We start from the raw sequence: 55,063 nt of genomic DNA, 5'->3' as shown, positions 1-55,063 counted from the left end.
CAAATTGTTTGGCCAGGCGTCGCGGCTGGAAGCTGATTTCTGGCAGATGGGGCTGGACGCGCGCTAACGCAGCGCGCAGCGGTCAGGACAGAGCATGGCACCCGTCAAAGTCGATCCCGCGAATGTGCGCGAGTTCAAGAGCGCCGACGCCTTCTATAAATGGCTCGGCAAGAACCACGACAAGGCCGACGAGGTCTGGATCAAGATTCACAAGCTAAAATCCGGCCTCGCATCGATCACGCCGCAGGAGGCGATCGATGTCGTACTGTGCTGGGGCTGGATCGACGGCATCCGCAAGGGACTGGACGAGACGAGCTTCCTGCAGCGCTATTCGCCGCGCGGCAAAAAAAGCGTGTGGAGCAAGATCAACGTCGACAATATTGCGCGCCTCGTCGACGAAGAGCGCATGACCGGGCACGGCCTTGTCCATGTTGAGGCGGCCAAGGCCGATGGTCGCTGGGATCGCGCCTATCGCGTCAAGGCGTCGGAGCTTCCTGCTGACCTGCAGGCGGCGATCGACGCCGAGCCAAAAGCGAAAGCGATGTTGGCAAAACTCAGCGCGCAGAACCGCTTCGCTTTGGCGTTCCGGGTGAACAACCTGAAGACCGAGGCCGGCCGCAAGAAGCGGATCGCGGCGTTCGTCGAGATGTTGAAGAAGGGCGAGACGATCCATCCGCAGGGGAAGAAGTAAGCCGCGACGGGAGGCGGCTCATGCGATCGATCACTTCCGCTTCGGTCGCTTGATTGCGCGTAGCTTGCCGCTGCCGCCACCGCCGCAGAAGAAGCAGTCCGCGCCATCGGATTCCAGGCCCGACACGCCGGTGCCTTCCGGCAGTTGAAGCCGCTCCAGCGCTTCGCCCGTCTGCGGATCGATACGGCGCACGTCGCTCTCGTCGTTTTCCCAGGTGCCGTGCCAGAGTTCGCCGTCCACCCAGGTGACGCCGGTGACGAAGCGGTTGCTCTCGATGGTGCGCAGAATCTTTCCAGTGTCGGGATCGATCTGGTGAATCTTGCGCTCGCGATATTGTCCCACCCACAGCGTGCCTTCGGCCCAGGCCATGCCGGAGTCGGCACCGCCGCCGGGCGCAGGGATGGTATTCAGCACGCGGCCGGTCGCCGGATCGATCTTCTGGATACGGTCCTCGGCGATCTGGAACAGATGCTTGCCGTCGAAGGCGGTGCCGGCGTGGGCGGCAACGTCGATGGCACGCACCGTCTTGCCGCTTGCGGGATCGAGTGCGTGGAGTTTGTTTCCGGATGCGAACCAGACTTGCGTGCCGTCATAGGTGACGCCATGCACGCCGTCGACGCCCTCGAAGGGGCCATATTCGCGGATGATTTCGGCTGCTGAGTTGGTCATGTAACTCTCCGTGATGATGTGACGACGACCCTAATGATCCGGCAGCGGCGGCGGGAGTAACAACATCGTCGCGAGTCCCGGCAGGGATGGCGACATCCAGCGGCGCGCCCGTCCGCGTCCGAACGGTTGTACCTTGTTAGTGGCGGCAAGTTCGTCGAGTGCCCGCTGAACGCTGCGCTGGCTGGTATCGAGCGCGAGCGCCAGTGCAGAGCTCGACCAGGCTTCTCCATCGGCGAGAAGCGCGAGCACTGCGGCGTGTTCTTCCTCGACCGGCCGCGCCAGCACGACGACGTCGCGGGCGCGGCGCAGGACCAGCGCAAAACCGGGCTTGGTCGCGTTCACCTCGGCCAGCGGCGCAAGCAGTTTGCGCAGCCGTCCCATCTCGACGCGGAGCCGCGCGCGATGAGAGTCATCGGCATGTCTGGCGCGGAATGCGCGCGCCAGCAGCGTTTCGCGCGAAACATCCGCAGGCCATGCTTCGCCGAGTGCGCGGGCGAGGGCGAACAGAACGGGCCGGGTGGCCAGCGACAGCTCTGTCTTCTGACAGCGGATGACATGCCGGCACGCATCGATGACGATGGCTTTCGAATTCTGCAGCGCCTCGACATCGTCGAGCAGCAACACGCGTTCGCCGCCGCGTGCGATCAGACGCGCAGCGGGAGCATCGAGAAGTCGGGACGCAGTGTCCACTTCGGCCGTTAGCGCCGGAATGCGGGCAAGCCTGGCGGCACGCTGCGCGTCGGCAATCGCGGTGCGTGACTTTTTCGCCTGCAGGCGGCGCATCGCGATGCCGGCGACGACCAGCGCGTGAGCGGTACGCAAGGCGGGCGGCAGAGGCGCGGGATCGAGCGCGCCGAGCTTTCGCTCAGCTTCGTCGAGACGTCCGATCAGCAGAAGCCGCCTGACGTCGAGATAGCCGCCATAGGCCGCATTCACGTGGTCGCCATGGGCATCGAGCGTCAGCCGCGCGGCGTCGAGCGCCTTGGTGGGCCAGTTCAGATCGCGCGAGACGAGGGCGATCTCGGCCTCGGCGACGATGCACCGCGCACGCGCCACGGGTTCCTTCGCACCGAAGGCGCGCGCGGCCCGTTTCACGAGCTCCTTCGCGCGTGCGAAATCGCCGAGCTGCGCCATTGCGATGCCGCGTAGCGCAAGCGCCGGCGCGTCATCACGCAATGCAACACGCTTCAGGGCACCCAGCGGATCACCCGCCGCGAGCGCGTGACCTGCGGCGGTGATCAGGGAGTCCATTCAAATCCCGCCACACTTGTCACTCCCACCCGTCCATTGCCGGATCCTAATCTACCTCACGACGATCAACCGGCAAGTCGTGTCGGGAACGCATGACGATGGACGAAAGTGGAGAGAAGGCCATGACGGCACCGATGAAAACACCACCGATTGTGTCACCGCAGGTATGGGAGGCAGCGCGAACGGACATGCTCGTGAAGGAGAAGGCTGTCATGCGCGCGCGCGACGCGCTCGCTGCCGAGCGCCGGCGGATGCCGTGGATGGAAGTGGATAAGGCCTATGCGTTCGAGGGGCCGGGCGGCACAGCCAGCTTGCTCGACCTGTTCGACGGCCGCCGCCAGTTGATCGTCTACCGCGCCTTCTTCGAGCCCGGCGTGTTCGGCTGGCCTGATCACGCCTGCCGCGGCTGTTCCCTGGGTGCCGATCAGGTCGCCCACCTCGCGCATCTGAATGCCCGTGATACCACGCTCGTCTATGCCTCGCGGGCACCGCAGGCGGACATCGCACGCCTGAAGGCGCGGATGGATTGGGAGATGCCGTGGGTCACGATCACAGACAGTTTCGACGCCGACTTCGGTGTCGACGAGTGGCACGGCCATAACGTGTTCTTCCGCGACGGTGACCGCGTGTTCCGCACCTATTTCATCAACAGCCGCGGCGACGAGGCGATGGGGACCACCTGGAGCTATCTCGACGCGACGCCGCTCGGCCGCCAGGAGGTCTGGGAGGATTCGCCCGAAGGCTACCCTCAGACTCCGACCTACAAATGGTGGAACTGGCACGACAACTATGTCGCTGGCGCCGCACCCGACAAGAAATGGGTCGAGGTCTCGGCCGCCGGAGAGGCCACGTTTAGGAAGACCGATGAGTAGCGCTATCGATGACGTCGATCGCGCGAAGGCCTATCGCTGGAAAATGCGTAGCCTTGCGCCGGCCGCCGATTGGCTATGCCTTACGGCCGCACCGGCCTTCGCATTGATGGCGCTGCTGACGGGTGTGCTCGATGGCAGTTCGCCGGACCTGCTCTGTTCAACGTCGCGTTCATCGCCGTGGAGTGGAATGGCGGTGATGTATGCCTTCATGAGCTTGTTCCATGCCGTGCCCTGGCTCAGGCTGATATCCGGCCGATACCGCCAATCGCAGTGGCGGACGTGACGGTCGTCGCGCGCTTCAGGCGCGCGACAACTTCTCGAACCGCTTGATCAGCCGCTCGCGCTTGAGGCGCGACAGGCGCTGGATCCAGAACATGCCGTTGAGCTGGTCGATCTCGTGCTGGTGGCAAACCGCACGCAGGCCGTCGGACTCTTCTGTCTGCGTATTGCCGTCGAGATCCTGATAGCTGATCCGTACGCGGGCGTGGCGCTGGATGTCGTCAGTCACGCCAGGCATCGAGACACTGCCTTCCTGATGCATGATCAGTTCGGGCGAGGCCCATGCGATCTCCGGATTCACATAGGTCTTGGCGCCATCGCCGAGATCGAGCACGACCACGCGTAGCAGCACGCCGATATGCGGCGCGGTGATGCCGATGCCGGGAGCGGCATGCATGGTGTCGCGCAGATCGTCGGCGAGCGTGCGCAGCGCATCGTCGAACACGGTGACATCAGCGGCCGGCTGCGCGAGACGCGGGTCGGGATAGCGGACGATAGGGCGGATACTCATTCCGGCAGCCCCGCGGCCTTCAGCGCATCCGCATAGGTCTTCGCCATGGATTCGACGGGGACCGGGATGCGCGCAAAGAAGGCGGAGACCGTCAGCTCCGGCTCGATGGTGAGCAGTTCCTCGACCACCTGTGCGGCGCGTTCGTGCGCGCCAGTTTTCACGAGCGCCACGGCGAGCGCGCGGAGTGCGACGGCGAAGCGGCGGTTCTGCAGCAAGGCTTTATCGGCCCAAGCGATCGCTTCGGCATAGTTCTCGTCGATGATCGCGGCGATGGCCAGCGCACCGGAGACGAACCAGCCGTGTGGATCGAGCGGGTTCAGGCGACGCGCACGGTCGAGCAGAGCGCGGCCGGCCTGCTGCTGTCCGCGCATGGTCTCGATCCATCCGGCCAGTGCGAGTGCAGTGGCGGAGTTTGGATTGATCGCGAGCGAGCGGCTGAACAATTCGATGGCCGCGTCCTTCGCCCTCTGTGGCTCGGCGAGATTCCAGACCGCAAACGCAGCCATCCAGAGGATCTGCGGATCGTTCGGCATCCGCTCGATGGCGCGATGCGCCAGCGCCAGGCCTTCGCTGCGATGGGCGTCGTCTGGGCTGATCCAGCCCTGGAAATGTCGCTGCGCATGGCAATAGGCCGCTGCTGCCATCGCCGGGGCGTAGGTCGGATCGATGGCCAGAGCCTGACGTAGGCAATCCAGCGCCGCGGTCATGCTTTCGGGCGTGAAATCGTGTTGGTAGCCGGAGGCGCGCAGCAGCAGGTCGTAGGCATCGGGCTTGTTCGGACGGCTGTGCCTGCGCCGTTCGATTTCAGCGATGCGTAGCGTCGGCTCGATGGCGGCGACGGTTTGTTCGGTGATGCGGTCCTGCAGGTCGAATACATCGCTGCGATCGCCGTCGAATTTGTCGGCCCAGAGATGCGCGCCGGAACGGGCGTCGATCAATTGCGCGATGATGCGCAGCCGCTCGCCGGCACGGCGGACGCTGCCTTCGAGCACGTAATTGACGCCGAGCGTGCGGCCGACGTCTCGGATATCAACCGGCTTGTTCTTGTAAGTGAAGGACGAATTGCGTGCGATCACGAACAGCCCGCTGCAGCGCGACAGCGCCGTGATGATCTCTTCGGCAATGCCGTCGCCGAAATAATCCTGCTCGGGGTCCGCGCTCATATTGTTGAAGGGCAGCACCGCGATCGATAGCCCTTCGGGGTCGGCGGCTTCGGGCAGGAGTGCAGTTGCGGGCGTTGTCACCACGGGCGGAGAGGGGCTGTCGGTCCGTTCGATGACCTCGCCGACGAAGCGAAACCCCTTCCGCGGCAAAGTGCGGATCAGCCGCTGCTGCTCGCCATTGTCGCCGATGGCCGTGCGGGCCGCGTTGACCCGGCTGCTGAGCGTCGCCTCGGACACGATGCGGCCATGCCAGACTTCGGCCAGCAGATCGTCACGGCTGACGACCTTCTCCCGCGCGCGGATCAGGAATTCCAGCACATCGAACACCTGCGGCTCCACCGCCACCGTGTCCGTGCCCCGCCGTAGCTCCCGCCGGTCAGTGTCGAGGACGAATTCGTCGAACCGGAACAGCAAGATAGGGGGTCCAATACCTGTTGTCGCGCCAAGGCCTTGTGCGCAGGAGCGTCCCCTAGCACACCCCGTCTCAACGATAAATCATGGCCTTCTCAAGAGAAAATCGAAGAAATCTTCAAGCGAGGATGCTGGTACCGCGGCATGGTCCGCACATCGACGGCCTCAACCGTCATTGCCCGGAGGACCTGCACCATGACGAATGACAAGCGCGACACCAGCCACTTCAACCGCCGCAGCCTGCTGGGCGCGGCGCTCATGGGCATCGCCGCAGCTCAGTTCGGCGGCATCGGCTCCGCCGCGGCGCAGGCCGCCAAGGCCGGCAAGCAGTTCCCGGCCATCAAGCGCGGCACGCATACGTCGTTCAAGCCGCTGAAGCAGATCAATGCCGGCGACCTCAGCGTCGCCTATGCCGAGGACGGTCCGGCCAACGGCCCCGTTGTGCTGCTGCTGCACGGCTGGCCCTATGACATCTACAGCTATGTGGATGTCGCGCCGCTGCTGGCCTCGGCCGGCTACCGCGTCATCATCCCGTATCTGCGCGGCTATGGCGGCACGCGCTTCCTCTCCGACGCGACGGTGCGCAATGGCCAGCCGGCGGCGCTGGCCACCGACATCGTCGCGTTCATGGACGCGCTGAAGATCGAGAAGGCCGTGGTCGGCGGCTATGACTGGGGCGGCCGCACGGCCGACATTCTCGCTGCGATCTGGCCGGAGCGCGTCAAGGCGCTGGTCGCCGTCAGCGGCTATCTGATCGGCAGCCAGGAGGGCAATCGCATGCCGCTGCCGCCGAAGGCTGAACTGGAATGGTGGTACCAGTTCTACTTCACCACGGAGCGCGGCCGGCTGGGCTACGACAAGTACCGGCACGACTTCGCCAAGCTGATCTGGAAGCTGGCCTCGCCGAAGTGGAATTTCGATGACGCCACCTATGACCGCTCGGCCAAGGCGTTCGAGAATCCCGATCACGTCGCCATCACCATCCACAACTATCGCTGGCGGCTCGAACTCGCCCAGGGCGAGGCGAAGTATGATGAGCTGGAGAAGCGGCTGGCGCAGGGGCCGGCGATTGCGGTGCCGACCATCACCATGGAAGGCGACGCCAATGGCGCGCCGCATCCCGATCCCAAGGCCTATGCCAAGAAGTTCACCGGCAAGTACGAGCATCGCACGGTGAATGGTGGCATCGGTCACAACCTGCCGCAGGAAGCACCGCGTGAATTCGCCCAGGCCATCATCGACGCCGACGCGATGGCACGCTGAGGGAGATCCGCGATGCGATGGATTCTTGCAGCGAGCCTCGCGGCAGGCGTGGTGTCATCCGTGGTGGTGGCGGCCTTTGCCGCCAACACGGTCAATCCCGCCAACCTGTCGCCGATCTACGGCGTCGGGCTTCCCGATGGCTACCGCAAATGGGAGCTGATCGCGCCGGCGCAGGAGGCCGAGCCTCTGAATGAATTGCGCGCGGTGGTCGGCAACGACATCGCCGTCAAAGCCTATCGGGACGGCCAGCTGCCGTTTCCCGATGGCACGGTGCTGGTGAAGCTCGCCTGGAAGCACACCCAGTCGCCTGAATTCGAATCCGCCTCGATCCCCGGTGCCGCGACCACTGTTCAGGTCATGGTGAAGGATTCGAAGAAGTATGCCGCGTCAGGCGGCTGGGGTTTCGGCCGCTTCATCAACGGCAAGCCGGTGGATCAGGCACAGCACGAAACCTGCTTTGCGTGTCACGAGGCACGCGTGAAGGAGCGGGATTACGTGTTTACGAAGTGGGCGCCATAAGCGCCCACTTCACGAGACGCCGACCTCGGCCAGAAACGCCGTGAGGAAAGCCTCGGTCCGCGCGTGGCGTTCCTGCGCCATGCGTCGGCCGGTGACGGTGTTGAAGCCGTCCGCGAGCGTCAGCAGTTTGGCCGGCAGATGGTCGATCGCAAAATTGCGGTCATCAAAGGCGCGATGCCGCGCAGCGGGATCTTCGGGATCGTACAGGAAGGATTGCATCCGCCCGGCGGTGTAGAAGCAGCGCGCGATGCCGATGGCGCCCATGGCGTCCAGCCGGTCCGCGTCCTGCAGAATCTGCGCTTCGATCGTTTCAGGTGTGATCTTCGCCGAGAAACTATGGGCCGCGATGGCATGGGCAACGCGCTCGAGCCGCTCGGTCGTCCAGTCCAGCGGCGCCAGAAGGCTGACCGCGTGTTCGGCAGCGAGGCGCGAGGCATTAGCGCGGAGCGGTGAGCTCTTCTCGACGGCGACGCAGTCGTGCAGCAGCGTCGCTGCCGCTAGGATCTCGGGATCGCCGCCTTCGGCTTGCTGGATGATGCGGACGTTGGACCAGACGCGCGCCAGATGCGCGACGTCATGCGAGCCGTCATCGGTCTTGACGTGATGCAGAAGCGAAGAGGCCAGTGTTTCGAACGGAGCGAAGGCGGTGGCGATACCAGTGATCTCGGTCATGGTGCCGTTGTTAGATTGGCCGCCGGGCGTTGCCAAGCGTGTTTTGATGTCATTAGATTCGGATTAAGAGCGGGTAGAACTCAGGCGGCAAGGCTGAGTGTGGTATGCCGTCTTATCGCCGCAGTAGCATCATGAGGAATTGTGGCTAATAACCCCGTCAACAGCCTTAGCGCCTTGCTTGAGCAGAGCAGCGATAATTTGGCTCTGATCATCGGAAACGGCATCCACCGATACGTAGAATCGAAACGTGTAAATTCCTGGGATCAGCTGCTCGTTGAGATTGCTCAAGAGTGCTCGCCCGGGCTTGTCGAGGTACCACCTGGCACGACGCTTACAGAATTTTATGATGTGCTGGAGCTCTTGTCCGGGAGTAAGATCGGTGCTCTGCAGGAGAAATTTTGTGCGCTCCTGGACGGTTGGGATGTACTCCCACATCACCGGAAGATCATGAGCTGGGCAGTCCGACACCGTACTCCAGTGCTCACAACGAACTTCGATCAAGTGTTGGGCGATGCTGTCAATGCACAGTTCTGGCGTCCGAAAAATCCGAAATTCACGAGCTACTACCCGTGGGAGTGTCACTTTAGCCAAACGGCTATCATAAATCCTTGTGCTTCTTTTGGCGTTTGGCACATCAACGGGATGGTAAAATACAAGCGAAGCATTCGCCTGGGACTCAGTCACTATATGGGGTCAGTTCAGCGAGCCCGGACTTGGCTTCATCACAGCGGCGGCGCCCCTCTCTTCGGAGCAAAGGATCGTCGCGATTGGGCAGGTGCGAATACCTGGGTGCATGTTGTGTTCAACAAGCCCTTGCTCATCTTTGGTTTGGCTCTTGAAGAAAACGAAGTCTTTCTGCGCTGGCTTCTGATTGAGCGTGCCAAGTACTTCAAGAAGTTTCGCGAGCGCTTTCATCCAGCTTGGTATGTTTACAAAAACGATATGTCCGACGACAGGCAGGCCGGAAAGCTCTTTTTCTTGGAGTCGATGGGAGTCAACTGTATCGCGGTTCAGACGTTCGGAGAGATTTACGACAATGCGGGTTGGTCGTCCTGACGTGCCAGCAACGCATTTGTAAGGTCGCTCGCACCCGCGGGGAACGACGCCGCTATCGCTTCAGCAACTCATACACCACGGGATCATCCGCGCAGGCCTTGAAGCCGCATTCGAGCAAGGTCGAGGCGATGTTCGCAGCCGTCAGGCCGATCACGAGCCAGACGGCAACATGGGCGATGATGCTGGGCGCCGAGTGAGCAGCGGGGGCCTTCTCGAATTGCCGGTCGAACAGCAGCACCAGCGACAGCAGCACGATCGCCGCGACGAAGCCGATCAGTGCCCAGGTGTAATAGTGATAGCCGAACAGCGCGGTGCCGAAGCCGGGATCGCCGGGCGTGATGTGCAGCAGCACCTGCCGGGTCGAGACGGTGGCGCCGACCACGGCGGCGAGCAGTGATAGCGCATAGTGGCTGGGGCGCGGGCCGAAGCGAATGTTGAGGATCGGGCCTATAGCGAGCAGCGCGAACATGATCCGCTGCAGCAGGCATAGCGGGCAGGGCAGTTCGCCCAAAATGAACTGCGCGGCAAAGGCGGCCGCCAGCAGCGCGGCGAGGGCGTAGAGTGCGAGGACATTGAGGGCGATAGCGCGATGTGAGGTCATGATGGCCTCAGAACGACAGTTTCAGCGCGTCGGTGGCGTGGTGCAGGAAGGTCGCCACGCAGGCGATCAGCACAACGGCGAACAGAGAGAATGCGAGGCTGCGGCTGCCATACCATGCGACGAGCATGGTGATGGCGATCGCCAGGAAAAGTGCGGTGAACTCCATGGTCGCTCCGGCGCTGAATGGGTCCGGTATCTTACGACAGATTCGCTGGCGCCCTGTCGCGTGTCATCTGCGTCAGTCGGCACTCTCCGCCACGGTCGCACCTGTCTTGCCGGTGTAGTTGGTCACGGCATCGCGAAAGGCATGGACCTCGCTGTTCAGGGCGATCAGCCGTTCCGGCGTCATGCCGGCCGCGGCGAACAACGTCTCGCCGAGGCAGCGTGCCTTCTCGCGCAGCGCCGTGCCTTTGGCCGTGAGGCTGACGACGACCTGCCGCTCATCTTCCGGATTTCGCCTGCGCGCGACGAAGCCGGCCTGCTCGAGCCGCTTCACCAGCGGCGTGACCGTGCTCGATTCCAGCGCCAGCCGATCGGCGATGCCGCCGACGCTCTGCGCGCCGCCCTCCCACAATGTGCTCAGCACGAGATATTGCGGGTAAGTGATCTCAAGCGCGTCGAGCAGCGGCTTGTAGGCGCGGCCAATGGCCATGCTGGCGCTGTAGAGCGAAAAACAGAGCTGGTGATCCAGCGGAATGTCGGCGGGCACCACGGCAACTCTCCTCACGTCGATATCACAATAACGTATATCGCGATAAATAAATATGGACAAGGCGGCCTGCTCGAGTCAATAAACATATCGCGATATTAGTTATCGTAATATGTAATTTGACCGAAGTTCTTCCGCCAGCCCGGTGGAGAGCGCCCGGTCCAAGCTTCGATGGAGACCAGCATGACCGTCCCACAGGGAACCGCCAGCCTGCCGGCCGTAGCGAGCGGAGACCTCGCACGTTATTACCTCGTCCGCGGCATCGTCGCGGCGGCCTGGGTGGCAGCCGCCTTCACCGTTGGCGTCTCGTCGCCCGGGGCCGCCGCCATCCTGCTGGTTAGTTATCCCGCCTGGGATGCACTTGCGAACTGGTTCGATGCCCAGGGTAGCGGCGGCTTGCTGGCCAATCCTTCGCAGGCGCTGAATGTGGGGGTGAGCCTCATTGCCGCACTGGCCGTGGCCGTTGCCTTGCGGACGGGGATGAATGCGGTACTGGCCGTGTTCGGCGTCTGGGCGGCATTGGCGGGCCTCGCGCAACTCGTCACCGGCGTTCGACGCTGGCGCGCATTCGGCGCGCAGTGGGCGATGATCCTGAGCGGCGCGCAGTCGACCGCGGCCGGCCTGTTCTTTGTCAAGCAGGCGGGCGGCGCCACAGTGCCGACGATCGTGGATATCGCGCCCTATGCCGGTTTCGGCGCCTTCTATTTCCTGGTGTCGGCGCTGTGGTTGATCTTCGCGAACCGCAGGCGTACGGCCCGAGATCTGAGGACAAACCGATGATGCCGGCCCCAGCGTCATCGGCCGCCTCTGTGGATGATCGCGGATTTGCTGTCAGCCGCTGCTGCCTGATCTGCTAGTCAGGTCAGAACGACGATCACTCCTGGCAGGCACGGCGACATCTCATGGCCATCACCATCTACGGCATCAAGAATTGCGACACGATGAAGAAGGCCCGCGCCTGGCTCGATAGCCACGATGTCGCCTACAGCTTCCACGACTACAAGGCCGAGGGGATCGACAAGGCGCGGCTGCAGCGCTGGGCCAAGGAGGTCGGCTGGGAGACGCTGCTCAATCGCGCCGGCACCACGTTCCGCAAGCTCGATGATGCCGCCAAGGCAGGCCTGAACGAGAGCCGTGCGATCGCGCTGATGCTCGAGCAGCCCTCGATGATCAAGCGGCCTGTACTCGATCTTGGCGGCAAGCTTGTGGTTGGCTTCAAGCCGGAGATTTACGCAAAAGACGTAAAATAGCGATCAGTCGATCTCGACGACGTCGCCGGCTGCGAGCCGGTGCGGCGCACGATAGGACAGGCTGCGATCGATCACCGCGCGGAGTTTCGGCACCGGCACGCTGTGATGGCCGCGCATCAGGTTGCGGATCTCGAAGCCGCCGTCCTCGCTGATCGTCTTGAGCGACGCGATGATATGGGTGACGCCATCGCCTGATGAGAACGGCATCAGCATGCGCTCATAGGCGACAACACGACCGTTGACATCGTCGATCATCGAGACGGTATAAGTCGGCAGTTCGCGTGCGATACATTCATGATAGGCCGGCAGCACGACAGGACCGAGGATCGGACCGAGATAGTCGTCGAGATAGCGGCCCTTGCCGGTGGTACCATAGGCGCTCGCCATGCGGGTGCCGTTACTGTCGATGATGAGCCGCGGCGGTGCCGTGCAGTGATCAACAATGTAGTCGACGAGATCGGGACGTTCGTCGTCCATCCGATCCGGGCGATAGTTGGCGATATCGGGCAGAGCCTGTTGCGGCGCATAGAGTCGTAGCCAGCAGTTCAGCAGATCGCGCTGCCGAATGGACTTCACCACGGACGCGTCGGCGCTCTGGAAGTCCACGGCAATGATCCCCCTGATATCGATCGGGGGTAGTATGAGTACAGCAAGCAAATAATCAATGAACGCGGGAAGTCGCCTCGCAATACAATTAACGAGCGATTTTCAAAGCTCCTTGCGGCGCAAACAGGTGACGCGTTCTGCGCGGTAGACCGGTCGCAGGCGGACTCTGCTTTCCGCATGCGCAGGGGCTAACTGCCTACGACTAAGGGCGAAGTCAGTGCGACAGGCAGTCCACCCAATTCTGCCGCATTGCACCTTGCGTTCGCCGTCGCGTTGACGGCATATTCGCGCCACTCGATGTGGCCGCGCGGGGATGACTTTCAGTTTTCCCTGAAATGTGGCTGCGCAAAAAGTTGGCCACTGGCGGAGACACACGCCGGGAAGGTCGATGGGGGAAATTTGCTTGACCGATGAGTTCATTCTCGAAACCAACGGATTGACCAAGGAATTTGCGGGCTTTTTCGCAGTCCGCGATGTCAGTCTCAAAGTTCGCCGCGGCACCATTCACGCATTGATCGGCCCTAACGGGGCCGGCAAGACGACGTGTTTCAATCTGCTGACCAAGTTCATGCAGCCGTCCGCCGGCCAGATTTTCTACAAGGGCAAGGATATCACCGCTACGGCGCCCGCCGACGTGGCGCGCCTTGGCCTCGTACGTTCGTTCCAGATTTCCGCGGTGTTTCCGCATCTGACGGCGCTGGAAAATGTCCGTGTTGCACTGCAGCGCCAGCATGGATCGTCGTTCGACTTCTGGCGCTCCAAGAGCGTGCTGGATCAGTACAATCAACGCGCGGCCGAACTGCTCGACGACGTCGGCCTCAGCGAATTTGCCAATACGCCCGCGGTGGAGATGCCCTATGGCCGCAAACGGGCATTGGAGATCGCCACCACGCTGGCGCTCGATCCCGAGATGATGCTGCTCGACGAGCCGATGGCCGGCATGGGCCATGAGGACATCGACAAGATCGCAGCGCTGATCAAGCGCATCTCGGCGAAGTATACCATCCTGATGGTCGAACATAACCTCAGCGTCGTGTCTAATCTGTCGGACATCATTACCGTTCTGACTCGCGGAAAGGTTCTTGCGGAAGGCAGCTACGCCGATCTGACCAAGGACGAGCGCGTCAAGGAAGCTTATCTGGGAGCCGGGCATGGCTGAGATCACAATGGCCGCACCGGCAACGACTGCAGCAACTGGCAATCCAATTCTCAGCATCGAGAATCTCGAAGCCTGGTATGGCGAGTCGCACATTCTTCACGGCATCAATTTCAACGTGAAGCCGGGCGAAGTCGTCACGCTGCTCGGCCGCAACGGCGCCGGCAAGACCACGACGCTGAAGTCCATCATGGGCATCATCGGCAAGCGCACCGGCTCGATAAAGTTCGAAGGCAACGAGATCATCAAGACCTCGTCGGACAAGATCGCGAAGCAGGGCATCGCATTCTGTCCGGAAGAACGCGGCATCTTCTCCAGCCTCGACGTGAAAGAGAATCTGATGCTGCCGCCGACGATCCGGCCGGGCGGGTTGTCTCTGGATCAGATCTTCGAGCTGTTTCCAAATCTGAAAGAGCGTCTCAACAGCCAAGGGACAAAACTCTCCGGCGGCGAGCAGCAGATGCTGGCGATCGGCCGCATCCTGCGCACCGGCGCGCGCTTCCTGATGCTGGACGAGCCGACCGAAGGTCTCGCACCTGTCATCATCCAGCAGATCGGCCACACCATTGCGCGGCTGAAGTCGGAAGGCTTCACCATCCTGCTGGTCGAACAGAACTTCCGTTTCGCTGCCACGGTAGCGGATCGCTACTACATCGTCGAGCACGGCAAGATCATCGATGGCTTCGCCAATTCCGAGCTCTCGGCGAATATGGACAAGCTGCATACGTATCTCGGCGTCTAATATCGAATAACGGACCGAGCCAACGGTCCGACGATAGACACAACCATCAATACGGGTAGGGAGCACAGAATGAAAAAAGTCGTTTCGACGTCGCTGCTGGGTTTTGCGCTGATGATGAGCGCAAGCTCGCTTGCGTTCGCCCAGGACAAGACCGCTAAGATCGGCGTGCTGAACGATCAGTCGGGCCTCTATGCCGACGTAACCGGTGTCGGTTCGACGCTGGCCGCGCAGATGGCCGTCGAGGATTCGGGCCTTGCCGCCAAAGGGTGGAAGATCGAGGTCGTGGTCGGCGACCACCAGAACAAGCCGGATATCGGCGTCAACATTGTGCGCCAGTGGTTCGACCGCGACAAGGTCGACGTGATCGTTGACGTGCCGACGTCCTCTGTCGGTCTCGCCGTCAACAACGTCGTCAAGGAAAAGAACGGCGTCTATCTGAACTCCGGCTCCGGCACATCCGATCTCTCCAATGCACAGTGCTCGCCCAACACCATTCACTGGGCCTATGACACCTATCAGCTTGCCAACGGCACCGGCTCGGCGATGGTCAAGAGCGGCGGCGATACCTGGTTCTTCCTGACCGCGGACTATGCTTTCGGCTCGGCGCTTGAGCGCGACACCACCAACGCCGTGACCGCCATGGGCGGCAAGGTGCTGGGCAGCGTGCGGCCGCCGCTGAACACCGCCGACTTCTCGTCGTTCCTGCTGCAGGCGCAGACATCGAAGGCGAAGGTGATCGGCCTGGCGAATGCCGGCGGCGACACAATCAACTCGATCAAGCAGGCCTCCGAATTCGGCATCATCAAGGGGGGCCAAAAACTCGCCGGCCTGCTGATGTTCATTTCGGACGTCCATGCCCTCGGTCTGCCGGTTGCGCAGGGACTGAGCTTCACCGAGACCTTCTACTGGGACCTCAATGACGGCACGCGGTCGTTCTCCAAGCGCTTCCAGGAGCGCATGAAGAACAAGGCCATGCCGACCACGGTGCAGGCTGGCGTCTACTCATCGCTGATCCACTACTTCAAGACCCTCGACGCGATGGGCGGCAACTCCCATGACGGATTGAAGATCGTCGACAAGATGAAGGCGACCCCGACCGATGACATCATCTTCGGCAAGGGCACGATCCAGCCGAACGGCCGCAAGCTGCACCCGGCCTATCTGTTCGAGGTCAAGAAGCCTGAGGAGTCGAAGGGACCCTGGGATTACTACAAGCTGGTGGCGACGATCCCTGCCGATCAGGCCTTCACGCCGCTCGACAAGAGTGCTTGTCCGCTTTTGAAGAAGACCTAATTTAGAAGCCCGTCGTCCAAATCATTGAGAGGAAGTCATGAAAAACAAGATTTCGACCGCACTTCTCGGCACGGCGCTTTCGCTGGCCATGGCGGGCGTCGTCATGGCCCAGGACAAGACTGTCAAGATCGGCGCACTCAGCGATCAGTCCGGTCTCTACGCCGATCTCGGCGGCCCGGGCTCGACGCTCGCTGCCCAAATGGCCGCCGAGGATTCCGGTCTGATGGCCAAGGGCTGGAAGATCGACATCATTTCCGGCGATCACCAGAACAAGCCGGATATTGGCTCCAACATCGCGCGGCAGTGGTTCGACGTCGACAAGGTCGACACCATCGTCGACGTACCGAATTCCGGCGTGGCATTGGCGGTGAACAACATCGTCAAGGAGAAGAACGGCGTCTACATCAATTCGGGCGCCGCGACGTCGGATCTCACCAATGCGCAGTGTTCGCCGAACACCGTGCACTGGACCTACGACACCTACATGCTCGCCCATTCGACCGGGCAGGCGATGGTCAAGGCCGGCGGTGACAGCTGGTTCTTCCTCACCGCCGACTACGCCTTCGGTGCCGCACTGGAGCGCGATACCTCGGAAGTCGTCAAATCCTCGGGCGGCAAGGTGGTCGGCGGCGTCAAGCATCCGCTCAACACCGCGGACTTCTCCTCCTTCCTGCTGCAGGCGCAGTCGTCGAAGGCCAAGGTCATCGGTCTGGCCAATGCCGGCGGCGACACCACCAACTCGATCAAGCAGGCGGCTGAATTCGGCATCGCCAAGGGTGGTCAGAAGCTCGCGGCGTTGCTGCTGTTCATCACCGACGTCAAGGCGATCGGTCTTGAAACCGCACAGGGCCTCAGCTTCACCGAGACTTTCTACTGGGACCTGAACGACAAGACCCGCGACTTCTCCAAGAAGTTCGCAGCGCGCATGAAGAACGGCGCTCCGCCGTCGATGGTGCAGGCGGGTGTGTATGCCGGCTTGATCCACTACTTCAAGGCGCTGGAAGCGCTCGGCAGCAATCCGCATGATGGCGCGAAGATCGTTGCCAAGATGAAGGAATTGCCGACCGACGATCCGCTGTTCGGGCAGGGCAAGATCGAAGCCAATGGCCGCAAGATTCATCCAGGCTATCTGTTCGAGGTGAAGAAGCCGTCGGAATCGAAGGCGCCGTGGGATTTCTACAAGCTTGCCGGTACAGTGCCAGCCGATCAGGCCTTTACACCGATCGAGAAGAGCACTTGTGCGCTGCTGAAGAAATAAGATCGTTGGCCCGGCGGCGTCACGCTGCCGGGCCAAGACTTTCCTGCGATAAGAGTTGAGAACAACATGTCGATCAATCTACAGGCCCTGTCTGCGCAATTGCTGGTCGGACTCATCAACGGCTCGTTCTATGCGCTGTTAAGTCTCGGCCTCGCCGTGATCTTCGGCATGCTGAACATCATCAATTTCGCCCATGGCGCCGTCTATATGATGGGCGCGTTTGCGGCATATTTCCTGCTCAATCTGGCCGGCATCGGCTACTGGCCGGCGCTGATCCTGGCGCCGCTGGCGGTCGGCCTGTTCGGCATGGTGATGGAACGCACCATGCTGAAATGGATCGCCAATCTCGACCATCTCTATGGCCTGCTGCTGACCTTCGGTCTGGCGCTGATCATCCAGGGCGTGTTCCAGAATTATTTCGGCTCGTCGGGTCTGCCTTACGCGATCCCGGATGCGCTGAAGGGCGGTATGAATCTCGGCTTCATGTTCCTGCCGATCTATCGCGGCTGGGTCGTTATCTTCTCGCTGGTGGTCTGTATCGCGACCTGGTTCCTGATCGAGCGCACGCGGCTCGGCGCCTATCTGCGCGCCGCGACGGAAAACCCCACGCTGGTCCGCGCCTTTGGCATCAACGTGCCGCTGATGATCACGCTGACCTACGGGCTCGGCGTCGGTCTGGCGGCACTTGCCGGCGTGCTGTCGGCGCCGATCAACCAGGTTCGCCCGCTGATGGGTGCGGACCTGATCATTGTCGTGTTCGCGGTCGTCGTGATCGGCGGCATGGGCTCGATCATGGGCTCCATCATCACCGGTTTCGCCCTCGGCATCATCGAGGGTCTGACCAAGTATTTTTACCCCGAGGCCTCCAACACTGTCGTCTTCGTGCTGATGGTGCTGGTGCTCCTTGTGAAACCTTCCGGACTGACGGGACGGGCTGCCTGATATGACAACGATCACTGAAAACGCCATTCCGTCACCCCGCCGCACCGTCAAAGACGAGATGGTCGCCTTTGCGATCATGACCGCACTATTGCTGGTCGTGCCGCTCACTGGCGTCTATCCGTTCTTCGTGATGCAGGCGCTCTGCTTCGCGCTACTCGCCTGTGCCTTCAACCTTTTGATCGGCTATGGCGGTCTGCTGTCCTTCGGCCACGCGATGTTCCTGGGCACCGCCGGCTACTGCACGGCGCATGCGCTGAAAGTGTGGGGCCTGACGCCCGAGTTGGGCATTGTCGTTGGTGTCGCCGCCGCCGCTGCGCTCAGCGTCGTCACCGGCCTGATCGCCATTCGTCGTCAGGGCATCTACTTCGCCATGATCACGCTGGCGCTGTCGCAGCTCCTGTACTTCGTTTATCTGCAGACGCCGTTCACTCATGGTGAAGACGGTATCCAGGGCATTCCGCAGGGCACGCTGTTCGGCCTGTTCAATCTCTCGAAGCCGATCACCCTGTATTACGTGGTCCTGGCTGGCTTCACGCTGGGCTTCCTGATCATCTACCGCGCCATCAACTCGCCCTTCGGCGAGGTGCTCAAGGCGATCCGTGAGAACGAGCCGCGTGCGGTCTCGCTGGGCTACAAGACCGATCAATACAAGCTGCTGGCCTATATCCTGTCCGGCACGCTTGCGGGCTTCGCCGGCGCGCTGAAGGTGTTCGTGGCACAGAACGCCTCGCTCACCGACGTGCATTGGAGCATGTCCGGTGAAATCGTGCTGATCACGCTGGTCGGCGGCCTCGGCACGCTGTTCGGGCCGGTGGTGGGCGCCTTCGTGATCATCGCCATGCAGCAATATCTCGCTGGCTTCGGCCAGTGGGTGACGGTGATCCAGGGCGTGATCTTTGTGGTCTGCGTGCTGACCTTCCGCCGCGGCGTCATTGGCGAAATCGCGCATTACTTCAAGCGGTCGCTCTAAATCCAGGCACTGCCTCAGGAAAAGCAGGCTGTCATAAAGCGGTGGATGACCGGGTCTAAAAGGTGTGCGATTGCCCGCCTTGACCGGAAATGCTTTATGACATCCGTGTGACACAGGGCCGCCCGGCGGTGGCCCCGCGGGACCATGTCCGCCATCTGGCGGTCCGGTCGCTGCGTTTTCCTGACAGTTGGATGAGATGATGCTGCGTTGGTTCCGGTCCTTTCTGCCCCGGGAGGAAAGGTTTTTCGACCTGTTCGCCCGCCATTCAGTGACCGTGGTCGAGGGCTCCAAGGCGCTTGCGGGGATGCTGGAAGGCGGCGACGAGACGCCGGTCTACTGTCAGCGCGTCAACCAGTTCGAGAACGACGCCGACGCCATCACCCGCGAGGTGCTGACCGCCGTTCGCCGCACTTTCATCACGCCGTTCGATCGCGTCGACATCAAGAACCTCATCACGGCGATGGATGATTCCATCGACCAGATGCAGCAGACGGCGAAAGCGGTGATGCTGTTCGAGGTACGCCAGTTCGAGCCGCCAATGCGCGAGATCGGCACGCTGCTGGTGGAGTGTGCCAACCTTGTCGGTCGCGCCGTGCCGCTGATGAGCGCCATCGGCGACAATGTCGGCCTGCTCACCGCGATCACTGAGGAGGTCGGCAAGCTCGAAGGCCGCGTCGACGATCTGCACGACATCGGGCTCAAGGAGCTGTTTCTCAAGCATCGCGACGCTAACACCATGGATTTCGTGGTCGGCGCCGAGATCTACAAGCACCTTGAAAAGGTGGCCGACCGCTTCGACGACGTCGCGAACGAGATCAACAGCATCGTCATCGAACAAGTATAAGGCAGGGCCATCAGGTGGACGCCACGCTCGCCTTTCCGGTGCTGATCGGCCTCATCGCCATCGCATTGCTGTTCGACTTTCTCAACGGCTTGCATGACGCTGCCAATTCGATCGCGACGATCGTCTCGACGCGCGTGCTGCGGCCGCAATATGCGGTGCTGTGGGCGGCATTCTTCAACTTCATCGCCTTCCTGGTGTTCGGTCTGCATGTCGCCAACACCATCGGCACCGGGATCATCGAGCCCAGCGTCATCGATCCCGCGGTGATCTTCGCAGCACTCATGGGTGCCATCGTCTGGAACGTGATCACCTGGGGCCTCGGCATTCCCTCGAGCTCGTCGCATGCGCTGATCGGTGGCTTGCTCGGGGCGGGCGTCGCCAAGGCAGGTCTCTCTGCGGCCTTGTGGACCGGACTGTCCAAGGCGCTGCTGGCGATCGTGCTGTCACCGCTGGTGGGCTTCCTGCTGGCGCTGGTGTTGGTGGCCATCGTATCATGGGCGTCGGTGCGTTCGACGCCCTTCGCCGTGGACCGCGCCTTCCGCATTCTGCAATTCGTCTCGGCCTCGCTCTATTCGCTCGGCCATGGCGGCAACGACGCGCAAAAGACCATGGGCATCATCGCGGTGCTGCTGTATTCGCAGGGCCATCTCGGCACCGAATTCTCGGTGCCGTTCTGGGTCGTGCTGTCGTGTCAGGCGGCGATGGCGCTCGGCACGCTGATGGGCGGCTGGCGCATCGTCCGCACCATGGGCCTGCGCATCACCAAGCTCACGCCGATGCAGGGCTTCTGCGCGGAGACCGGTGGTGCAGCGACGCTGTTCGCGGCGACGTTCCTCGGCGTTCCCGTCTCGACCACGCACACCATCACCGGTGCGATCGTCGGCGTTGGCGCAGCCCGTCGCGTATCAGCGGTGCGCTGGAACGTGGCGAGTTCGATCGTCTATGCCTGGGTGATCACGATCCCGGCCGCGGCGATCGTCGCCGCCGCGACTTACTGGATCGTGAAGCTGCTGCATCTCAGCTTTATCTGACGCAGGTCACGACACCAGCTTCAGCCCGGCAATGCCCGCCACGATCAACCCGATACAGGTGATCCGCGCGACGGTGGCCGGGTCGCCGAACAGGTACATGCCCAGCGCTGCGGTGCCGACCGCGCCGATGCCGGTCCACACCGCATAGGCGGTTCCCATCGGCAGTTCCTTGAGGGCGAGGGCGAGCATGCCGACGGACGCGGTCATGCTGATCAGGGTCAGGACGGAGGGGACGAGGCGGGTGAAGCCTTCGGTATATTTGAGCCCGACGGCCCAGCCGACTTCAAGCAAACCCGCGATGAACAGCAACAACCAAGCCATGGAACGGCCTCCTGATGAAAGTACAGGGCCGTCCCTGCAAGCAAAGGTCTCCCTTTGCCGGATGATGATGATTTGGAGGTCGTCCTCGCAGGGGTTATATGGGACCCACACAGCCGGATCGCAACGCGGCCGATGGTCGCCACTTCGGCCAGTTTCCCGCCCAAAATCCCTTGATTGCGCCCGTTTTCCCTGCCACAGGCACGTCTATGTCCGATATCGCCCTTTCCGCCGACTCAGCCGCGCGTTCCCCGCTTGCCACTGAGGTCGCCCGCCGCCGCACTTTCGCGATCATCTCGCATCCTGACGCCGGCAAGACCACGCTGACCGAAAAGCTGCTGCTGTTCGGCGGCGCCATCAATCTGGCCGGGCAGGTCAAGGCCAAGGGCGAGCGTCGCAACACGCGTTCTGACTGGATGAAGATCGAGCGCGACCGCGGCATCTCCGTCGTCACCTCGGTGATGACCTTCGAATTCCAGGGCCACGTCTTCAACCTGCTCGACACGCCGGGCCATGAAGACTTCTCGGAAGACACCTATCGCACGCTCACCGCGGTCGACTCGGCTGTCATGGTGATCGACGCCGCGAAGGGCATCGAGGCGCGGACGCTGAAGCTGATCGAGGTTTGTCGTCTGCGCGACATCCCGATCATCACCTTCGTCAACAAGATGGACCGCGAGAGCCGCGATGTGTTCGATCTCCTGGACGAGATCGAGAAGACGCTGGCGCTCGACACCACGCCGATCAACTGGCCGGTCGGCCGCGGCCGCGATTTCATGGGCACCTATGACATCGAGACCGGCGGCATCCGCCTGTTAGAGGGCGGCGGCGCCAAGACCGGCGCGGCCGAGAAGATCGAGATTTCCGATCTGGCCGGTCGCAATCCGAATCTCGACGCCAGCGAGGTCGCCGACGAACTCGAACTGGTGAAGGAAGCCTCCAAGCCGTTCGACCTGCAGTCGTTCCGCGAAGGCCATATGACGCCGGTCTATTTCGGCAGCGCGTTGCGCAATTTCGGCGTCGGCGATCTCTTGGAAGGCCTCGGCCGTTTCGCGCCCTCGCCGCGCGCGCAGGAGTCGAACCTGCGCAAGGTCGAGGCCGACGAGCCCCGGATGTCGGCCTTCGTGTTCAAGATCCAGGCGAACATGGATCCCAACCACCGCGACCGCATCGCCTTTGCTCGCCTGTGCTCGGGTAAACTGACAAGGGGCATGAAGGCCAAGCTGGTGCGCACCGGCAAGAACATGTCGCTGTCGTCGCCGCAGTTCTTCTTCGCGCAGGACCGCGCCATCGCGGACGAGGCCTATGCCGGCGACGTGGTCGGCATTCCCAATCACGGCACGTTGCGGATCGGCGACACGCTGACCGACGGTGAGGACATCACTTTCATCGGCGTGCCCAGCTTCGCGCCGGAAATCGTGCGTCGTGTGCGTCTCGGCGATGCGATGAAGGCGAAGAAGCTGAAAGAGGCTTTGCAGCAGATGTCGGAAGAGGGCGTGGTGCAGGTGTTCCGCCCGCGCGACGGCGCGCCGGCCCTCGTCGGCGTCGTCGGCCCGCTGCAGCTCGACGTGCTGAAGGCGCGGCTGGATGCGGAATATCAGTTGCCGGTGAGTTTCGAAGTCTCGGAATTCTCGCTGGCGCGCTGGATCTCGTCCGAGGACAAGAAGAAGCTCGAAACCTTCATGTCCAACAACAATTCCGGTGTCGCGGATGACGTTGACGGCGATCCGGTATTCCTGGCGAAGAACGACTTCTATCTGAACTACACCAAGGAACGCGCCGAAGGCATCGTGTTCTCGGACATCAAGGATGTGAAGAAGCAGGGGTGAGGCGACGCGTTGGAGCTCGGCCTTTCGTAGGCCGACGCAGCTGTCTCACGAGAAGCCAGGACGATCCGCCGGGTCGCTCCGGCGGATCTCAACCTGCTAGCGGTACGCAATACATGAACCGCTTGAGAAGACCGTATCGCTGAATTCTTAAAGAAAGATTCCTGACCGCGAAGCGTGTCCGCAACTATCGTCAGTTAATGCAACAGAGAATCGGCCGCTGCCCCTACATAGTTAAGTCGTGGAATGGATATGAAGTTTGTGCGGCCTTCAGACCGCAGCCTTAGGCACGAGATTCCACGATCCTCTTGATATTCGCCAGACCCAACTCCGCTTCTTCATCGATCCGCTGAACCACTTCCGGCGTCGGCGCCTTCGGCCGCGCAGGATTACGCACAGTCCGCGTGAATTTCGTCCCGCCATCCGCCACATCGCATACATATTGCACGACGATCGGGCCGGTGACGCTCATATGCGTCAGGCCGATCCACAGACGCGGGCGTTCGCAGGCGATCACAAGCCAGTCCAGCGCGACCGGGCCCGACCGCGTCGACCAGTGTTCATGAAACGTGTCGCCGAAACGCATCGGGCGATCCTCGCAGTCGATGTCGTGCGAGGAGGGCAGCCATTGCGGCCATGATTTCGGATTGGTGACGTAATCGAACACGGCTTCGGGCGCAGCCGCGATCACGATGGAGTGGCTGCGCTCGAACGGATGCGTCGGTGTCTTGGGTGTGGTCATGGCTGGCAGTTCCTCCGCGGTCTGTTCGCGCAGTTGTGAACGGTCTTGTTCTTGATGAGTGCGCAACGGCGCTGCGTATTGTGTGGAGGCTTTGTCGGGGAAGATGGGTACGCGGGTCAAGCGTCGGGCGTGACGAACCCGGTTCCCGTCATCGACTCGCATTTGAGGCATTTCCGATCAAATTTGATAGTGTTCTCTGGCTACGAGGTACCGGTGCCCAAGCCGTGCGTCACGACGACCTGAGCCTATTGGAAAGTTTGAGCGAGATGGATGGGGTCATCGTCAGGACTACGCTCCAACTGATAACGCCGGGAATATTGTTTGTCTTCGGAGCTGCCTTCGTCTGCGCGTGGCTCGTCGAGAAGAAGCGCAACTACCTGCTCTTGCTGGCCGGCGCGTGCGTCCTGTTTGCCCTCGGTGCGATGTCGCAGATTTTGAGTTGGCCGCCCGGCGCGGGGCCCAATGCCATCGTCTCGGGCGCGCTCTACACGTCGGCGGTTATCGCCGCCGTGGAGGGCATTCTGGTACGGTCGGGGAAGGGGCTCGGTCCGGTCATCGACATGGCGATCCTTGCCGGCTTCGTTCTTCTGCTCGCCTATTTCTTTTATATCGATCGCAGTCTCATCGCCCGAGTCTACATCCAGAATTTCGGCTACGGCCTCCTGATGCTGATCGCAGCGGGGCGGCTCACCGCATTGGCGCGCGGGCCCTATGTCGATCGGGCTCTGTTCTGGGTGCTGTTGCTGTTTGGTTTGCATTTTTTTCCGCGAACCCTGCTCACGGTCGGATTTTCCGCGCCGGTCGACAGAAGCGCGTTCAGCAATTCGATGTTTTGGCAAGCACTCCAGCTTTCGCTCGCCGTGCTCGGCGCCGGCCTGGCGCTGGCCATCCTCGCCGCGGCGGTGTCCGACATGATCGACGATCTTCGCTGCGAACGCGATCTCGATCTGTTGACCGGCATCCTGAACCGGCGCGGCTTTCAAGAACGGGTATCCGCCCATCTGCGCAAACACGGACCGAGCCGTGCTGCGCTCGCTCTGTGCGACATCGACAACTTCAAGAGCATCAACGACACCCTCGGTCATGACGTCGGAGACGATGTCCTTGGGGAGGTGGGGCGCATGCTGCGCAACGCGTCGCGCAAACGCGACATTGTCGGGCGGCTGGGCGGCGAGGAATTTGCGGTGTTCCTTCCGGATACGGACGAACAGGAAGCGGTTGATTATGCCGAACGGTTGAGGATCGCGATCGAGCAGAACAGCTTTGCCGTCCCGGGTGGAGCGAGGCAGGTCACTGCGAGCTTCGGCGTGGGGACGTTGCAGCCGGGAGATAGCTGGCCGAGCCTGTACAAGCGGGTCGATGGGCGACTTTACGAAGCGAAGCGGACCGGCCGCAACCGCACGATCTCCCATGCGCTATCGAGCGCCTCCGCCGACGCGCCTGTCGCCGGATCCGGATACGCGCTCCCGCAGTTGCAGAACCAGGACAGCGTTCGCCTCTGACGTCGAGTTCGGTTCCGCAAAGATGGGTGCGCGAGTCATCCAGCTTTGCGTCAGACGATTCAGTTGTGATGTATTCCATGTGCTGTGCAGTACGGTCGCTATGTCGGTAATGACTCGCCGGTCTGCTCGCGCACGATATAGTCGGCATACCAGTCCGGCCAGTTCTCGTCATGCTGGCCGCCGCTGCGCTTCTCGTGCTCGCCATGGGCGACGGCCGCCCGCCGCAAGGCGGCTGCGAGATCCGCGGAAGAGTTGAACGTCGTGGCACTGGCATCGACACGCCCGGGCAGTCGCGCGGTGATCTCCTGAAACAGCCAGCCATTGCCGTCCGGGTCACTGAATGATGCGAAGGAGCGATAGCTGGCCCGCGCGGGATCGAGGCCATGCACCCGAAGTCGCCCGAACAAATAGGGTTCGTCCGGCCCGACATTGACATCTCCGGCGTGGAAGGCGTCGCTCACCTTGACGCCGCGGCCGAGCAGGTCTGCACGGGTAGCCTCGATATCGGAGACGATCAGATACAGGCCCTGCGCCGATCCGGGCGTCGCGGCGGTGACGTTCTTGCCGAAGATGACCGAGCAATCCGAACCCGGCGGCGTGAACTGGATCACGCGATAGTCGTCGCCGACCACGAAGTCGGCGTCGAGCCTCCAGCCGAGATTTGCGTAAAAACTCTTGGCCGTGTCGACATTCGACACGGGAATGACGACGATTTCGAGCTTCATAGTGATGGACGTATCACGATGCACCTGGGGACTGCTCATGTCGGTCTCCTGAGGTTGGGGTGTGACGACGACGTGTGGTGCCGGGCTGCGCACAGGCGCAACAATGTCTGCAATCGGTCGTTTGGCCGGCGTTCCGTTTGTTGGTCTGCTCGTGCGGTTGTGACCCATCCCGATCTTGATGACGCCACACGCCTGTATCATTTCAGGTGAGGGCGCATTTGCAAGGGTGTCCGAATGACACGGAACCTCACGTTACTGTTGATCGTCAGCGTACTGGTGGCATTCGCCGGGCAGGCGGAGGCGCGGCGGCTGCGCGCCGGCGATGCAGTGCCTTTTTCGCACAGGCCGTGCAGCGTGCTCGATGGCGAGCCGTGTACGCCGTCCACCTGCAGCGTGTTCGATCACGGGCCGTGCATTCCCGAGATCGATTATCCGATCGGGCAAAACCTGCAGGTCACGGTGCTGAGCGTGCCGCCGGGCGATCAGCAGGCTCTCTATCGCCGGCCCGATCATGATCTCGATACGATCGGCGACCTGTTCGCTGCCTTGCGGTCGTGCTGGTCGCCGCCCGCACCGGACGTTGCGCGTGCAGGCATGCAGATGTCGGTGATGTTCTCGTTCAACACGGCCGGTACGCCCATCGCGCCGCCGCGCGTGACCTTTGCCAGCAAGGATGTGCCGCAGGACACGCGCGACACCTATCTCAAGGCCATCAATGCCTCGCTCCATAGCTGCTTGCCGTTGAAACTCACCAAGGGTCTCGGTGGCGCCGTCGCCGGGCGCCCGATCATGATCCGCTATGTCGATAACCGGGAGTTGGAGAAGCAGTCCGGGAAGTAACGTGTGGCGTGAACCACTGCGCCACCCGCCGCGACGAAGGGGAAGTCACTCCGGAGGCGGCGATGTTTGGACGCAGGTTCGTATTGAGTGCGACGATTGTTGGCGCTGTCGGTGCGCTCACCGGCGGCAGCGCGCTGTTGTTCTGGCCCGAGCCCGACAACTGGACCGAGGAAGCCAAGGCCTGCGTCGGCGACAAGTATGTCGGGTTCTGGCAGGACAACGGCAAGTATTCGTTCAAGATGGATTTCGAGAACAACTGCGCCCGCAAGATCGCCTGCGGCATCGACGTCACGGTCACCAACGCCAAGGGCTCGGTGAAGGACCACGGCATGGTGATCATCCCTGCACGCGGCCAAACGCCGAGCGAGGCGAGCTACAGCATTCCGACCTCGTCGTCGTCCGGCATGGCGCAAACCGCGCGAAACTGCCGGTTCGTGTGACGGTGCTTCTTACCTCGCCCCGCATTTGCGGGGAGAGGTCGCGCGCATCTCAGCGCGCGGGTGAGGGGCCTTGTACGGTGTTAAGGCAAGCGTGGACTCGCGGGTCGGTCAGCGGAACCTGAGGGAGCGTGTTTGTGGCAGGCCTCGAGCCATGCCCCTCACCCGCCGCGAAGACGCGGCGACCTCTCCCCGTAAAGAACGGGGAGAGGTTAGACCTCAATCGATCCTGATCTTCGCGGCCTTGATCACCTCGGCCCACAGCGCTTTCTCATCGGCCATGCGCTTGCGGAGTTGATCCGGCGTGGTCGGTGACGGCGTGATGAGCTGCAGCTTCAGTTTCTCGATCACGGCCGGCTCGGCCAGCGTCTGTGTCACTTCGGCACTGATCGTCGCCACCACTTCCTTCGACAGCCCGCCCGGGCCGACCAGCGCATTCCAGGCGTCGGACTGCACGTCGATGCCGCTCTCGGTGAGTGTCGGCACGTCCGGCAGGAACGGCGAGCGCTTCGCGGTGGTGACGGCGAGGATCTTCACCGCGCCCGTCGCGAGCTGCGGCGTGACGCCGATGGCGGGCAGGCACGCGACCTGCACATCGCCGCGGATCAGCGCGGTGGTCGCCGCGGGGGACGACGGGTAGGGGATGTGCACCATATTGGCGCCGGCCTTCTGCGCGATCGCTTCCATGCAGAGCTGCGACAGTGTGCCGACGCCGATCGAGCCGTAGCCGAGGCCCTTCGGATCGGCTTTGGCCTTGGCGAGGAATTCCGCGACCGTATTGACGCCGAGGCTGGTCGGCACCGCGAGCACGCTCGGGAGCTGCGTCAGCAAAGTGATCGGCGCGATGTCGGTGTCGGGATTGTAGGGCAGCTTGGCAAACAGCAGCGTGTTGATGGCGAGCGGGCCGCCGAGCGAGATGCCGATGGTCGAACCGTCAGGCGTGGATTTGGCGATGGCATCGGTGCCGATATTGCCGGACGCACCTGGCTTATTCTCCACCACGAAATTGGTGCCGGGATGCCGCGTCTGCAGACTGTCGGCGAGTACGCGGCCGACGATGTCCGGGCTCGCACCGGCGCCGAACGGCACGATGATGCGCACCAGCTTGGGCGGCCAGACGGGCGCCTGCGCGTGCGCTGCGAAGGGCTGCGTCGCAAACAACAGCGCTGCGAGCGCAAGGCGAAAGGGGGCAGGTGTCGTGTCGTTTCGCAGCATTGCGTGCGTCCCCTGAAAAGTGATACCCGGAAACCGTCTGACCGGCGCCAAAGGCGGCTAAAATCCGCTGGCCGGGCGGGACCATAGTGGGAATTTCAGGGCGGGCAACCCATCCGGCACGCAACCGCCCGGGCGAGAGGACTGAACATCATGGGACTGATCGTGATGATCCTCGGCCTCGTGCTGTTTCTCGGCATTCACCTGTTCATCATCAGGCGCGAGGCGCGCGCGCAGTTGATCGCGCGTCTGGGCGAGAGCGTCTACAAGCTCGGCTTTGCACTGATCTCCGCTATCGGCCTCGCGCTGATCATCTGGGGCTTCGCGCAATATCGCGCGACCGGCTGGATCAATGTCTGGACGCCGCCGCTGGCGATGAAGCACATCACCGTCGCCCTGATGCTGCCGGCGGTGATCATGGTCACTGCGTCCTATATCCGCGGCCGCATCTACACCACGCTGAAACATCCGATGCTCGCCGGCATCAAGCTGTGGGCCGCCGCGCATCTGCTCGCCAATGGCGATCTCGGCTCGATCATCCTGTTCGGATCCTTCCTGGCCTGGGCGGTGATCGATCGCATCTCGATGAAACATCGCGCTGACGCCGGCGGTCCGCCGATCCCGGTGGGCGGTCCGATGAATGATGCGATTGCGGTCGCGGTCGGCGTCGTCGCCTATATCGCTTTGGGTTTCGCCTTCCATCCGGTGGTGATCGGCGTTCCAGTGTTCGGAGCTTAAGTTCATGTCAGTTCAGTCGGCCATCAAGCGCAAGACCGCACCGGATATTCTCGCGCGCAAGAACGGCGAGCCGATCGTGATGCTCACCTCGTATCATGCGCATACGGCCTCATTGGTCGATCGCTATTGCGACGTGATCCTGGTCGGCGACTCGCTCGGCAATGTGATGCATGGCTTTGAGACGACAATCCCGGTGACGCTGGAGATGATGATCCTGCAGGGTCATGCTGTGATGCGCGGTTCGAAGCAGTCGCTGGTCGTTGTCGACATGCCGTTCGGCTCCTATGAAGCTTCGAAAGAGCAGGCGTTTCATTCTGCCGCGCGCATCCTGAAAGAGACCCATTGCGGCGCCGTGAAGCTGGAAGGCGGAGCGCGCATGGCCGAGACCATCGCCTTCCTCACCGAGCGCGGCATCCCGGTGATGGCGCATATCGGCCTGACGCCGCAGTCGATCGCAGCGCTCGGTTCGTTCCGTTCGCAAGGTAAGGCCGAGGCCGAGGCACTGGCGCGGGGCGATAACGCGCCGGGTCCGATTCAGAACGATGCGATTGCTATCGCGCAAGCCGGCGCGTTCTCCGTCGTCATTGAAGCAGTCGCCGAACCACTCGCGCGAAAGATCACCGAGACGATTCCGATCCCGACCATCGGCATCGGCGCGAGCCCGGCTTGTGACGGTCAGGTGCTGGTGCTCGAAGACATGCTCGGCCTGTCGGCGCGGGTGCCGAAATTCGTCAAGCGCTACGGCAATCTTGGACCGATGATCGAGGCCGCCATCGAGGGCTACGCAACCGATGTGCGTTCGCGCGCGTTTCCGGGGCCGGAACATGTCTATGGCGGCAAGCCGAAGGGCTGACGCAGGTTTGACGCAAGACGAACGCAGGATTTCCGCAGGAATTTTGCGGCCCGGTCGGGGTTGAAATGCAGGGGCAATGCGAAGGATGTTGATGATGAAGGCCTTGAAATTCCTGAGCTTTGTCGCCGTTTTGGCGCTGCTTCCCGCGGTTTCGCACGCGGAGCCGGCCAAAAAGGAGCGGAAGCCCCATTATCGCGTCGAGGAGCCGCGTCCGGTCGCAAACCCGCTTAACGACACCCGCGGCAATGCGGCGCTGGGCGGCAACAACGCCAATTCGGCCTTCGGCGATAACAGCGCCGGGTCCAATGCCAATGGCCGCACCAGCGGCGGCGCTGGCGGCATGAACTGACGGGCCTAAAAGGCATCGGTTCGAAATTAAGCATTTCGGGATAACGCTTTGATCGCGCTGGCTTTGCCTTGCCAGCGCCATAACGCTAGGGTATCGCCGCCGCCATGCCGGAGCGTATATGCCCGGCGCCGCTCGGGGTGAGCGCGGCCCATCGGGGACAGGATACCTTTAAGTGTCTGAATTATTTAATGAAGTCGACGAAGACCTGCGTCGCGAGCAGCTCAAGAAGATCTGGGAGAAGTATTCGCTCCTGATCATCGCAGTCGCGATTCTGATCGTGGTCGGCGTCGGCGGCTGGCGTGGCTACAGCTATCTCGAGGCCAAGAAGGCCGCCGTGGCCGGTGCGGCGTTCGACCGCGCGGTCGAGCTGGCCGAGCAGAACAAGCATGCCGAGGCGGAAGCCGCCTTCACCAAGCTCGCTGCCGAGGCGCCGTCCGGCTACCGCACGCTGGCGCGTCTGCGCGCCGCTGCCGAGGCTGCTTCGCGCGACCCGCAAGCCGCCGTGAAGCTCTATGACGACATCATCGCCGACCGCACCGTTCCAGCACCCGAGCAGGATTTGGCGCGCATCCGCGCCGGCAGCCTGTTGCTGGAGACCACGGCCTATGAGGCGATGCAGACCCGCCTGGAGCCGGCGACGACCAATACCAGCACCTATCGCCATTCGGCGCGCGAGCTGCTGGCGCTGTCGGCATGGAAGGCCAACAACGCCGTGGCGACGCGGCAGTGGCTGGACATGATGTCCAACGATGCGGAGACGCCGGCGAGCCTGCGGACCCGTGCCGAAGCACTGCAGGCGCTGCTGCCGCCCGCGGCGAAAAGCTGAGCAAGACAAGAGCCGAATTAAAGCTGACCTGAAGCCGATCGTTCAGATCACGAGTTGAGTGAGAAGTCGTCCATGCGCCCGATGCAACGCCTCGTTTCCGCCGCCGTCCTGATCGCGCTGTCCAGCGCGCTCTCGGGCTGCGGCAGCATGACTGGCTGGGATCCGTCCGACATGCTCGACTTCCTGGACACCAAGAAGAAGCTGCCCGGCGACCGCAAGCCGGTGTTCCCCGACGGCGTCCCCGGTCTTGAGCAGGGCGTGCCGCGCGATCTCTACAAGGAGAATGTCGAGCGCCAGCGCGCGCAGGAGGCTGCGCCCGTCGCAGCCGCCCCACTGCAGCCGCCGCCGGGCGCGCCGGAGCCGAAGGGCCGCAAGGCGAAGAGCCGTGGCTCTGTTCAGGTCGGCACCGTCCGTCAGGACGGCGCAGCGCCCGCCGATCCCGATGCCGCGCCGACAGAGGAAGGCAGCACGGCTGCCGCACCGCCTCCGCCGCAAGGCAAGAAAGTCGCCCGCCGCCGCAGCACCACCGCGCCGCCGCCGGATGAGCCGGCAGCAGCCGCGCCGGCCCAGCAGGCCACCACACCATTCCCGGCACCAGTGCCGTCGGGTAGTTTCTCGCGCTGAGTTCGCGCGCCCTCTCATTGACAGGCTGTCCGTAAAGGGCGCACGGATCACCTATGTCTTATACCATTGCCATCATCGGCCGACCCAATGTCGGCAAGTCCACGCTGTTCAACCGTCTGGTCGGGCAGAAGCTTGCGCTGGTCGATGACACCCCGGGCGTCACCCGCGACCGCCGCGAGGGCGAGGGCAAGCTTGGCGATCTCGAATTCACTTTGGTGGACACCGCCGGTCTCGATGAAGGCCCGAAGGGCTCGCTGACCGCACGCATGCAGGAACAGACCGAGACGGCGATTGCGCTGGCCGATGCGCTGTTCTTCGTCATCGATGCGCGCATGGGCTTGACGCCGAACGACCGCGCCTTCGCGGATTTCGCACGCCGCGCCAACAAGCCGGTGCTGCTGCTCGCCAACAAGAGCGAGGGCAAGCACGGCGAAGTCGGCGCGATGGAATCCTATGCCCTGGGCCTCGGTGATCCCATCCAGGTCTCCGCCGAACACGGCGAAGGCCTCGGCGAGCTCTATGACGCGCTGCGCGTGCTGATGCCGGAGCCGGTCGAAGAGCCGGAAGAATTCGACGACGACGACGTCATCATTCCCGAAGAAGAGATCGAGACGCGGCCGATCCGCGTCGCCATCGTCGGGCGCCCCAATGCCGGCAAATCGACCACCATCAACTATCTGCTCGGCGAAGAGCGCCTGCTGACCTCGCCGGAAGCCGGCACCACACGCGACAGCATTTCGGTCGAGCTCAACTACAAGGGCCGCGACTTCCGCATCTTCGATACCGCGGGTCTACGCCGCCGTTCGCGCATCGAGGAGAAGCTGGAGAAGCTCTCCGTCGCCGATACGCTGCGCGCGGTGCGTTTCGCCGAAGTCGTCGTGCTGATGATGGACTCGCAGAACAAGTTCGAGGAACAGGATCTGCGCATCGCCGATCTGGTCGAGCGTGAGGGACGCGCGCTGGTGCTTGCGGTCAACAAATGGGATCTGGTCGAGAAGCAGGGCGGCCAGATTGGCGCGCTGCGCACCGATGCCGATCACTTGTTGCCGCAGATCAGGGGGGTGCCGGTCGTAGCGATCTCCGGGCTGATGGGAGAGGGTGTAGAACGGCTGATGAAGGCGATACAGGATGCCTACGCGGTCTGGAATCGCCGTATTCCCACCGCAGGCCTCAATCGCTGGTTCGAGGATGCGATCGACAAGAATCCGCCGCCGTCGGTATCGGGTCGCCGGCTGAAACTAAACTACGTCACCCAGAACAAGGCGCGGCCGCCAAGCTTCGTGGTGTTCTGCTCGCGCGCCGATGCGGTGCCGACGAGCTATCTGCGCTATCTCACCAATACGCTGCGCGAAGCCTTCGACCTGCCGGGCACGCCGATCCGCATCACGTTGCGCGAGAAGGCGAACCCGTTCGCGCACAAGCGCAAGCGGCCGAACTGATCGACCAGCAGGAAAAAAACGCCGGATCGCGGTGCACGCGATCCGGCGTTTTTATTTTGTGTCCTATCGCTCGCCGGTGAGTCCGAACGGATTGGCGTGCCTCTGCGTCGGCGGACGCTCTGATTTGCGCCACGGCAGGATCATCGACACCCGATCGCGGTAGCGGCGATAGTCATCGCCGAACAGCTCGACCAGATCGCGCTCTTCCAGAAAGATCCCGACGAAGATGTAGGCGGTGGTGACGGCCGCAAACAACAGATGTCCGACCGTCATGAGCGGCGTCGCCCAGAAGGCGATGATGAAGCCGAGATAGATCGGGTGGCGCACAAAGTTGTAGTAGAGCGGCGTGCGAAACGCCGGCGCAGACGGCTTCTGGTCAGACAGATTCTGCACTACCTGCTGCACGCCGAACAACTCGAAATGGTTGATCAGGAACGTGCTGGTGAAGACGAGGACCCATCCGAACAGGGAAAGCCCTGTCATCGTCATGGCCAATTGTGGATTGTTGATCTGCCAGACGACCGCCGGCATTGGGCGCCACTGCCAGAACAGCAGCAGAAGGCTCAGGCTCGCGAACAGCACATAGGTGCTGCGCTCGACCGAAGCCGGGACATATTGCGTCCACCACTGCTTGAACGACTTCCGCGCCATGACGCTGTGCTGGATTGCAAACAGCGACATCAGAGCGAGATTGACGAGCACAGCTTCCAGCCACGGAACCTGCGTTCCGGTGTTGATGTCTTTTGGTACCATCATTCCGTCGACGAAACCGATGGCATAGAGGATCGTGATGAAGAAGATCGCGTAGGACGCGAGCCCGTAGAGGAGTGCAATGATGCGGGTCATGGAACTATCCTTTGCTGGTTGTCTTTGTCGATTTGAACCAAGCGTAAGCGTTGTCTCAGTTGGCCCGTCCGGGAGGACCCGCGCGCGCTTCGGGTTGCTTGGCGCGCGGCTTCCCGGGGAGAAGGGATGCCTCGGCCACGCGCACGATCGGCCGCATGATCGGCGCTAACGGAATGGCATCGGGCTGCAGCCGACAACGCGCGGGGTGATCACGGCGGATTTGTGCCGCATTGTGATCGGGCAGGCTGCCGGAGCAGGCACTCAGGGCGCCGACGGCGACGAGCACGCCAGCTGTAAGTATCCGAATGCGGAAGCTCACCATTTGTCGGATCGCACGCATGATGGTTTCCCGGTGCAGCGTATCGATCTGCGCGCGATGGCTGTCGAAAGCGATCGATTCATCTGCGAGATTTTGAGTCGGGTCCGGTTGGGGCAGCGGCACTTGACCCGACTCAAGAGCGGTATCGACGTCTTGCACATCGCGCTGCACATGCTTGCTACCAAAGAAGCGGTGCGGGTCGGTTTGAAGCGGACTCTCGAGGAACTCGGCCACCGCGGCGCGTGATAATCCTGCCTTGGATAGCGAGTTGTCGTCGATGCTGATCAGCCGCGCAATGGCGCGCCGCATCAACAGTGCTGCAATCAACCGGAAGCTACGATCGGCGGCTTTGGACAGCCGTTTCTTGATCATCATCGTCTCCATCGGATACAATGCGCCACATGCCGCGCATGGTTGGGGCTGCGGACGATGATCGGAGGTTCAGGACCTCGCATGATCGAGACACCGCCATCATTTGCAGCGACGCCGGATATTGATCGCGGTGGGGATTTGCTCGCAGATATGCTGCGGTCGATCCGGCTCAGCGGATCGGTATTTCTGAACGCCAGCCTGACCGAGCCCTTCGGCCTCATTAGCCCGAAACATTTCGACGAACGCACTCCGATGGCGCATTTGCGCCATGTGAGCATTTTTCATTTGATCGCGGCGGGCGAATGCACCGTCGAACTCGCCAGTGGCGAGCGAGGCACCATTGCTGCGGGCGACGTTCTGCTGATGCCGTTCGCCGACACGCACAGGTTCTACAGCGGCGACGGCGCGGAGTTGTGTTCCGCGATGGAACTGGTGCGGGCCGGTCCACTATCCGGCATGTGGACGATCGAGCATGGCGGCGGAGGGCGGGAGACCCGCATGGTCTGCGGCTTCATCGAATCGTCGGAGTTGCTGCATTCTCCGGTCTTTCGGACCCTGCCGCCGATGCTCATCGATCGCGCCGGCGACGACAAGGTGAGCGCGATTCTCGCCACGACGGTGCGCGAAATTCTCTCACTGACCGAAGATGCGACGCCCGGCAGTGAGATCATGCTCGGCCGGCTAATGGAGCTGCTATTCGTCGAGGTGCTGCGTCGCTACGCTGCGGGATTGCCGCCCAGCGCGCATGGCTGGTTCGCAGCACTGAACGATCCCGTGCTCGGACGTGCGATGTGGCATGTCCACGGAAATCCCGGTCATCGCTGGACGGTTGACGATCTGGCCCGCGAATGCGGCACGTCGCGCACGGTGCTCGCCGAGCGCTTCAACGAGGTGTTGGGCCAAGCTCCGATCGAATATGTCACCAGCTGGCGGATGCAGTTGGCAGCGGAGCGCATGCGAACGGGTGGCGACAGTCTTGCTGTCATCGCCAGCGATGTCGGCTACGACTCCGAGGCGGCCTTCAATCGCGCCTTCAAGCGCGTGACCGGAATAGCGCCGGGTCGCTGGCGTGACGGCGCGAAGTCGGCGAAGCCATATCCCAGCCCCATGCGCAGAGGCTGACCTCGACTTGAACCAGCTACTCCTCACGAAATGATCGTGCGATCTGGTCGCCGATGGGCTTGACCAGAAAAGACAGGACCGTGCGCTCGCCGGTCTGAATGAAGGCTTCCGCAGGCATTCCGGGAACGAGGGCGAGTTTGCCGAGGCGCGCCAGTTGCTGCGGCGGGATGGTGATCCGCACGATGTAATGGGAAAGCCCGGACTTCTGATCCAGGGTCAGGTCGGCGGCGATGCGGCTGACACTGCCGTTCAGTTCGGGCGTGGTGCGCTGGTTGAAGGCGGACATACGCAGCACGGCTGGCTGACCGAGCCGTATCTGGTCGATGTCCTGCGGGTTGATTTGTACTTCAAGTGCCAGTCTGTCGCTGTCGGGCACGATCAGCATGACGGTGTCGGCTGGCGAAATCACACCGCCAACGGTGTGCACCGCGAGCTCGTGGACCAGTCCGCTTTGCGGAGCGATAATATCGATCCGCTTGAGCTGATCTTCTGCAGTCACCTTCCGTTCGACATATTCGGCCGTCTGGCCCTCGATGTCGCGCAGGCTGCTGGCGACTTCGCTGCGGAGGTCCTGGTCGACCTGAATCATCTGCAACTGTGTTTCGGAAATCTTGCCGCCGGATTGCGCCTGGGCTTCGACGAGCCGGCCGCGTTCGCCGTCGAGGTTTGCCGCTTCGCGTTCCAGTGCCATCATCCGCTGAATGGGTACCAGCCCTTTCTCCCAGAGTTCGCGCACGCCTGTCAGCTCGCGTTGGATCAGGCCGATGCCGCGAATTTTCGCTTCTTCCTGAGCCACGAGGCCGCGCACTTCCTTGCCGTATTGAAGGGCGCGTTCGCGAAGCTGTGCCTTCTGGCCGAGGCGGGCGTCGCGGCGCAGTTCGAACAGTTTGCTTTCGCCTGCCATGAGCAGTGCGATCTCCGGATCGGCGGCGCGCGATCTGATTTCGTCGGGAAAGGCGATGACGCCAGCCTCGTCGCGCTCGGCACGGAGTCGCGCCCGTCGCACCGCGAATTCGTCGAGCCGCTTGGTGACGATGGCGAGATTGGCGCGCGTCTGCGTCGCGTCGAGGCGCATCACAATGTCGCCGGCGGTGACGCGTTGTCCTTCGCGGACCAGAATTTCACCGACCACGCCGCCGGTCGGGTGCTGGACCTTCTTGACGTTGGTATCCACGACGAAGTGTCCTGCGGCGACGACCGCGCCGGCCAGATTGGTCGCCGCAGCCCATCCGCCGATGCCGCCAACCAGCACAATACCCGCCAGCGTCGCGATGCCGAGGTGGCGCAGGATCGAGTGGGAGACCGCCGAGACGTTCCTATCGGGCATCGCGATCTTCCATATCGTCGTGAGGATGTGTGCTCATTCCCGACTTGTCGGCGGGATTAGCGATCACCCGCAGCGGCGCCAGAGACCGCGCGGTGGCCGCATGGCCGGTCGTCGTGCCGCTGCCGTGTGCTGCAGGGGCGGGAGCCTTCAGCGCTTTGCTGAGGACGTCCGCGCGCGGACCGAATGCCTTGGCGCGACCGCCTTCCATCACCAGGACGAGGTCGACGGCGCCGATCGCACTCGGACGATGTGCGATGACGATGGCAATGCCCTTGCGCTCGCGGATGGCGGCGATGGCGCGGATGACCGCCGCTTCGCCCTCGACGTCGAGATTGGCATTGGGCTCGTCGAGCACGACCAGGAACGGATCGCCATAAAGCGCGCGTGCCAGCCCGATGCGCTGGCGCTGGCCGGCGGACAGGGCTGAGCCGGCTTCGCCGATCCGCGTCTGGTAGCCATTTTCCAGCCGCAGGATGAGATCGTGCACGCCGGCAGCTTTGGCCGCGGCGACGATGGCCTCGGAGACCGGGTCATCTTCGAAGCGGGAGATATTCTCGGCAATGGTGCCATCGAACAGTTCGACGCCCTGCGGCAGATAACCGATATCGCGACCGAGCATTTCGCGGTCCCACTGGTCGAAGCTCGCGCCGTCGATGCGCACCTTGCCGTTGGCCGGTCGCCAAGCGCCGACCAGCGCGCGTGCCAGTGTGGACTTGCCGCTGCCACTATGGCCGATGATGCCAAGAGCGTTTCCGGCGGAGACGGTAAAGCTCAGTCCCGTGACCGTCGGCCGTTTCTCTCCGGGCGGCGCGATGGTCATCGCCTCGACGCGCAGATCGATATGGGCGCGTGGCAACGCCATCGCCTTGGCGGCTTCCGGCATGCGCGTCAGCAATTCATCGAGCCGTGCCCAGCTCTGCCGCGCCATCAGGAACGGCTTCCATGTCGAGATGGCCAGATCCACGGGGGCGAGCGCGCGGCCCATCATGATCGAACTCGCCACCATCACGCCGGCGCTGGCTTCCTGCCTGATCACGAGATAGGCGCCGACACCGAGCATGGTCGACTGCAGCAGCGCGCGCAGCGCGCGGGCTACGCCACCGAGGCCTCCTGCCACATCGCCAGCCCGTCGATTGGCCGCCAGATAATCCGAGTTTGTGCGATGCCAGCGCGCGGCCATCCGGCCGCCGAGGCCCATCGCGCGCACCACTTCGGCGTTGCGACGGCTGGCCTCCATCAGGGCGTTGCGAAACATGCCGTGTTGCACGGTCTCGCGGGCGGGTCCCCTGGAGCGGGCATTGGTGAGAAGGGTGAGGGATACGAGGATGACGGCACCGGCGATGGCCGTGATGCCGATCCAGAAGTGAAACACGAAACAGATGGCGAGGTAGAACGGCATCCACGGCAGGTCGAAGAAGGCGGTCGGGCCAGGGCCGGACAGGAAGCCGCGCACATTGTCGAGATCGCGCAACGGCTGCAAGCCATCGCCGGGCAAAGGCATCTCAAGCGGCAGACCGACAACGGCATCATGCACGCGGCCGGACAACTGATGATCAAAGCGCTCGCCGATGCGCAGCAGAATGCGCGATCGAATGATGTCGAAAAGGGACTGAAAAGCGTAGAGCGCGGCCGCCAGCACACCGAGGCCGATCAGCGTCGAAACGCTGCGGCTGGTCAGCACACGGTCATAGACCTGCAGCATGAACAGCGGCGCAGTCAGCGCGAGCACGTTCACGATGCCGCTGATCACGGCGATCCCCGCGATGGCGGGCTTGAGTGGCGAGATGGCCGCCGCGGCCAATGGCTGCGGCGGACTTCGCTGCGGAGCTTTCACCACGACAGCTCTGCTCAGACGGTGAAGTGGCCGTCCAGGATCAGACCAAGCATGTCTGTCCCGACATAGCCATCGAGCTGGATCGAGTTGGCGCCATCGGTGATGGTGAGCACGTTGCTCTGATCCCACCAGTTGCTGTGGTTGAAGAACAGATCGACATAGTTCGAGATGTTGGTTACGCCCTGCAGGTCGAGGACGTCGAAATCGCCGGTGGCCGCGTGAAAATCCAGCACGACGTCATTGGCCCACCCGTCGGCGAAAACGAGCGTATCGTTGCCAAGACCGCCAGTGAAGCTGTCATTGCCACCGAAGCTCAGCATGACATCGTCGCCGGCCGTGCCGGTCTGGATGGTGCCCTGTTCGGCAAAGTAGCCGTAAAGGCCGTTCAGGCTGCCATTCTGCGACAGATCGGTGATCGCGGCATCGAAGGCCGACGTCAGCGTTGCGCCGCTGAATCCGATCGACAGACCGGGATCCTGGACCCACAGGTCGGTCGATGAGACATAAGCCAGATTGCTACCGAGTGTCAGGTTGGTGACCGTGCCATCGACGATGCCCGGCGTATAGGAGAAGTCATCGCCGCTCACGATGATGGACGATTTGTCATTGTCGACGCCGCCGACGATGCGTGTGCCGGCATACCATTGGTCGGTGGTGTTCTTCACGGCGTTGAAATTTCCGGTGCCGCGATATTCGAAATTGTCGATCCAGTTGTCCAGATAAGCGGGCAGGTTGCTGCTTGCTTCGCTGTAGGTGATGGTCAGTGCCATTGTCGTTCCTCAGGATTTGGGTTGTCGGGACGTCGTGATCCGGCAGCGCGTCGTGATCAGCCTGCGGGTGATCCCGATGCAAGGAGCTGACGCGACATCGGCGTCGCGTCAGCAGGTCGCGTGGCCGCCAGTTCGCAGCGAAGCCTGTTAGACGAAGGCGATATCGCTCCAGTCCAGCGTGCCAGATCCAGTGAAGTTCACTGTGATGGTGCTGGTCAGCCCGTTCGTCGCGTCGGCATAGGTGATGACATTGCCGGACAGGCTGCCGCCGGCGCTCTGGAATGCCGTGGCATTGGCCCAACCGAAGCCGGAGAGCTGGATCTGGTCGGCTCCGTCGAAGAAGTCCGTGATGACGTCGTCGCCCCAGCCCTGTGCTGCTGTACCTGCGGCAGTATCGTAGTAATTCGCGTTCCAGAGGAACGTATCGACCAGCACAGCTCCATTGCCGGTCAGAACGTCGTCGCCGGCGAAACTGACAAGGACGTCATCGTTTGTCGTGCCGGTCTGGTTCGTTCCCTGTTCGGCAAAATAGTCGGTCAGACCAGCGAATGACTGACCGAAGAACGTCCCGCCATCGACCTGCCCGCCATGCGACAGCGAATAGATCGCCTGATTGAAGGTGGTGGTGACGGGCATGTAGCCACTGCTATTGGTGATGATCAGTTCCTGATCTTGCACCCACAGATCCGTGGCCGGCACATATTCAAGATTATGGCCGAGTGTGAGCGATTCCACATCGCCGTTGAATGTACCGGGCGAATAGCTGTAGTCATGGATGTTCATGATGACGGAAGGCAGGTTATTGTCGGTTCCTTCGGTATCGACACCGGCCGACCACTGATCCTGGCCGGTGAACGAGGTGGAGAACCAGCCGTTTCCATTGTAGGTGAAGTTGGCGTCATACGACGCCAGATATGTTGCGAGGTCGCTGCTTGCTGCCGTAAGCTGAAGATTGAGTGCCATTCTCGAAACCCTTCTCTGCTTGTTTTACCCGCCTTGTGGCGGGCCTCCATCCACGCCAATGGGGCGGGGAATTCCTAGAACTTGTAGTTCAGCGACACCGTCGCGGTACGGCCCGGCGCGGCGTAGAAATTGGCGCCGACCGCCGGCGCATAAGCGAGATCGGTGACGTTGTTCACCGCAAAGCGCAGCTTGGTCGCCTCGTCGAAGGCATAGGATCCGTAGATGTCGTAGACGCGGTAGCCCGGCATTTCGTAGCCACTGCGCAGCGAGCCCAGGGCAGGGACGGTCTTCGAGACGTCGACGATGCGCGTGCCCAGCGTCAGCTTCTCGTCGAACAGACGGATGCCGGCATCGAGTGTCACGCGCAGTTTCGGCTGCTCGAAGATGACAGGGGCGCCGAGGCCGCTGTTGATCGGCATGTCCCGCCCTGTCGGGCTGGTGAAACTGTCGGCGAAATCCGTGTCGATGCGCGTGACGGTGCCACCAATATAGAGGAAGCGCGCGTCGTAATTGGCCTCGACCTCGACGCCCTTCATTCGGGTGACGCCGTTGAGATTGACGTACGAGGTGTATTGTTGGGCGTTGTTCGCATTCTCGATTCGACCGAAGCTGATATAGTCGGTGATCTCACGATAGAAGCCGACGGCCTTGAAGCGGACGGTGTCGCGCTCGGTCAGGATGCCGTTGGCCAGAACATTGAATCCGGCCTCGTAGGTGTCGCCGCGTTCCGGACGCAGGAACGGGTTCGGGGCGTAGCCATTGATCTCATTTGCATCGTGGCCGCCGTTCAGGAATGATTCCATGATCGTTGGCGGCCGATAGCTCTTGGAATATTTTACGAAGGGCTGCAGCCAATCGACTGGTTGAAACGCGACCGTGAAATTCGGGAGCCAGGCCCCGCCCGATTTATCGACATCGAGATTGTACGGCCTATAAACGGTGCCAACGATGGGCACATATGTCGGTGGGACGGCTGCGCCGCAGCCGCGCGCATTGCAGATGGCCGGTCTTCCGGGATTGGTCATCCGTTGCCCGACGATCTCCTGGCTTTCGCCGTAGATCGTCGCGTTGCCCGCGACATGATACCAGTCGTAACGCACGCCGCCGATCAGGGTCACCCATTCCGCCGGCTTGAGTGTCGCGGTGCCGAAACCGCTGGCGACGTCGCGGTTTCCGCTCGGCGTGCCGCCGGTCAGCGTGCTCGAATAGTCGACACCGTTGCCGGCGACAAAACCGCGCTGCAGCGTCGTCTTGCCGGTGTCGCTGAACGCTTCCACGCCGTAATTGAGTGCCAGTGCACCGATGCCTGTCGCGAAACGGCTGGTGTTCTCGACGCTTCCGCCTAGTGTTGAGAACACGAAATTCGATGGCCCGGTCAGTGCAAACGCGCCATCGGAAACCGTGTCGTTCTTGAGGTGGTTGTAATAGAGCTTGGCTTTCAGATCGACGATGTCATTGCCCGGATTCCAGTCGACCGCGGACGTGAACGTGTCGTTGGCGACTTGCTCGCTGGACTTCAGGATTCCGCCGCGTGCGATCGTGTCATCGTAGTTTCCGGTATTGTACCGGGAGTCGTTATGCAGCCAGCCGATCGTGATCTTCACGTCCTCGGTCGTTAGCGCCTCGGCCTTGAGGATCGTCGAGAATACCTCCTGGCCGGAGAACAGGAAGACATTGCCGTCATAGGCCTTCATGCCATCGCCGATGGTACCGTTCTGGCCGATATCGTAGGCGCCGATGTTCTTGTAGCTGACGCCGCCGAGCACCGAGAAGCGTTCCGACACGCGGACGGCTGCTGCCGTCGAGCCATCGAAATTATAGGCGTTGGTACCCGTGGTGGCATTCACCACGCCGCCATACTGATTGCCGGGCTTGATCAAATCGTCGGCGATGAAGGTGCGAAAATTGACCAGGCCGCCAAGCGCACCGGCGCTGCCGACGCCCGACGTCGTACTTTTCTCCACGTCGATCTGGCGCAGGAAGGCCGTATCGACATAGGTCCGCTGCGTCGCACCGTGGCCGCCGCGCTGGAAATTCTGCCGCGCTCCGTCGATCATGGTGGCAATGCGGTCCTGGTCCTGCAGGCCGCGGATATTGACGCTGATGCCAGGGTTCTGCGCCGCCGAGCGGTTGGCATAGACGCCCGCGACATTGTCGAGCAGATCGCGTGCGTTGCGTGTCGGGCTGCTCTCGATCGCTTCGCGTGAGATCACGCTGACGGCTGCGGGTCGCTGGTAGACCCAGTCCGGCGTTCCCTGATAGCCGGAGCCCGTCGTATTATCGCTCCTGGCCGCATCGACGACGATCGTATCGAGCTGGACGCCGTCGCCGGAAGGGACGGGGCCCGCGCGGCTCTGCGACGGATCGATCAGCAGCGCGGCTTTCGGGCCGGTGATGCGATACGTAATTCCCGTGCCGGCCAGCAGTTGTCCCAGCGCTTGCGCTACCGTGTAATTGCCGTTCAACGGTTGGCTGCGGATGTCTGGCGCGAGCTGGATCGTGTAGAGGATGCGCCATCCGCTGCTGGCGCCGAGGTCGGCAATTGCGGCTGCAAGAGGTTTGGCGGAAATGTTGAGCGGGTAGGTCGTGGAAGCGGTCGCTGTTGCTTCGACATTGTTTTGGCCAAAGGCCGGTATTGTCGTGATCAACGGCAATATGCCGATCAGCCCGCCCGCCACATGGCGAGCGACGCCCCGTCTACCCCCGAACCGCATTACGCCCGAACTCCGTTGTCTCGTTGTTTGCTGTGCGCCGCCCCAGCGCCGCGAAGAGCTTCTGCTCTTCATCCAGTTCAACGAGTCACGAAATCAAACCCACATCAGGTCTGTGGGTGTTGCGGTTTAGAATTCCGGTAAACAGCGGAGGAGTTCAGTAGATAACGGTCACCCAGGGGGTGAGATGGGCGACGTTGCCCTCGATCATGCCGGCAATGGCTGTGAGGCTTTCATCGACATTCGCAGTCGGAAACGTGCCGGAGACGAGCAGATCGCTGAAGCGACCGCGGATGACGATGCGGCTTGATGTCTGGCGCTGCAGCGCTTCGACGACCCGATGCAGCGGAACGCGGTCGAAGACCAGACGGCCGGATATCCACGCCAGCCTGGCGTCAATATCTCCGGTTTCGACGGTACCGAGTTTTCCGCCGGACACGCGCATATGCTGGTTTGCCGACAGCTTGACGGTCGTATCGCGGTCCTCGCCGGCGACCGACACCAGTCCGCGCTGAACTGTCACCTCGATGCCATCGGCCGTCCGGTCGATATTGAAGGCAGTCCCGAGCACGCGGATTTCGCCTGCGCCGCTGTCGACCGTAAAGGCGGTCTGGTCGGGCTTTACATCGAAAAAGGCCTGGCCCCGGCGCAGAACGACCCGGCGTCGACCATCCTTGAAGTCCAGGTCCAGGGCAGTGTCGGCGCCGATGTTGAGGCGGGAGCCGTCCGGCAGGTCGCGGGCGACCATCTGACCACGCGCCGTGACAATATCTGCCTGCCAGTTCTCGACCATCGATGGATTGACGAACCAGATGACGCAGGCCGCTGCGATCGCTGCCGGCAATGTCGGCCACCATCCCATCCGGCGCCGGGCCGCGATGTTGCCGCGACGATGGTCGCGTGCAGCCAGCCGAATGGCAGGCTCCTCAAGCTGCTGCCAGATCGCCGCTGCTTCGCGATACGCAAGTTGATGACGATGATCCTCATTGAGCCATTGCCGAAAGGACGCTTCGTCGGCCTCAGTTGTCGTCCCGTCGCGTCGGATGAGCCAGAGATCAGCGGCGGCGCACTGTGCTTTCGTTGGCCGGTCGCCAGGTTTCATCAGCAATTCCTTCGATCGATCGAAAAGGCGACGCGGGAATGCTCCTGCCGTTAGAAGCGTTCCAGCTACTCCTACCTTTACAACGAGCGACGAGAAAGAACCCACATCCATTTTAGCGGAAATCTTTGCTGGCGAGGTTGAGATGATCATTCACAGCGGCGCGGCAGTGTTGCATGGCGCGTAGCAGATGTTTTTCGACGGCACTCACGGAAATGCCGAACCGCTGTCCGATCTCGGCATTGGATTCGCCATTGACACGTCGGCGAATGAAAATCTCGCGGGTTCGGGTGGGGAGCTGCGCGAGCGCGCGATCCAGTGCAGCGACGGCTTCGCGCGCCTGCAATGCTGCATCTTCCGATGGCTGCCCGGGGCTGAGCTGTTCAGGCAGTACGTCGGCGAGCATATGATGCCGCCGCGATGCCGTCAGGTTATGGTCGATCGCGGCGTTCCGGGCTGCAGCGTAGAGTACTCGCTTGTTGTCTTCATCCGAGCCGTTAGTCCCGGCGGCAAGCACCCGGGCGAAGACATCCTGGACGATCTCCGAAGCCACTTCACGATCACGGACCCGGCGACGCACGAGCGTTTCGAGATGAGCGCGATGTGACGTAAAGAGCCTCGCGATCGTGCTCTTCCAGAGGGTCATGATGTCACGCGTTCGAACAAGACGGGCTTCGATGCGTTGCGGCGATCATTGAGAACGGGGCAATAGCTGACCCATACAAACGATATGTTGTCTGTATGACGAGATCGTCGACCATGTCACCGACGGCGCCAATGTCGCTATCGGAAATCTCGCTCATCACCGGTTCCTGTAGTCAGGATATTCCTGATTGTCCGGCAGAGATAGACGGTACCACTGTCCAGCTCAAGTTATTGATGAGGACATGATATAGAACGGTTCGAAATTCACGGAAGCCCGGCCATGCGAAGTGCCGGCACGGGATATTCCGACACTCAGGCCGCAGCCACGATCATGTGTGCCTGAATTTTAGCAGCAACCTCGCCGTTGCCATGTCTGCGCGCAATTTCAGATGCTGCGTAGTCAGTTGCAGCTTCCAGTTTTCCCGCGTCTCTGGCTTCGATTTCGGTGCGAAGAACAGTTCCCTGACAATAAGCAACGGCCGGAAGGCGCGGCGAGGATGCACGGCTTTGTTCGGCTCTCGTCTCGATCATCACATGGGAGAAACCTGCGTCCTCCAGCTCGCGACGGATCAGTGCCGTATCGTGGTAGCCGTGTGGCGTGCGCGCCAGAAAGCGCGGCGGATCGTCCGGGAAAATCTTTGCGAGAGCATTCGTCACATCGTCAGCAAATACATTGTCCTCGATGCGATCCCATACATTGAATAAAAGATGTCCTCCGGGCTTCAGAACTCGCTTCGCTTCGCGGTAGGCAGATGGGCGATTAGGAAAGAACATCGCACCGAACTGACAACACACGAGATCGAAGGCCGCATTTTCAAACGGGAGCGCCAGAGCATCCGCTTGTCGCCATGTGATGCGATTGTCCGGAGCTTGCCGCGACGCAGCGTAGTCGAGCATCGGCTGGTTGAGGTCGGTGACAATATAGCTTGCGCCGGGGGATAATCTTGGCGCCAACGCGCGGGTGACAACTCCGGTGCCCGCGGCGGTTTCCAGAACGGCGCCTGGCGCGAAAGACGCTGCGCGTTGTGCGAGATCTGCGGCGTAGGGCTCGAAAATCAACGGCACCATATAGCGGTCGTAGTTTTCCGGAATCGAGCCAGCGAACAACTTGTCGGTTTCCAGCATTGCTATCACCCGTCGTCCGTTTGATGGCGCGCGAGACTAGCATGGATTGTCGGCTTCGTCCCGAAGGGCGAGAGCCGGGCCAGGGCCATTGCGTCTGGCCGAACGTCAGTGATTCAAATTCTCCAACCGGGAGCTCGAACGATGCGGCTGTCCAGATGAGGGACAGCTCCATTGTCCGTGTGCATCAGGATGGGGCGTGCATCGTCAGGACCAGAAACAGTCGGTCTGATTGTCGCGATGACTACTTCAGCGCATCCGAGACCAGCCTGAATTTCTGGATGCGCTTTCCGGTGTCGACTTCGGCCGTGTAGACGTTGCCCTTGGCATCGACAGCCATGGCGTGAATCCAGTGGAACTGGCCGGCCTGGCGGCCGTTGCGGCCGAAGGTGCCGACGACCTTGCCATCGTCGCGATTGATGACGCGGATCTCGTTGTTCTCGCCATCCGCCGTCAGCAGCCAGGTCTGTTTCGGATCGGGCCACACCGCGAGATCCCACACCGCGCCGTTGCCGAGGGTGGCCTTCTCGTAGAACCACTCCTTCACGAAGCTGCCGTCCTTCTTGAACACCTGCACGCGGTTGTTGATGCGGTCGCAGACATAGACGAGGCCGTCATTGGCGAGCTTCACGCAATGCACGGGATTGCCGAACTGCTGTGCCACCGGCGCGTTCGGATCGTAAGCCGCCTGCTTGTCGTCATTCGGCTTGTTGCCATAGGCACCCCAGTGCCGCTTGTAGGCGCCGGTGGTGGCGTCGAACACGATGACGCGGCGATTGCCGTAGCCGTCTGCGACATAGATCTCGTTGGCATCCTTGTCGATGGCGGTCTCGGCGGGCTTGCCGAGCTGGGTGGTGTCGTTGCTGCCCTTGCTCGGCGCGATCTTGCCGATCTGCATCACGAATTTGCCGTCGGTGGTGAATTTCAGGATCGCATTGTCGTTGTCGAGATTGCCACCGACCCAGACGAAGCCTTTCTCGTCGACTTCGATGCCATGCTCGCGGCCGACCCATTCATAGCCTTCGCCAGGACCGCCCCATGAGCGCAACAGATTGCCGGCGGCATCGAACTCCAGCACCGGCGGCGCTGAGACGCAGCACTTCGAACGCGGCGGATTGAGTGCCGCGCCTTTCTCGTCATCGGTGAGCGAGCGCGGGCGATGGATCACCCAGACGTGGCCGTCCTTGTCGGTCGTGATGCCGCCGACCTGGCCGAGGATCCAGTTGTTCGGCAGCGGCTTCGGCCAGGACGCGTCGACCTCGAAGCGGGGGATATCGGCGGCGCGGGAGGAGGGAAGTGCGAGGGACAGCGCGGTGAGGGTGAGTGCAGCTGTTGCAAGTATGCGCAGCGACCACGCGCGATGAGTTGGCGACGCCATGACGACCTCCCTGATTGTCGGTGCGGGTTGTCCCGCTTGGGAGGGAGTGAATAACGCGGCTAGCTATGAGTCAACCGAGAGGCAGTGATTGCTGGTGTCTCAGTTCGAATTCCCCAAAAGGACGCTAGCCTGCCAGCAGGGCCGGAAGCTCGCTCATGCTATCGAACAGTTCGGAGCAATCTGTACCCAGTTCCAACGCCACTTCGGCGTCACCAGCTGTAAAGCCGAGCACGCGCATTCCGGCGGCCTTGGCCGCCCAAATTCCGGGCAGTGAATCTTCAACGACGATGCAGCGCGACGGGTTGACCCCCAGCGATCGTGCGGAGTGCAGAAAAAGCCCAGGGTCCGGCTTCCATGAACCAACCTCATAGGCGCTGAATATGCGTCCCTCGAAGTGTGGAAGAAGCTTGGTCAATCCGAGAGTGTGCGTAAGTTTGGACATTGGCCCGTTTGATGCGACGCAGACTGGAAGCGTGATTGATGCTAATGCCGCGTGAATCCCTTCCACAGCCTGCAAATTTGCCTCGAACGCAATCGCTATGGCTTCCCTCAAGTCCGCGACAAAGTGATTGCGAACGCGGCGCCCCGATCTGCGTTCAATTTCGGCGACGCAGTCTGCCATTTTCATTCCGCGAAACAGCCGAATTGCTTCTTCCGCACTAATCGCAGCCCCCTCAGCAGTAGCTGCTTGAGCGAGTACCGCAAGAGCGATCCTCTCGCTATCGACCAGAACGCCGTCGCAATCAAAGATCACTAGTTCGATCATAAGCGATGATCCATGTCGTCTCAGTTTGCGGGGTCTCTCGCCTTATAGGTTCTACGCATCTTTGAGGAAATGCGAGCGCCCGGTCCTCGATCGCAGCAAGCAGTTATGGGGCAGGCGCGCGGAAGCCCATCACCTTGCCGGTCTTGTAGTCGACGAACTTCCCGGTCTCCGTCCATGACGGCAGGCAAAGTGGCACGATGGTCTCTGCGACTTGCGCCGGCGTGTCGAGCGTTTCGGGATCCTCGCCGGGCATCACGATGGCGCGCATATGCGTGCGCACGGGACCGGGATTGAACAGGTTGACGCGGATATTCGTGGTCGCGGTTTCATTGGCCCAGACGCGCACCAGCGTTTCCAGCGCAGCCTTGGAGACGGCATAGGGGCCGCGATAGGCGGAAGCCTTGCTGGCGGTGCCGGATGTGAGGAACACCGCGCGCCCGGCATCGGACTGCTGCAGCAGCGGCTCCATGCAGCGAATGAGTTGGAAGTTCGCGGTGAGGTTCGCGGCCATGGTGTCATTCCAGGCCTTCAGCTCGATATGGCCGAGCGGCGACGAGGGGCCTGCGACGCCAGCATTGCCGACCAGAATGTCGAGCTTGCCGTGGCGCTCATGCAAAGCGGCGCCAAGGCGCGACAGGCCGTCGAGATCGGTGATGTTCAGCGGCACCAGCGTGGCGCTGCCGCCCTCGGCACGGATCGCGTCGTCGAGTTCTTCAAGGCCACCCTGGGTGCGCGCCACGGCGACGATGTGCGCGCCGGCCTTGGCCAGCGTCAGCGCAGTGGCATAGCCGATGCCGCGCGAGGCGCCGGTGACGAGGGCGATGCGGGAGGCGAGGGGAAGGGACATGGCGCGGCTCATAAATCTCAGGCGTCATCCCCGCGAAGGCGGGGATCCATACACGGGAGGGTTATGATGCGGAAAGGTGGTTGTGTCTAATCCAGAGCCAAACAAATTAGATCGTGGCTATGGGTCCCCGCTTTCGCGGGGATGACACCCGATAAGACTGCGATCAGCTCGCCTCGGCCAGCAGCGAGAGCTGCCGCGGGGCATCGATCTCGCTCATGTCGGTGAGCGGGGTCGGATAGTCGCCGGTGAAGCAGTGGTCGGCGAATTTCGGATGGGCAGGATCGCGGCCGGGTTCGCCCATGGCGCGATAGATGCCGTCGACCGAGACGAAGGCCAGCGAGTCGGCGCCGATCAGGTCGCGCATTTCTTCCAGCGTGTGCGTGGCGGCGAGCAGGCCGGCGCGGTCCGGCGTGTCGATGCCGTAATAGTCGGGATGGGTGATCGGCGGCGACGCAATGCGGAAGTGGACTTCCTTGGCGCCGGCGTCACGCATCATCTTGACGATCTTCTTCGAGGTGGTGCCGCGCACCAGACTGTCGTCGATCAGCACGATGCGCTTGCCTTCGATGGCGGCGCGGTTGGCCGAATGTTTCATGCGCACGCCGAGTTCGCGCACGCTCTGGGTCGGCTGGATGAAGGTGCGGCCGACATAGTGATTGCGGATGATGCCGAGTTCGAACGGCACGCCCGAAGCGCGGGAGTAGCCGATAGCGGCAGGCACGCCGGAGTCCGGCACCGGCACGATCACGTCGGCTTCCACATGGGTCTCGCGGGCGAGCTGTTCGCCCATCGCCTTGCGGGTGTCGTAGACCGAACGTCCGCCGACGATCGAGTCCGGACGTGCGAAATAGATATATTCGAAGATGCAGGGGCGCGGCGCTTGCGGCGCGAACGGCTTGTGGCTCTGCGCGCCGTTCTCGTCGAACACGATGACTTCGCCAGGCTCGATGTCGCGGATGTACTTGGCGCCGATGATATCGAGCGCGCAGGTTTCGGATGCGAGGATCGGCGAGCCGTCAAGTTCACCCAGCACCAGCGGGCGGATGCCGAGCGGATCACGGGCGCCGACCAGTTTCTTGTTGGTCAGCGACACCAGCGCATAGGCGCCTTCGATGGCGCGGAGTGCTTCAATATAGCGGTCGATGAAGCGGTTGCGCTTGGAATGCGCGACGAGGTGCAGGATCACTTCGGTGTCGGTGGTAGACTGCATCATCGCGCCGTTCTTCACGAGCTCGCGGCGCAGGGTCAAACCGTTGGTGAGGTTGCCGTTATGGGCCACTGCAAAACCGCCGGCATTGAGTTCGGCGAATAGCGGCTGGACGTTGCGGAGAATGGTTTCGCCCGTGGTGGAGTAGCGGGTATGGCCGACGGCGGCGGTGCCGGGCAGGCGCTCGATCACTTCGCGGCGGGAGAAGGTGTCGCCGACGAGGCCGAGGCGACGTTCGGAATGGAAGCGCTTGCCGTCGAAGGCGACGATGCCGGCCGCTTCTTGGCCGCGATGCTGGAGGGCGTGGAGACCGAGCGCGGTGATCGCCGCCGCATCGGGATGGCCGTAGATACCAAATACACCGCATTTTTCGCGGAGCATGTCGCCGTCAAGATCGGGATTTCGCATGGTGGTGCTCGCGTCGTCGGAAGGGCTCTGCATCGGATCCATCGCGCCTTTCAGGTGTCGCGAGAAACTAAGAACGCCTAGCGTCCCGCCGGTTTGCCATCGATCAGCTTTTTCAGGCTGTCGCGGGCAGGTTTGGAATAGCCATCCGCGGCGCCGGGCGCTGCGGGCTCGGCGTCGGTCGTATCCTCATCGGGTTTGTTTTTCTTGAACCTCTTCAAGATGGTGTTTTCAGGGTCATCCGGCAAGAGTGCCATCAGCCAATCGCCGGTTCCCTGCAGAACGACGCGCGATTTGGCACCCGTGACCCAGTCCGGACGCTGCTTATCCGGGACCAGCCATGAGAAGAACAGGAAGGCGACGACCACGATCAGGAGGCCGCGGGCGAGGCCGAACAGGAAGCCGAGCGTGCGGTCCAGCGCGCCGATGCGCGAATCCAGGATCATGTCGGAGATGCGGACGGTGATGATCGAGACCACGATCAGCGTGCCGATGAACACGCCGGCCACCACCACGATGCTGGCGACGGTATCGTTGTTAAAATAAGTTTTAGCGGTCGGGAGCAGCTTCTGGAAAGCAAATAGCGTGACCAGCGCCGCTGCGCCCCAAGCCGCGATCGACAGGATCTCGCGCATAAAGCCGCGGACCATGGCCAGCAGGCCGGAGATCAGCATGACGCCGAGCAGGACAAGGTCGAGAATCGTGATCGGCATCGGCTGGTCAGGTCCGCTCGTGAATCAGAAACCGCGAATCGGCACAGGCTGCCGCTTCAGGTGACGGTGATATGGCACGTCTCGCAAGGCCGGAAAACCGCTATCGGCCGCAAGAGCACACCTGATCACACCATTGTTCCGCTTTCGGCAGAGTGCCTTAACGGAGCGTGTTGCACATCTGCGCAGTCTGTCGCGCGCGCATTCTATAGCGGTCGCGGCAGCGCAGGTCACGTCGCTGTCAGCCGTCCTGGCGCTTGAATCGCGCCGGTACGGTATTTTTCTCGGCATCTGTGCTTTTGCTGTTGTCGCGCGTGGGTTTGACGCCGCGCGCAGCGATATCGGCGACCAGCGAGGTCAGGCCGCCGATGGTATTCAGCGACAGTCCGGCATCGCCGCCGGGATCGCCGCGCGCCGATTCCGGCAGCACTGCGCGGCCGAAGCCGAGTTTTGCCGCCTCTTTCAGCCGCGCCGAGGTCTGCGCCACCGGGCGCACCGCGCCGGACAGCGAGATTTCGCCGAAATAGACCGCGTCGGTGGGCAGCGGCGCATTGCACAGCGACGAGACCAGGGCCGCGGCCGCGGCCATGTCCGCGGCGGGCTCGTTAATGCGCAATCCGCCGGCGACATTGAAATAGACGTCGTAGCCCGACAGCTTGACCCCGCAATGGGCCTCCAGCACGGCCAGCACCATGGACAGCCGGGAGGAATCCCAGCCCACGACGGCGCGGCGCGGGGTGCCGAGCGTGGTCGGAGCAACCAGAGCCTGCAGTTCCACCAGCACCGGGCGGGTGCCCTCCATGCCGGCGAAGACGGCGGTGCCCGGCGAGCCGAGATCGCGATCGGACAGGAACAGCTCGGACGGGTTGGAGACCTCGCGCAGGCCAAGCCCGGTCATCTCGAACACGCCGATCTCGTCGGTGGGGCCGAAGCGGTTCTTCACCGCGCGCAGGATGCGGAACTGCTGCGAGCCTTCGCCCTCGAAGGACATCACGGCATCGACCATATGCTCGACCACACGGGGCCCGGCGATCTGGCCGTCCTTGGTGACATGGCCGACCAGGATGATGGTGGCGCCGGATTTCTTGGCGAAGCGAATGAGCGCTTGGGCCGAAGCACGGACCTGGGTGACAGTGCCCGGCGCGGATTCCACCGTGTCGGTCCACATGGTCTGGATCGAGTCGATCACGATCAGCCGCGGCACCGTGCCTTCGGACAGCGTGGCGACGATATCCTCGACCGAGGTCTCGGACGCGAGCTGCACCGAGGCGTCTGCAAGGCCCAACCGCGACGCGCGCAGCCGCACCTGTGCCACGGCTTCTTCGCCGGAGATGTAGACCACGCGGTGGCCGGCCCGCGCCATCAGGCTGGTGGCCTGGGTCAGCAGCGTCGATTTGCCGATGCCGGGATCGCCGCCGATCAAGAGTACCGAGCCGCGCACGAAACCGCCGCCGGTGACGCGGTCGAGTTCGCCCATGCCCGAAGGAATGCGCGGCGCGTCGTTGCTCTGGCCGGTCAGGCTTTCGAGATTGAAGGTGCGCCCCTTGCGCTTGGAGCGCGCGCTGACCGGAATCGTGGTGACGCCGGTGGTGTCCTCCTCAGCCAGCGAATTCCACTCGCCGCAGGCGTCGCACTTGCCCTGCCACTTGTTATAGGCGGCACCGCAATTCTGGCAGACGAAGGAGAGGAGGTTCTTGGCCATTGGCGGAGGGAATCGCGGCTGTGGGTGTTTTTGGTTTGTTCTCTTGGTCTACGCGGTTGAACGGGGCATTTGCAAGTTTCTTCTCGAAGGGTTCGCCAGCCTTGCCGGGTGGGACGCATCGACCGGCACATGGGCAAGGTCTATTTGGTTGCCAAAATTCCGACGCGCGAGAACTGGTCGGCAATGTTAGCCTGGATCGCCTTTGCCGCGGCGATGCCGGAGGTGCAGCCTCTGCAGTGGTCCTGTTCAACTTGGCGATTGCTTACGCTCGGTAGACGCGCCGCGAGCAAAATCCAGATGCAAGCAGTGGTGAGCAATCGAGGCTGCTCGACCAACCAGCTGAGCCGCAGTCCAGCGCTTCGCGAGTCCAATTTGTTCCGCGCATGAGCTCGCGTGGAACTGCCATGCGACGAATCCTTCATTAACCTCCGCCCGATAGCCTCACCGCAGTGACGTCAGCGTGAGGTGTGCGGTGCGTATTTTGATGATCGTGCTGGGTGCGGCGACGCTGGCGACGCCGGTACTTGCCTCTGACTACCGCGATGCGCGCTATCGCGCCGGCACCGCGCGCTATCCCATCACGATGGATACCGGCATTCGCGCGCCGCCGCCGCTTTATTATGTGGAAGCGCCGCCGCGTTATGTGCGGGATCTGAGAACGGGCGAACCGGGCCAATGGGTGGTTCGCCAACCGAGTGTGTTCGAGCAACTCTTCGGGCTGCCCCGCGACGGTTATTAGGTTGGCTGCTGAGGCCGATTGATCTCACGTCGGGCTCTGCGGTGAATCCAGGCGCAGTGCAGCTGTGTCTGCCTTGGCATCCTCATATGTTGCCGTCATCAAATCTTAAGCACGTTCATCAAGGTAAATATCAGGACCGCGTTGACCGGTGGTGGTGCTTGGCTGAGTGTCGCCCATCAGAGCGATACGAACTCATTTCAAACAAGCTCGCCACGGGGTCTCATCATGAAGAAATTGATTGCTGCTGCGATGTTCGCCACTGTCGCCGGAATGGCGATGCCCGGTGTTGCCTCGGCAGGTTGCTATAACTGCTACACACCGCCGCCGTGCCAGACCTGCTATCAGCAGCAGGTGGTGCCGCCGCAGTATCGCACGGTCGAAGAGACGGTGATGGTCGCTCCCGGTCGCACCGTCGCGCGCCGCACGCCAGCGCAGTACGAGACGGTGATGGTGCCGAAGACCGTGATGGTCGCGCCTGCGCGCGTCGATTACGAGCGCATTCCGGCGCAATACGCCACGCAGCAGCGTGTCCAGATGGTCGCTCCGGCGCAGGTCTATTACGCACCGGTGCAGCAGGGCTGCTCGACCTGCAATCGCGGCTTCAGCTTCGGCTCAAGCTACGGTTACTAAGCCGCGGATAGCTCAGATTTTCAGGACTGCGATCGGCCGCCTCAGGGTGGCCGATTTGCGTTTGGGGGAGGCCACCGGTGGCGGCGGCGGTCATCTCCCTGCGGTGATGACCTCTCCGCACAACTCGCCGTCAGCAGCACCATTTCCAAATGAAACTGCCGCATCGAGGTCGAATTCGGAGAGCGGGACGGGCCGACCGAACAGAAAGCCCTGGACGAGGTCCACGCCTGCAGCCTGCAGATATTCAAATTGCTCTTCGGTCTCGACACCCTCCGCCGTCGTTGCGATGCCAAGACCATGGGCCAGCGCAAGCACCGAGGACACTACCGCTGCGCAATCGCGGCGATTGGGAGCGCCTT

61 protein-coding genes (2 of these 61 running past the window's edge) are annotated in these 55,063 nt (G+C 62.3%); 31 read left to right on the top strand and 30 right to left on the bottom strand.

All coding sequences use genetic code 11. The annotated features are described in order from the left end of the window. Positions 1 to 67 carry the 3' portion of a TenA family protein gene (locus HP556_RS05510; protein ID WP_175366197.1) on the top strand. 593 nt of this gene lie to the left of the window's left edge, so the window shows 67 of its 660 coding nt (coding positions 594-660); the start codon falls outside the window, past its left edge; it ends in the stop codon at positions 65 to 67. 27 nt (positions 68 to 94) lie between these two features. After that, positions 95 to 691, top strand: a complete 597-nt coding sequence (locus tag HP556_RS05505; protein ID WP_175366196.1) for a YdeI/OmpD-associated family protein — start codon at positions 95 to 97, stop codon at positions 689 to 691. A 30-nt stretch (positions 692 to 721) separates the two neighbouring features. On the opposite strand, the gene HP556_RS05500 is transcribed toward HP556_RS05505, so the two are convergent. Next, the gene (locus HP556_RS05500; RefSeq protein ID WP_175366195.1) at positions 722 to 1,360 is read right to left on the bottom strand and encodes a Vgb family protein; all 639 of its coding nucleotides are present in this window, start codon (positions 1,358 to 1,360) and stop codon (positions 722 to 724) included. A gap of 30 nt (positions 1,361 to 1,390) precedes the next feature. Beyond that, complete coding sequence (locus HP556_RS05495) at positions 1,391 to 2,611, bottom strand: helix-turn-helix domain-containing protein (protein WP_175366194.1); 1,221 nt, start codon at positions 2,609 to 2,611, stop codon at positions 1,391 to 1,393. Between the two features lie 122 nt (positions 2,612 to 2,733). Here HP556_RS05495 and HP556_RS05490 point away from each other — a divergent pair, with 122 nt between their 5' ends. Together HP556_RS05490 and HP556_RS05485 are read left to right on the top strand one after the other, a co-directional pair. Next, positions 2,734 to 3,483, top strand: coding sequence for a DUF899 domain-containing protein (locus HP556_RS05490; RefSeq protein ID WP_246297412.1), 750 nt, complete (start codon positions 2,734 to 2,736; stop codon positions 3,481 to 3,483). Continuing rightward, positions 3,476 to 3,766 carry a hypothetical protein gene (locus HP556_RS05485; RefSeq protein ID WP_246297410.1) on the top strand — a complete coding sequence of 97 codons (291 nt, stop codon included), beginning with the start codon at positions 3,476 to 3,478 and terminating at the stop codon, positions 3,764 to 3,766. Before HP556_RS05490 ends, HP556_RS05485 begins: the two co-directional genes overlap by 8 nt. A 15-nt stretch (positions 3,767 to 3,781) precedes the next feature. Here the strand turns inward: HP556_RS05485 and HP556_RS05480 are convergent, their stop codons facing one another. Beyond that, the gene (locus tag HP556_RS05480; RefSeq protein WP_175366193.1) at positions 3,782 to 4,273 is read right to left on the bottom strand and encodes a peptide deformylase; all 492 of its coding nucleotides are present in this window, start codon (positions 4,271 to 4,273) and stop codon (positions 3,782 to 3,784) included. Continuing rightward, positions 4,270 to 5,850 carry a winged helix-turn-helix domain-containing tetratricopeptide repeat protein gene (locus HP556_RS05475; RefSeq protein WP_175366192.1) on the bottom strand — a complete coding sequence of 527 codons (1,581 nt, stop codon included), beginning with the start codon at positions 5,848 to 5,850 and terminating at the stop codon, positions 4,270 to 4,272. Before HP556_RS05475 ends, HP556_RS05480 begins: the two co-directional genes overlap by 4 nt. 255 nt (positions 5,851 to 6,105) lie before the next feature. On the opposite strand from HP556_RS05475, the gene HP556_RS05470 reads away from it, so the two are divergent. Both HP556_RS05470 and HP556_RS05465 read left to right on the top strand, forming a co-directional pair. Further along, entirely contained in the window at positions 6,106 to 7,110 is a 1,005-nt protein-coding gene (locus tag HP556_RS05470) for an alpha/beta fold hydrolase (RefSeq protein WP_246297429.1), read from the top strand. A gap of 12 nt (positions 7,111 to 7,122) precedes the next feature. Further along, a complete protein-coding gene (locus HP556_RS05465; protein WP_175366190.1) occupies positions 7,123 to 7,629 on the top strand; it encodes a cytochrome P460 family protein in 507 nt (168 codons plus the stop codon). A 9-nt stretch (positions 7,630 to 7,638) separates the two neighbouring features. Here the strand turns inward: HP556_RS05465 and HP556_RS05460 are convergent, their stop codons facing one another. Continuing rightward, entirely contained in the window at positions 7,639 to 8,301 is a 663-nt protein-coding gene (locus HP556_RS05460) for an HD domain-containing protein (protein ID WP_175366189.1), read from the bottom strand. A 141-nt stretch (positions 8,302 to 8,442) separates the two neighbouring features. Here HP556_RS05460 and HP556_RS05455 point away from each other — a divergent pair, with 141 nt between their 5' ends. Then, the gene (locus tag HP556_RS05455; RefSeq protein ID WP_210269079.1) at positions 8,443 to 9,357 is read left to right on the top strand and encodes a hypothetical protein; all 915 of its coding nucleotides are present in this window, start codon (positions 8,443 to 8,445) and stop codon (positions 9,355 to 9,357) included. Positions 9,358 to 9,409: 52 nt separating this feature from the next. Here HP556_RS05455 and HP556_RS05450 read toward each other — a convergent pair whose 3' ends face one another. From HP556_RS05450 to HP556_RS05440, 3 genes are all read right to left on the bottom strand, one after another. Further along, positions 9,410 to 9,958 carry a disulfide bond formation protein B gene (locus tag HP556_RS05450; protein ID WP_175366188.1) on the bottom strand — a complete coding sequence of 183 codons (549 nt, stop codon included), beginning with the start codon at positions 9,956 to 9,958 and terminating at the stop codon, positions 9,410 to 9,412. A 7-nt stretch (positions 9,959 to 9,965) separates the two neighbouring features. Beyond that, positions 9,966 to 10,124: a DUF5993 family protein gene (locus HP556_RS05445; protein WP_175366187.1), complete on the bottom strand. Its 159-nt coding sequence runs from the start codon at positions 10,122 to 10,124 to the stop codon at positions 9,966 to 9,968. A 72-nt stretch (positions 10,125 to 10,196) separates the two neighbouring features. Continuing rightward, complete coding sequence (locus HP556_RS05440; protein WP_420878644.1) at positions 10,197 to 10,685, bottom strand: MarR family winged helix-turn-helix transcriptional regulator; 489 nt, start codon at positions 10,683 to 10,685, stop codon at positions 10,197 to 10,199. A 165-nt stretch (positions 10,686 to 10,850) separates the two neighbouring features. Here HP556_RS05440 and HP556_RS05435 point away from each other — a divergent pair, with 165 nt between their 5' ends. Then, the gene (locus HP556_RS05435; RefSeq protein ID WP_175366186.1) at positions 10,851 to 11,447 is read left to right on the top strand and encodes a DUF308 domain-containing protein; all 597 of its coding nucleotides are present in this window, start codon (positions 10,851 to 10,853) and stop codon (positions 11,445 to 11,447) included. A 122-nt stretch (positions 11,448 to 11,569) separates the two neighbouring features. Further along, complete coding sequence (locus tag HP556_RS05430) at positions 11,570 to 11,917, top strand: ArsC family reductase (RefSeq protein WP_175366185.1); 348 nt, start codon at positions 11,570 to 11,572, stop codon at positions 11,915 to 11,917. Positions 11,918 to 11,920: 3 nt separating this feature from the next. Here HP556_RS05430 and HP556_RS05425 read toward each other — a convergent pair whose 3' ends face one another. Beyond that, positions 11,921 to 12,523, bottom strand: a complete 603-nt coding sequence (locus HP556_RS05425) for a PAS domain-containing protein (protein WP_175366184.1) — start codon at positions 12,521 to 12,523, stop codon at positions 11,921 to 11,923. A 403-nt stretch (positions 12,524 to 12,926) separates the two neighbouring features. On the opposite strand from HP556_RS05425, the gene HP556_RS05420 reads away from it, so the two are divergent. The 8 genes from HP556_RS05420 to HP556_RS05385 all read left to right on the top strand — a co-directional run bounded on the left by HP556_RS05420 (position 12,927) and on the right by HP556_RS05385 (position 20,759). Then, on the top strand, positions 12,927 to 13,682 hold the full coding sequence (locus tag HP556_RS05420; RefSeq protein ID WP_089263895.1) for an ABC transporter ATP-binding protein: 756 nt from the start codon (positions 12,927 to 12,929) through the stop codon (positions 13,680 to 13,682). Next, complete coding sequence (locus HP556_RS05415; RefSeq protein WP_089263896.1) at positions 13,675 to 14,421, top strand: ABC transporter ATP-binding protein; 747 nt, start codon at positions 13,675 to 13,677, stop codon at positions 14,419 to 14,421. Before HP556_RS05420 ends, HP556_RS05415 begins: the two co-directional genes overlap by 8 nt. 69 nt (positions 14,422 to 14,490) lie before the next feature. Next, positions 14,491 to 15,714, top strand: a complete 1,224-nt coding sequence (locus HP556_RS05410; protein WP_175366183.1) for an ABC transporter substrate-binding protein — start codon at positions 14,491 to 14,493, stop codon at positions 15,712 to 15,714. Positions 15,715 to 15,751: 37 nt separating this feature from the next. Continuing rightward, on the top strand, positions 15,752 to 16,972 hold the full coding sequence (locus HP556_RS05405) for an ABC transporter substrate-binding protein (protein WP_089263898.1): 1,221 nt from the start codon (positions 15,752 to 15,754) through the stop codon (positions 16,970 to 16,972). Positions 16,973 to 17,038: 66 nt separating this feature from the next. After that, the gene (locus HP556_RS05400) at positions 17,039 to 17,914 is read left to right on the top strand and encodes a branched-chain amino acid ABC transporter permease (RefSeq protein WP_089263899.1); all 876 of its coding nucleotides are present in this window, start codon (positions 17,039 to 17,041) and stop codon (positions 17,912 to 17,914) included. A 1-nt stretch (position 17,915) separates the two neighbouring features. Continuing rightward, positions 17,916 to 18,884 (top strand): branched-chain amino acid ABC transporter permease, encoded by a 969-nt coding sequence (locus HP556_RS05395; protein WP_175366182.1) that lies wholly within the window; start codon positions 17,916 to 17,918, stop codon positions 18,882 to 18,884. A gap of 199 nt (positions 18,885 to 19,083) precedes the next feature. Then, positions 19,084 to 19,728, top strand: a complete 645-nt coding sequence (locus tag HP556_RS05390) for a DUF47 domain-containing protein (RefSeq protein ID WP_089264630.1) — start codon at positions 19,084 to 19,086, stop codon at positions 19,726 to 19,728. Positions 19,729 to 19,742: 14 nt separating this feature from the next. Continuing rightward, on the top strand, positions 19,743 to 20,759 hold the full coding sequence (locus HP556_RS05385) for an inorganic phosphate transporter (RefSeq protein WP_175366181.1): 1,017 nt from the start codon (positions 19,743 to 19,745) through the stop codon (positions 20,757 to 20,759). Positions 20,760 to 20,765: 6 nt separating this feature from the next. On the opposite strand, the gene sugE is transcribed toward HP556_RS05385, so the two are convergent. Next, entirely contained in the window at positions 20,766 to 21,080 is a 315-nt protein-coding gene (sugE, locus tag HP556_RS05380) for a quaternary ammonium compound efflux SMR transporter SugE (protein WP_068731015.1), read from the bottom strand. A gap of 206 nt (positions 21,081 to 21,286) precedes the next feature. Here sugE and HP556_RS05375 point away from each other — a divergent pair, with 206 nt between their 5' ends. After that, positions 21,287 to 22,906 (top strand): peptide chain release factor 3, encoded by a 1,620-nt coding sequence (locus HP556_RS05375; protein ID WP_175366180.1) that lies wholly within the window; start codon positions 21,287 to 21,289, stop codon positions 22,904 to 22,906. A gap of 280 nt (positions 22,907 to 23,186) precedes the next feature. On the opposite strand, the gene HP556_RS05370 is transcribed toward HP556_RS05375, so the two are convergent. Next, positions 23,187 to 23,645 (bottom strand): SRPBCC family protein, encoded by a 459-nt coding sequence (locus tag HP556_RS05370; protein ID WP_175366179.1) that lies wholly within the window; start codon positions 23,643 to 23,645, stop codon positions 23,187 to 23,189. A gap of 224 nt (positions 23,646 to 23,869) precedes the next feature. Between HP556_RS05370 and HP556_RS05365 the strand changes: the two genes are divergently transcribed. After that, positions 23,870 to 25,147 carry a GGDEF domain-containing protein gene (locus HP556_RS05365; protein ID WP_338117532.1) on the top strand — a complete coding sequence of 426 codons (1,278 nt, stop codon included), beginning with the start codon at positions 23,870 to 23,872 and terminating at the stop codon, positions 25,145 to 25,147. Between the two features lie 98 nt (positions 25,148 to 25,245). On the opposite strand, the gene HP556_RS05360 is transcribed toward HP556_RS05365, so the two are convergent. Next, the gene (locus tag HP556_RS05360; RefSeq protein ID WP_175366178.1) at positions 25,246 to 25,911 is read right to left on the bottom strand and encodes a VOC family protein; all 666 of its coding nucleotides are present in this window, start codon (positions 25,909 to 25,911) and stop codon (positions 25,246 to 25,248) included. A gap of 195 nt (positions 25,912 to 26,106) precedes the next feature. On the opposite strand from HP556_RS05360, the gene HP556_RS05355 reads away from it, so the two are divergent. Together HP556_RS05355 and HP556_RS05350 are read left to right on the top strand one after the other, a co-directional pair. Then, a complete protein-coding gene (locus HP556_RS05355; RefSeq protein ID WP_175366177.1) occupies positions 26,107 to 26,712 on the top strand; it encodes a hypothetical protein in 606 nt (201 codons plus the stop codon). Between the two features lie 62 nt (positions 26,713 to 26,774). Then, positions 26,775 to 27,152: a hypothetical protein gene (locus HP556_RS05350; RefSeq protein WP_175366176.1), complete on the top strand. Its 378-nt coding sequence runs from the start codon at positions 26,775 to 26,777 to the stop codon at positions 27,150 to 27,152. A 216-nt stretch (positions 27,153 to 27,368) separates the two neighbouring features. Here HP556_RS05350 and HP556_RS05345 read toward each other — a convergent pair whose 3' ends face one another. Next, entirely contained in the window at positions 27,369 to 28,364 is a 996-nt protein-coding gene (locus HP556_RS05345) for a Bug family tripartite tricarboxylate transporter substrate binding protein (RefSeq protein ID WP_175366175.1), read from the bottom strand. Between the two features lie 150 nt (positions 28,365 to 28,514). Here HP556_RS05345 and HP556_RS05340 point away from each other — a divergent pair, with 150 nt between their 5' ends. The 6 genes from HP556_RS05340 (at position 28,515) to der (ending at position 33,190) form a co-directional block, all read left to right on the top strand. Continuing rightward, entirely contained in the window at positions 28,515 to 29,099 is a 585-nt protein-coding gene (locus HP556_RS05340; protein ID WP_175366174.1) for an NnrU family protein, read from the top strand. 4 nt (positions 29,100 to 29,103) lie between these two features. Continuing rightward, entirely contained in the window at positions 29,104 to 29,952 is an 849-nt protein-coding gene (gene panB, locus HP556_RS05335) for a 3-methyl-2-oxobutanoate hydroxymethyltransferase (RefSeq protein ID WP_120292267.1), read from the top strand. Positions 29,953 to 30,040: 88 nt separating this feature from the next. Then, positions 30,041 to 30,301: a hypothetical protein gene (locus HP556_RS05330; RefSeq protein ID WP_175366173.1), complete on the top strand. Its 261-nt coding sequence runs from the start codon at positions 30,041 to 30,043 to the stop codon at positions 30,299 to 30,301. A gap of 172 nt (positions 30,302 to 30,473) precedes the next feature. After that, positions 30,474 to 31,127 carry a tetratricopeptide repeat protein gene (locus HP556_RS05325; RefSeq protein WP_175366172.1) on the top strand — a complete coding sequence of 218 codons (654 nt, stop codon included), beginning with the start codon at positions 30,474 to 30,476 and terminating at the stop codon, positions 31,125 to 31,127. Positions 31,128 to 31,199: 72 nt separating this feature from the next. Further along, on the top strand, positions 31,200 to 31,751 hold the full coding sequence (locus tag HP556_RS05320) for a hypothetical protein (RefSeq protein WP_120292273.1): 552 nt from the start codon (positions 31,200 to 31,202) through the stop codon (positions 31,749 to 31,751). A gap of 53 nt (positions 31,752 to 31,804) precedes the next feature. After that, positions 31,805 to 33,190 (top strand): ribosome biogenesis GTPase Der, encoded by a 1,386-nt coding sequence (gene der / locus HP556_RS05315; RefSeq protein WP_089263911.1) that lies wholly within the window; start codon positions 31,805 to 31,807, stop codon positions 33,188 to 33,190. Between the two features lie 63 nt (positions 33,191 to 33,253). On the opposite strand, the gene mddA is transcribed toward der, so the two are convergent. After that, the gene (gene mddA, locus HP556_RS05310) at positions 33,254 to 34,036 is read right to left on the bottom strand and encodes a methanethiol S-methyltransferase (RefSeq protein ID WP_175366171.1); all 783 of its coding nucleotides are present in this window, start codon (positions 34,034 to 34,036) and stop codon (positions 33,254 to 33,256) included. A gap of 55 nt (positions 34,037 to 34,091) precedes the next feature. Continuing rightward, positions 34,092 to 34,727: a hypothetical protein gene (locus tag HP556_RS05305; protein ID WP_175366170.1), complete on the bottom strand. Its 636-nt coding sequence runs from the start codon at positions 34,725 to 34,727 to the stop codon at positions 34,092 to 34,094. An 81-nt stretch (positions 34,728 to 34,808) separates the two neighbouring features. On the opposite strand from HP556_RS05305, the gene HP556_RS05300 reads away from it, so the two are divergent. Then, positions 34,809 to 35,849: an AraC family transcriptional regulator gene (locus tag HP556_RS05300; protein WP_158596850.1), complete on the top strand. Its 1,041-nt coding sequence runs from the start codon at positions 34,809 to 34,811 to the stop codon at positions 35,847 to 35,849. Positions 35,850 to 35,865: 16 nt separating this feature from the next. On the opposite strand, the gene HP556_RS05295 is transcribed toward HP556_RS05300, so the two are convergent. The 14 genes from HP556_RS05295 to radA form a co-directional block, all read right to left on the bottom strand. After that, positions 35,866 to 37,176, bottom strand: a complete 1,311-nt coding sequence (locus HP556_RS05295; protein WP_175366169.1) for an HlyD family type I secretion periplasmic adaptor subunit — start codon at positions 37,174 to 37,176, stop codon at positions 35,866 to 35,868. Next, positions 37,166 to 39,010, bottom strand: a complete 1,845-nt coding sequence (locus HP556_RS05290) for a type I secretion system permease/ATPase (protein WP_338117533.1) — start codon at positions 39,008 to 39,010, stop codon at positions 37,166 to 37,168. The genes HP556_RS05295 and HP556_RS05290 overlap by 11 nt, the downstream gene beginning before the upstream one ends. 14 nt (positions 39,011 to 39,024) lie before the next feature. Then, the gene (locus HP556_RS05285; protein WP_175366167.1) at positions 39,025 to 39,780 is read right to left on the bottom strand and encodes a calcium-binding protein; all 756 of its coding nucleotides are present in this window, start codon (positions 39,778 to 39,780) and stop codon (positions 39,025 to 39,027) included. Positions 39,781 to 39,927: 147 nt separating this feature from the next. Then, positions 39,928 to 40,743: a hypothetical protein gene (locus tag HP556_RS05280; RefSeq protein ID WP_175366166.1), complete on the bottom strand. Its 816-nt coding sequence runs from the start codon at positions 40,741 to 40,743 to the stop codon at positions 39,928 to 39,930. 74 nt (positions 40,744 to 40,817) lie between these two features. Continuing rightward, positions 40,818 to 43,391 carry a TonB-dependent receptor gene (locus tag HP556_RS05275; RefSeq protein WP_175366165.1) on the bottom strand — a complete coding sequence of 858 codons (2,574 nt, stop codon included), beginning with the start codon at positions 43,389 to 43,391 and terminating at the stop codon, positions 40,818 to 40,820. A gap of 220 nt (positions 43,392 to 43,611) precedes the next feature. After that, positions 43,612 to 44,556 (bottom strand): FecR family protein, encoded by a 945-nt coding sequence (locus HP556_RS05270; RefSeq protein ID WP_175366164.1) that lies wholly within the window; start codon positions 44,554 to 44,556, stop codon positions 43,612 to 43,614. Positions 44,557 to 44,668: 112 nt separating this feature from the next. Further along, complete coding sequence (locus tag HP556_RS05265; protein WP_175366163.1) at positions 44,669 to 45,199, bottom strand: RNA polymerase sigma factor; 531 nt, start codon at positions 45,197 to 45,199, stop codon at positions 44,669 to 44,671. A 311-nt stretch (positions 45,200 to 45,510) separates the two neighbouring features. Further along, complete coding sequence (locus tag HP556_RS05260) at positions 45,511 to 46,323, bottom strand: class I SAM-dependent methyltransferase (protein ID WP_175366162.1); 813 nt, start codon at positions 46,321 to 46,323, stop codon at positions 45,511 to 45,513. A gap of 241 nt (positions 46,324 to 46,564) precedes the next feature. Beyond that, a complete protein-coding gene (locus HP556_RS05255; protein WP_175366161.1) occupies positions 46,565 to 47,698 on the bottom strand; it encodes an NHL repeat-containing protein in 1,134 nt (377 codons plus the stop codon). Positions 47,699 to 47,822: 124 nt separating this feature from the next. Then, complete coding sequence (locus HP556_RS05250) at positions 47,823 to 48,464, bottom strand: HAD family hydrolase (protein WP_175366160.1); 642 nt, start codon at positions 48,462 to 48,464, stop codon at positions 47,823 to 47,825. A 103-nt stretch (positions 48,465 to 48,567) separates the two neighbouring features. Beyond that, the gene (locus tag HP556_RS05245; protein WP_175366159.1) at positions 48,568 to 49,311 is read right to left on the bottom strand and encodes an SDR family NAD(P)-dependent oxidoreductase; all 744 of its coding nucleotides are present in this window, start codon (positions 49,309 to 49,311) and stop codon (positions 48,568 to 48,570) included. Between the two features lie 163 nt (positions 49,312 to 49,474). Next, positions 49,475 to 50,968 (bottom strand): amidophosphoribosyltransferase, encoded by a 1,494-nt coding sequence (gene purF / locus HP556_RS05240; protein WP_175366158.1) that lies wholly within the window; start codon positions 50,966 to 50,968, stop codon positions 49,475 to 49,477. 35 nt (positions 50,969 to 51,003) lie between these two features. Next, entirely contained in the window at positions 51,004 to 51,636 is a 633-nt protein-coding gene (locus HP556_RS05235) for a CvpA family protein (protein ID WP_068731040.1), read from the bottom strand. 238 nt (positions 51,637 to 51,874) lie between these two features. Continuing rightward, complete coding sequence (gene radA, locus HP556_RS05230) at positions 51,875 to 53,335, bottom strand: DNA repair protein RadA (RefSeq protein WP_175366157.1); 1,461 nt, start codon at positions 53,333 to 53,335, stop codon at positions 51,875 to 51,877. A gap of 129 nt (positions 53,336 to 53,464) precedes the next feature. On the opposite strand from radA, the gene HP556_RS05225 reads away from it, so the two are divergent. The 3 genes from HP556_RS05225 (at position 53,465) to HP556_RS05215 (ending at position 54,704) form a co-directional block, all read left to right on the top strand. Next, entirely contained in the window at positions 53,465 to 53,722 is a 258-nt protein-coding gene (locus HP556_RS05225; RefSeq protein ID WP_175366156.1) for a hypothetical protein, read from the top strand. Positions 53,723 to 53,807: 85 nt separating this feature from the next. Continuing rightward, positions 53,808 to 54,074: a hypothetical protein gene (locus HP556_RS05220; protein WP_175366155.1), complete on the top strand. Its 267-nt coding sequence runs from the start codon at positions 53,808 to 53,810 to the stop codon at positions 54,072 to 54,074. A gap of 276 nt (positions 54,075 to 54,350) precedes the next feature. Further along, complete coding sequence (locus HP556_RS05215) at positions 54,351 to 54,704, top strand: hypothetical protein (RefSeq protein WP_089264635.1); 354 nt, start codon at positions 54,351 to 54,353, stop codon at positions 54,702 to 54,704. 90 nt (positions 54,705 to 54,794) lie between these two features. Here the strand turns inward: HP556_RS05215 and HP556_RS05210 are convergent, their stop codons facing one another. Beyond that, positions 54,795 to 55,063, bottom strand: partial view of a bifunctional diguanylate cyclase/phosphodiesterase gene (locus tag HP556_RS05210; RefSeq protein WP_175366154.1) — the end only. 3,208 nt of this gene lie beyond the right edge of the window; only the last 269 of its 3,477 coding nucleotides appear in the window; the start codon falls outside the window, past its right edge; it ends in the stop codon at positions 54,795 to 54,797.

The organism is Tardiphaga robiniae (assembly GCF_013359755.1).
Lineage (GTDB): Bacteria > Pseudomonadota > Alphaproteobacteria > Rhizobiales > Xanthobacteraceae > Tardiphaga > Tardiphaga robiniae.
Note: the sequence above shows the minus strand (reverse complement) of the source record. Positions and strands in the feature narration are given on the sequence as shown.

What these genes read in the sequence shown, in the direction of transcription:
- HP556_RS05300 (WP_158596850.1), top strand. Translation starts at nt 34,809, where the DNA reads ATGATCGAGACACCGCCATCATTTGCAGCGACGCCGGATATTGATCGC.
- HP556_RS05320 (WP_120292273.1), top strand. Translation starts at nt 31,200, where the DNA reads ATGCGCCCGATGCAACGCCTCGTTTCCGCCGCCGTCCTGATCGCGCTG.
- HP556_RS05285 (WP_175366167.1), bottom strand. Translation starts at nt 39,780, where the DNA reads ATGGCACTGACCATCACCTACAGCGAAGCAAGCAGCAACCTGCCCGCT.
- der (WP_089263911.1), top strand. Translation starts at nt 31,805, where the DNA reads ATGTCTTATACCATTGCCATCATCGGCCGACCCAATGTCGGCAAGTCC.
- HP556_RS05435 (WP_175366186.1), top strand. Translation starts at nt 10,851, where the DNA reads ATGACCGTCCCACAGGGAACCGCCAGCCTGCCGGCCGTAGCGAGCGGA.
- HP556_RS05270 (WP_175366164.1), bottom strand. Translation starts at nt 44,556, where the DNA reads ATGAAACCTGGCGACCGGCCAACGAAAGCACAGTGCGCCGCCGCTGAT.
- HP556_RS05490 (WP_246297412.1), top strand. Translation starts at nt 2,734, where the DNA reads ATGACGGCACCGATGAAAACACCACCGATTGTGTCACCGCAGGTATGG.
- HP556_RS05340 (WP_175366174.1), top strand. Translation starts at nt 28,515, where the DNA reads ATGGGACTGATCGTGATGATCCTCGGCCTCGTGCTGTTTCTCGGCATT.
- HP556_RS05430 (WP_175366185.1), top strand. Translation starts at nt 11,570, where the DNA reads ATGGCCATCACCATCTACGGCATCAAGAATTGCGACACGATGAAGAAG.
- HP556_RS05390 (WP_089264630.1), top strand. Translation starts at nt 19,084, where the DNA reads ATGCTGCGTTGGTTCCGGTCCTTTCTGCCCCGGGAGGAAAGGTTTTTC.
- HP556_RS05480 (WP_175366193.1), bottom strand. Translation starts at nt 4,273, where the DNA reads ATGAGTATCCGCCCTATCGTCCGCTATCCCGACCCGCGTCTCGCGCAG.
- HP556_RS05410 (WP_175366183.1), top strand. Translation starts at nt 14,491, where the DNA reads ATGAAAAAAGTCGTTTCGACGTCGCTGCTGGGTTTTGCGCTGATGATG.
- HP556_RS05225 (WP_175366156.1), top strand. Translation starts at nt 53,465, where the DNA reads ATGGGCAAGGTCTATTTGGTTGCCAAAATTCCGACGCGCGAGAACTGG.
- HP556_RS05265 (WP_175366163.1), bottom strand. Translation starts at nt 45,199, where the DNA reads ATGACCCTCTGGAAGAGCACGATCGCGAGGCTCTTTACGTCACATCGC.
- HP556_RS05395 (WP_175366182.1), top strand. Translation starts at nt 17,916, where the DNA reads ATGACAACGATCACTGAAAACGCCATTCCGTCACCCCGCCGCACCGTC.
- HP556_RS05500 (WP_175366195.1), bottom strand. Translation starts at nt 1,360, where the DNA reads ATGACCAACTCAGCAGCCGAAATCATCCGCGAATATGGCCCCTTCGAG.
- HP556_RS05405 (WP_089263898.1), top strand. Translation starts at nt 15,752, where the DNA reads ATGAAAAACAAGATTTCGACCGCACTTCTCGGCACGGCGCTTTCGCTG.
- purF (WP_175366158.1), bottom strand. Translation starts at nt 50,968, where the DNA reads ATGGATCCGATGCAGAGCCCTTCCGACGACGCGAGCACCACCATGCGA.
- panB (WP_120292267.1), top strand. Translation starts at nt 29,104, where the DNA reads ATGTCAGTTCAGTCGGCCATCAAGCGCAAGACCGCACCGGATATTCTC.
- HP556_RS05370 (WP_175366179.1), bottom strand. Translation starts at nt 23,645, where the DNA reads ATGACCACACCCAAGACACCGACGCATCCGTTCGAGCGCAGCCACTCC.
- HP556_RS05375 (WP_175366180.1), top strand. Translation starts at nt 21,287, where the DNA reads ATGTCCGATATCGCCCTTTCCGCCGACTCAGCCGCGCGTTCCCCGCTT.
- HP556_RS05470 (WP_246297429.1), top strand. Translation starts at nt 6,106, where the DNA reads ATGGGCATCGCCGCAGCTCAGTTCGGCGGCATCGGCTCCGCCGCGGCG.
- HP556_RS05460 (WP_175366189.1), bottom strand. Translation starts at nt 8,301, where the DNA reads ATGACCGAGATCACTGGTATCGCCACCGCCTTCGCTCCGTTCGAAACA.
- HP556_RS05305 (WP_175366170.1), bottom strand. Translation starts at nt 34,727, where the DNA reads ATGATCAAGAAACGGCTGTCCAAAGCCGCCGATCGTAGCTTCCGGTTG.
- HP556_RS05280 (WP_175366166.1), bottom strand. Translation starts at nt 40,743, where the DNA reads ATGGCACTCAATCTTCAGCTTACGGCAGCAAGCAGCGACCTCGCAACA.
- HP556_RS05485 (WP_246297410.1), top strand. Translation starts at nt 3,476, where the DNA reads ATGAGTAGCGCTATCGATGACGTCGATCGCGCGAAGGCCTATCGCTGG.
- HP556_RS05255 (WP_175366161.1), bottom strand. Translation starts at nt 47,698, where the DNA reads ATGGCGTCGCCAACTCATCGCGCGTGGTCGCTGCGCATACTTGCAACA.
- HP556_RS05505 (WP_175366196.1), top strand. Translation starts at nt 95, where the DNA reads ATGGCACCCGTCAAAGTCGATCCCGCGAATGTGCGCGAGTTCAAGAGC.
- HP556_RS05445 (WP_175366187.1), bottom strand. Translation starts at nt 10,124, where the DNA reads ATGGAGTTCACCGCACTTTTCCTGGCGATCGCCATCACCATGCTCGTC.
- HP556_RS05450 (WP_175366188.1), bottom strand. Translation starts at nt 9,958, where the DNA reads ATGACCTCACATCGCGCTATCGCCCTCAATGTCCTCGCACTCTACGCC.
- HP556_RS05465 (WP_175366190.1), top strand. Translation starts at nt 7,123, where the DNA reads ATGCGATGGATTCTTGCAGCGAGCCTCGCGGCAGGCGTGGTGTCATCC.
- HP556_RS05415 (WP_089263896.1), top strand. Translation starts at nt 13,675, where the DNA reads ATGGCTGAGATCACAATGGCCGCACCGGCAACGACTGCAGCAACTGGC.
- sugE (WP_068731015.1), bottom strand. Translation starts at nt 21,080, where the DNA reads ATGGCTTGGTTGTTGCTGTTCATCGCGGGTTTGCTTGAAGTCGGCTGG.
- HP556_RS05245 (WP_175366159.1), bottom strand. Translation starts at nt 49,311, where the DNA reads ATGTCCCTTCCCCTCGCCTCCCGCATCGCCCTCGTCACCGGCGCCTCG.
- HP556_RS05345 (WP_175366175.1), bottom strand. Translation starts at nt 28,364, where the DNA reads ATGCTGCGAAACGACACGACACCTGCCCCCTTTCGCCTTGCGCTCGCA.
- mddA (WP_175366171.1), bottom strand. Translation starts at nt 34,036, where the DNA reads ATGACCCGCATCATTGCACTCCTCTACGGGCTCGCGTCCTACGCGATC.
- HP556_RS05355 (WP_175366177.1), top strand. Translation starts at nt 26,107, where the DNA reads ATGACACGGAACCTCACGTTACTGTTGATCGTCAGCGTACTGGTGGCA.
- HP556_RS05250 (WP_175366160.1), bottom strand. Translation starts at nt 48,464, where the DNA reads ATGATCGAACTAGTGATCTTTGATTGCGACGGCGTTCTGGTCGATAGC.
- HP556_RS05360 (WP_175366178.1), bottom strand. Translation starts at nt 25,911, where the DNA reads ATGAGCAGTCCCCAGGTGCATCGTGATACGTCCATCACTATGAAGCTC.
- HP556_RS05235 (WP_068731040.1), bottom strand. Translation starts at nt 51,636, where the DNA reads ATGCCGATCACGATTCTCGACCTTGTCCTGCTCGGCGTCATGCTGATC.
- HP556_RS05400 (WP_089263899.1), top strand. Translation starts at nt 17,039, where the DNA reads ATGTCGATCAATCTACAGGCCCTGTCTGCGCAATTGCTGGTCGGACTC.
- radA (WP_175366157.1), bottom strand. Translation starts at nt 53,335, where the DNA reads ATGGCCAAGAACCTCCTCTCCTTCGTCTGCCAGAATTGCGGTGCCGCC.
- HP556_RS05350 (WP_175366176.1), top strand. Translation starts at nt 26,775, where the DNA reads ATGTTTGGACGCAGGTTCGTATTGAGTGCGACGATTGTTGGCGCTGTC.
- HP556_RS05260 (WP_175366162.1), bottom strand. Translation starts at nt 46,323, where the DNA reads ATGCTGGAAACCGACAAGTTGTTCGCTGGCTCGATTCCGGAAAACTAC.
- HP556_RS05495 (WP_175366194.1), bottom strand. Translation starts at nt 2,611, where the DNA reads ATGGACTCCCTGATCACCGCCGCAGGTCACGCGCTCGCGGCGGGTGAT.
- HP556_RS05215 (WP_089264635.1), top strand. Translation starts at nt 54,351, where the DNA reads ATGCCCGGTGTTGCCTCGGCAGGTTGCTATAACTGCTACACACCGCCG.
- HP556_RS05295 (WP_175366169.1), bottom strand. Translation starts at nt 37,176, where the DNA reads ATGCCCGATAGGAACGTCTCGGCGGTCTCCCACTCGATCCTGCGCCAC.